The sequence below is a fragment of the Rhodococcus sp. Chr-9 genome (assembly GCF_000801125.1).
GTDB classification, from domain to species: Bacteria; Actinomycetota; Actinomycetes; order Mycobacteriales; family Mycobacteriaceae; genus Rhodococcus; species Rhodococcus pyridinivorans.
Map to the genome: position 1 here is coordinate 1 of NZ_JTIZ01000043.1, position 56,801 is coordinate 56,801.

Annotated in this window: 56 protein-coding genes and 4 pseudogenes (1 of these 60 running past the window's edge); 34 read left to right on the top strand and 26 right to left on the bottom strand. The window is 67.1% G+C overall.

The genetic code is table 11. The annotated features are described in order from the left end of the window. The 7 genes from QR64_RS04430 to QR64_RS04460 form a co-directional block, all read left to right on the top strand. A partial coding sequence (locus QR64_RS04430; RefSeq protein WP_161793615.1) for a cytochrome c biogenesis protein ResB occupies positions 1–783 on the top strand: 783 nt, incomplete at its 5' end. Between the two features lie 3 nt (positions 784–786). Next, positions 787–1,764 carry a c-type cytochrome biogenesis protein CcsB gene (gene ccsB, locus QR64_RS04435; RefSeq protein ID WP_039584325.1) on the top strand — a complete coding sequence of 326 codons (978 nt, stop codon included), beginning with the start codon at positions 787–789 and terminating at the stop codon, positions 1,762–1,764. Between the two features lie 67 nt (positions 1,765–1,831). After that, on the top strand, positions 1,832–3,403 hold the full coding sequence (gene lnt, locus QR64_RS04440; protein WP_152640916.1) for an apolipoprotein N-acyltransferase: 1,572 nt from the start codon (positions 1,832–1,834) through the stop codon (positions 3,401–3,403). 252 nt (positions 3,404–3,655) lie between these two features. Then, positions 3,656–4,327 carry a M23 family metallopeptidase gene (locus QR64_RS04445; RefSeq protein ID WP_197481952.1) on the top strand — a complete coding sequence of 224 codons (672 nt, stop codon included), beginning with the start codon at positions 3,656–3,658 and terminating at the stop codon, positions 4,325–4,327. A 201-nt stretch (positions 4,328–4,528) separates the two neighbouring features. Beyond that, the gene (locus QR64_RS04450; protein ID WP_039584328.1) at positions 4,529–5,236 is read left to right on the top strand and encodes a DUF3105 domain-containing protein; all 708 of its coding nucleotides are present in this window, start codon (positions 4,529–4,531) and stop codon (positions 5,234–5,236) included. Next, a complete protein-coding gene (locus QR64_RS04455) occupies positions 5,229–5,966 on the top strand; it encodes a DUF305 domain-containing protein (RefSeq protein ID WP_039584330.1) in 738 nt (245 codons plus the stop codon). The genes QR64_RS04450 and QR64_RS04455 overlap by 8 nt, the downstream gene beginning before the upstream one ends. Before the next feature lie 60 nt (positions 5,967–6,026). Then, on the top strand, positions 6,027–6,299 hold the full coding sequence (locus QR64_RS04460; RefSeq protein WP_039584332.1) for a DUF4229 domain-containing protein: 273 nt from the start codon (positions 6,027–6,029) through the stop codon (positions 6,297–6,299). Between the two features lie 34 nt (positions 6,300–6,333). Here QR64_RS04460 and QR64_RS04465 read toward each other — a convergent pair whose 3' ends face one another. After that, positions 6,334–7,569, bottom strand: coding sequence for an Nramp family divalent metal transporter (locus QR64_RS04465; RefSeq protein WP_197481953.1), 1,236 nt, complete (start codon positions 7,567–7,569; stop codon positions 6,334–6,336). A 122-nt stretch (positions 7,570–7,691) separates the two neighbouring features. Next, entirely contained in the window at positions 7,692–8,261 is a 570-nt protein-coding gene (locus QR64_RS04470) for a copper resistance protein CopC (RefSeq protein ID WP_006553275.1), read from the bottom strand. Between the two features lie 173 nt (positions 8,262–8,434). Between QR64_RS04470 and QR64_RS04475 the strand changes: the two genes are divergently transcribed. Together QR64_RS04475 and QR64_RS04480 are read left to right on the top strand one after the other, a co-directional pair. After that, on the top strand, positions 8,435–9,106 hold the full coding sequence (locus QR64_RS04475; RefSeq protein ID WP_039584334.1) for a DsbA family protein: 672 nt from the start codon (positions 8,435–8,437) through the stop codon (positions 9,104–9,106). Further along, entirely contained in the window at positions 9,103–9,732 is a 630-nt protein-coding gene (locus QR64_RS04480; RefSeq protein ID WP_039584336.1) for a vitamin K epoxide reductase family protein, read from the top strand. Before QR64_RS04475 ends, QR64_RS04480 begins: the two co-directional genes overlap by 4 nt. Positions 9,733–9,838: 106 nt before the next feature. On the opposite strand, the gene QR64_RS04485 is transcribed toward QR64_RS04480, so the two are convergent. From QR64_RS04485 to QR64_RS04520, 7 genes and pseudogenes are all read right to left on the bottom strand, one after another. Beyond that, entirely contained in the window at positions 9,839–10,474 is a 636-nt protein-coding gene (locus tag QR64_RS04485) for a hypothetical protein (RefSeq protein WP_039584337.1), read from the bottom strand. 148 nt (positions 10,475–10,622) lie between these two features. Continuing rightward, the gene (locus tag QR64_RS04490) at positions 10,623–11,153 is read right to left on the bottom strand and encodes a hypothetical protein (RefSeq protein ID WP_152640917.1); all 531 of its coding nucleotides are present in this window, start codon (positions 11,151–11,153) and stop codon (positions 10,623–10,625) included. 208 nt (positions 11,154–11,361) lie between these two features. Then, positions 11,362–12,921 (bottom strand): annotated as a pseudogene (ctaD, locus tag QR64_RS04495) (cytochrome c oxidase subunit I); the annotation flags it as partial. Between the two features lie 111 nt (positions 12,922–13,032). Then, the gene (locus QR64_RS04500; RefSeq protein WP_006553269.1) at positions 13,033–13,980 is read right to left on the bottom strand and encodes a M56 family metallopeptidase; all 948 of its coding nucleotides are present in this window, start codon (positions 13,978–13,980) and stop codon (positions 13,033–13,035) included. After that, on the bottom strand, positions 13,977–14,339 hold the full coding sequence (locus tag QR64_RS04505; RefSeq protein WP_033098755.1) for a BlaI/MecI/CopY family transcriptional regulator: 363 nt from the start codon (positions 14,337–14,339) through the stop codon (positions 13,977–13,979). The genes QR64_RS04500 and QR64_RS04505 overlap by 4 nt, the downstream gene beginning before the upstream one ends. 36 nt (positions 14,340–14,375) lie before the next feature. Continuing rightward, entirely contained in the window at positions 14,376–15,038 is a 663-nt protein-coding gene (locus tag QR64_RS04510) for a M23 family metallopeptidase (protein WP_006553267.1), read from the bottom strand. 370 nt (positions 15,039–15,408) lie between these two features. Beyond that, positions 15,409–17,418 (bottom strand): cytochrome c oxidase assembly protein, encoded by a 2,010-nt coding sequence (locus QR64_RS04520; RefSeq protein WP_039584340.1) that lies wholly within the window; start codon positions 17,416–17,418, stop codon positions 15,409–15,411. Between the two features lie 210 nt (positions 17,419–17,628). Here QR64_RS04520 and QR64_RS04525 point away from each other — a divergent pair, with 210 nt between their 5' ends. Next, a complete protein-coding gene (locus QR64_RS04525) occupies positions 17,629–18,552 on the top strand; it encodes a cation diffusion facilitator family transporter (RefSeq protein WP_039584342.1) in 924 nt (307 codons plus the stop codon). A gap of 6 nt (positions 18,553–18,558) precedes the next feature. Here the strand turns inward: QR64_RS04525 and QR64_RS27550 are convergent. After that, positions 18,559–18,873, bottom strand: a pseudogene (locus tag QR64_RS27550) (arsenic resistance protein); the annotation flags it as partial. A gap of 74 nt (positions 18,874–18,947) precedes the next feature. Between QR64_RS27550 and QR64_RS04530 the strand changes: the two are divergent. Further along, a complete protein-coding gene (locus QR64_RS04530; RefSeq protein ID WP_081263501.1) occupies positions 18,948–19,424 on the top strand; it encodes an HAD-IC family P-type ATPase in 477 nt (158 codons plus the stop codon). A 182-nt stretch (positions 19,425–19,606) separates the two neighbouring features. Beyond that, positions 19,607–19,807 carry a hypothetical protein gene (locus tag QR64_RS04535; RefSeq protein WP_006553262.1) on the top strand — a complete coding sequence of 67 codons (201 nt, stop codon included), beginning with the start codon at positions 19,607–19,609 and terminating at the stop codon, positions 19,805–19,807. 130 nt (positions 19,808–19,937) lie between these two features. On the opposite strand, the gene QR64_RS04540 is transcribed toward QR64_RS04535, so the two are convergent. Together QR64_RS04540 and QR64_RS04545 are read right to left on the bottom strand one after the other, a co-directional pair. Further along, a complete protein-coding gene (locus tag QR64_RS04540; protein WP_039584475.1) occupies positions 19,938–20,951 on the bottom strand; it encodes a hypothetical protein in 1,014 nt (337 codons plus the stop codon). Positions 20,952–20,956: 5 nt separating this feature from the next. Continuing rightward, positions 20,957–22,135, bottom strand: a complete 1,179-nt coding sequence (locus QR64_RS04545; protein WP_039584343.1) for a tyrosine-type recombinase/integrase — start codon at positions 22,133–22,135, stop codon at positions 20,957–20,959. A 692-nt stretch (positions 22,136–22,827) separates the two neighbouring features. Between QR64_RS04545 and QR64_RS04555 the strand changes: the two genes are divergently transcribed. Then, positions 22,828–23,619: a nucleotidyltransferase domain-containing protein gene (locus QR64_RS04555; protein ID WP_050993545.1), complete on the top strand. Its 792-nt coding sequence runs from the start codon at positions 22,828–22,830 to the stop codon at positions 23,617–23,619. A gap of 21 nt (positions 23,620–23,640) precedes the next feature. Here QR64_RS04555 and QR64_RS04560 read toward each other — a convergent pair whose 3' ends face one another. From QR64_RS04560 to QR64_RS27555, 3 genes are read right to left on the bottom strand one after another with little or no spacing between them, the layout of a single operon-like run. Continuing rightward, positions 23,641–23,898: an Atu4866 domain-containing protein gene (locus QR64_RS04560; RefSeq protein WP_200359006.1), complete on the bottom strand. Its 258-nt coding sequence runs from the start codon at positions 23,896–23,898 to the stop codon at positions 23,641–23,643. Between the two features lie 23 nt (positions 23,899–23,921). Then, positions 23,922–25,322, bottom strand: coding sequence for an amidohydrolase family protein (locus tag QR64_RS04565; RefSeq protein WP_039584346.1), 1,401 nt, complete (start codon positions 25,320–25,322; stop codon positions 23,922–23,924). 22 nt (positions 25,323–25,344) lie between these two features. Then, positions 25,345–25,707, bottom strand: coding sequence for an Atu4866 domain-containing protein (locus tag QR64_RS27555; protein WP_235367012.1), 363 nt, complete (start codon positions 25,705–25,707; stop codon positions 25,345–25,347). Positions 25,708–25,751: 44 nt separating this feature from the next. Here QR64_RS27555 and QR64_RS27560 point away from each other — a divergent pair, with 44 nt between their 5' ends. The 3 genes and pseudogenes from QR64_RS27560 to QR64_RS04580 all read left to right on the top strand — a co-directional run. Then, positions 25,752–25,928, top strand: coding sequence for a hypothetical protein (locus QR64_RS27560; RefSeq protein WP_235367013.1), 177 nt, complete (start codon positions 25,752–25,754; stop codon positions 25,926–25,928). Between the two features lie 126 nt (positions 25,929–26,054). Further along, positions 26,055–26,879 carry a helix-turn-helix transcriptional regulator gene (locus QR64_RS04575; RefSeq protein WP_039584347.1) on the top strand — a complete coding sequence of 275 codons (825 nt, stop codon included), beginning with the start codon at positions 26,055–26,057 and terminating at the stop codon, positions 26,877–26,879. Positions 26,880–26,959: 80 nt separating this feature from the next. Further along, positions 26,960–27,097 (top strand): annotated as a pseudogene (locus tag QR64_RS04580) (nitroreductase/quinone reductase family protein); the annotation flags it as partial. A gap of 155 nt (positions 27,098–27,252) precedes the next feature. Here the strand turns inward: QR64_RS04580 and QR64_RS04585 are convergent. The 3 genes from QR64_RS04585 to QR64_RS04595 form a co-directional block, all read right to left on the bottom strand. After that, positions 27,253–27,912, bottom strand: a complete 660-nt coding sequence (locus QR64_RS04585; RefSeq protein WP_006550708.1) for a hypothetical protein — start codon at positions 27,910–27,912, stop codon at positions 27,253–27,255. A gap of 121 nt (positions 27,913–28,033) precedes the next feature. Beyond that, the gene (locus tag QR64_RS04590) at positions 28,034–29,140 is read right to left on the bottom strand and encodes a DUF475 domain-containing protein (RefSeq protein ID WP_006550709.1); all 1,107 of its coding nucleotides are present in this window, start codon (positions 29,138–29,140) and stop codon (positions 28,034–28,036) included. A gap of 104 nt (positions 29,141–29,244) precedes the next feature. Then, complete coding sequence (locus QR64_RS04595) at positions 29,245–29,820, bottom strand: TerD family protein (protein ID WP_006550710.1); 576 nt, start codon at positions 29,818–29,820, stop codon at positions 29,245–29,247. 292 nt (positions 29,821–30,112) lie between these two features. Between QR64_RS04595 and QR64_RS04600 the strand changes: the two genes are divergently transcribed. The 7 genes from QR64_RS04600 to QR64_RS04630 all read left to right on the top strand — a co-directional run bounded on the left by QR64_RS04600 (position 30,113) and on the right by QR64_RS04630 (position 38,391). Continuing rightward, entirely contained in the window at positions 30,113–31,234 is a 1,122-nt protein-coding gene (locus tag QR64_RS04600; RefSeq protein ID WP_039584349.1) for a hypothetical protein, read from the top strand. 29 nt (positions 31,235–31,263) lie between these two features. Beyond that, positions 31,264–32,421 carry an HpcH/HpaI aldolase/citrate lyase family protein gene (locus QR64_RS04605; RefSeq protein ID WP_039584350.1) on the top strand — a complete coding sequence of 386 codons (1,158 nt, stop codon included), beginning with the start codon at positions 31,264–31,266 and terminating at the stop codon, positions 32,419–32,421. Then, entirely contained in the window at positions 32,418–33,713 is a 1,296-nt protein-coding gene (locus tag QR64_RS04610; protein ID WP_039584352.1) for a phosphoribosyltransferase family protein, read from the top strand. Before QR64_RS04605 ends, QR64_RS04610 begins: the two co-directional genes overlap by 4 nt. Further along, on the top strand, positions 33,710–34,816 hold the full coding sequence (locus tag QR64_RS04615; protein ID WP_006550714.1) for a cysteine protease StiP family protein: 1,107 nt from the start codon (positions 33,710–33,712) through the stop codon (positions 34,814–34,816). The genes QR64_RS04610 and QR64_RS04615 overlap by 4 nt, the downstream gene beginning before the upstream one ends. Positions 34,817–34,881: 65 nt before the next feature. Next, positions 34,882–35,658 carry a hypothetical protein gene (locus tag QR64_RS04620; protein ID WP_052227205.1) on the top strand — a complete coding sequence of 259 codons (777 nt, stop codon included), beginning with the start codon at positions 34,882–34,884 and terminating at the stop codon, positions 35,656–35,658. A gap of 42 nt (positions 35,659–35,700) precedes the next feature. Then, positions 35,701–36,900 (top strand): TerD family protein, encoded by a 1,200-nt coding sequence (locus QR64_RS04625; RefSeq protein WP_039584355.1) that lies wholly within the window; start codon positions 35,701–35,703, stop codon positions 36,898–36,900. A 3-nt stretch (positions 36,901–36,903) separates the two neighbouring features. Further along, a complete protein-coding gene (locus QR64_RS04630) occupies positions 36,904–38,391 on the top strand; it encodes a TerD family protein (RefSeq protein WP_039584357.1) in 1,488 nt (495 codons plus the stop codon). Positions 38,392–38,412: 21 nt separating this feature from the next. Here the strand turns inward: QR64_RS04630 and QR64_RS04635 are convergent, their stop codons facing one another. Next, positions 38,413–38,937, bottom strand: coding sequence for a pyridoxamine 5'-phosphate oxidase family protein (locus tag QR64_RS04635; RefSeq protein ID WP_039584358.1), 525 nt, complete (start codon positions 38,935–38,937; stop codon positions 38,413–38,415). Between the two features lie 160 nt (positions 38,938–39,097). Here QR64_RS04635 and QR64_RS04640 point away from each other — a divergent pair, with 160 nt between their 5' ends. From QR64_RS04640 to QR64_RS04680, 10 genes and pseudogenes are all read left to right on the top strand, one after another. After that, the gene (locus QR64_RS04640; RefSeq protein WP_235367019.1) at positions 39,098–40,294 is read left to right on the top strand and encodes a DUF418 domain-containing protein; all 1,197 of its coding nucleotides are present in this window, start codon (positions 39,098–39,100) and stop codon (positions 40,292–40,294) included. A gap of 63 nt (positions 40,295–40,357) precedes the next feature. Next, positions 40,358–40,681 carry a putative quinol monooxygenase gene (locus tag QR64_RS04645; RefSeq protein ID WP_039584361.1) on the top strand — a complete coding sequence of 108 codons (324 nt, stop codon included), beginning with the start codon at positions 40,358–40,360 and terminating at the stop codon, positions 40,679–40,681. 198 nt (positions 40,682–40,879) lie between these two features. Further along, positions 40,880–42,445 (top strand): long-chain-fatty-acid--CoA ligase, encoded by a 1,566-nt coding sequence (locus QR64_RS04650; RefSeq protein WP_006550721.1) that lies wholly within the window; start codon positions 40,880–40,882, stop codon positions 42,443–42,445. Beyond that, positions 42,442–43,506 (top strand): MBL fold metallo-hydrolase, encoded by a 1,065-nt coding sequence (locus QR64_RS04655; RefSeq protein ID WP_006550722.1) that lies wholly within the window; start codon positions 42,442–42,444, stop codon positions 43,504–43,506. The genes QR64_RS04650 and QR64_RS04655 overlap by 4 nt, the downstream gene beginning before the upstream one ends. A gap of 1 nt (position 43,507) precedes the next feature. Beyond that, complete coding sequence (locus tag QR64_RS04660; RefSeq protein WP_006550723.1) at positions 43,508–44,269, top strand: crotonase/enoyl-CoA hydratase family protein; 762 nt, start codon at positions 43,508–43,510, stop codon at positions 44,267–44,269. Between the two features lie 2 nt (positions 44,270–44,271). After that, positions 44,272–44,872 (top strand): enoyl-CoA hydratase/isomerase family protein (locus QR64_RS04665; protein ID WP_235367014.1); only part of this gene is annotated, 601 nt, incomplete at its 3' end. 1 nt (position 44,873) lies between these two features. Continuing rightward, positions 44,874–45,066 (top strand): annotated as a pseudogene (locus QR64_RS27565) (enoyl-CoA hydratase); the annotation flags it as partial. Between the two features lie 44 nt (positions 45,067–45,110). Beyond that, on the top strand, positions 45,111–45,980 hold the full coding sequence (locus tag QR64_RS04670; protein WP_006550724.1) for a LysR family transcriptional regulator: 870 nt from the start codon (positions 45,111–45,113) through the stop codon (positions 45,978–45,980). A gap of 4 nt (positions 45,981–45,984) precedes the next feature. After that, a complete protein-coding gene (locus QR64_RS04675) occupies positions 45,985–46,896 on the top strand; it encodes a LysR family transcriptional regulator (protein ID WP_019290612.1) in 912 nt (303 codons plus the stop codon). A 56-nt stretch (positions 46,897–46,952) separates the two neighbouring features. Further along, positions 46,953–48,053 (top strand): class I SAM-dependent methyltransferase, encoded by a 1,101-nt coding sequence (locus QR64_RS04680; RefSeq protein WP_084222284.1) that lies wholly within the window; start codon positions 46,953–46,955, stop codon positions 48,051–48,053. A gap of 77 nt (positions 48,054–48,130) precedes the next feature. On the opposite strand, the gene QR64_RS04685 is transcribed toward QR64_RS04680, so the two are convergent. From QR64_RS04685 to fabG, 3 genes are all read right to left on the bottom strand, one after another. Continuing rightward, complete coding sequence (locus tag QR64_RS04685) at positions 48,131–48,991, bottom strand: endonuclease domain-containing protein (protein WP_039584363.1); 861 nt, start codon at positions 48,989–48,991, stop codon at positions 48,131–48,133. Between the two features lie 173 nt (positions 48,992–49,164). Beyond that, on the bottom strand, positions 49,165–50,376 hold the full coding sequence (locus QR64_RS04690) for an acetyl-CoA C-acetyltransferase (RefSeq protein ID WP_039584365.1): 1,212 nt from the start codon (positions 50,374–50,376) through the stop codon (positions 49,165–49,167). Between the two features lie 40 nt (positions 50,377–50,416). After that, a complete protein-coding gene (gene fabG / locus QR64_RS04695) occupies positions 50,417–51,157 on the bottom strand; it encodes a 3-oxoacyl-ACP reductase FabG (protein ID WP_006550729.1) in 741 nt (246 codons plus the stop codon). A gap of 165 nt (positions 51,158–51,322) precedes the next feature. Here fabG and QR64_RS04700 point away from each other — a divergent pair, with 165 nt between their 5' ends. Further along, entirely contained in the window at positions 51,323–52,507 is a 1,185-nt protein-coding gene (locus tag QR64_RS04700; RefSeq protein WP_039584366.1) for an acyl-CoA dehydrogenase family protein, read from the top strand. 126 nt (positions 52,508–52,633) lie between these two features. Here QR64_RS04700 and QR64_RS04705 read toward each other — a convergent pair whose 3' ends face one another. The 4 genes from QR64_RS04705 to QR64_RS04720 all read right to left on the bottom strand — a co-directional run. Continuing rightward, positions 52,634–54,289, bottom strand: coding sequence for an AMP-binding protein (locus tag QR64_RS04705; RefSeq protein ID WP_039584480.1), 1,656 nt, complete (start codon positions 54,287–54,289; stop codon positions 52,634–52,636). 14 nt (positions 54,290–54,303) lie between these two features. After that, on the bottom strand, positions 54,304–55,068 hold the full coding sequence (locus QR64_RS04710) for an SDR family NAD(P)-dependent oxidoreductase (RefSeq protein ID WP_006550732.1): 765 nt from the start codon (positions 55,066–55,068) through the stop codon (positions 54,304–54,306). A 40-nt stretch (positions 55,069–55,108) separates the two neighbouring features. Beyond that, a complete protein-coding gene (locus QR64_RS04715; protein WP_039584367.1) occupies positions 55,109–56,239 on the bottom strand; it encodes a thiolase family protein in 1,131 nt (376 codons plus the stop codon). 166 nt (positions 56,240–56,405) lie between these two features. Continuing rightward, a protein-coding gene (locus tag QR64_RS04720; RefSeq protein ID WP_006550734.1) for an MFS transporter crosses the window boundary here: on the bottom strand, positions 56,406–56,801 show its end. The gene runs 951 nt beyond the window's last position; 396 of the gene's 1,347 nt are visible here — the last part of the coding sequence; the start codon falls outside the window, past its right edge; its stop codon occupies positions 56,406–56,408.

The following is a 56,801-nucleotide window of genomic DNA, read 5'->3' on the forward strand; positions in this document are numbered from 1 at the left end:
CACCTTCCCAGGAAAGAAGGTGTGCATGGAACCCGGGACGATTCACTGCGCCTGGGCAACGAACGGGTCTACCTCACCGGCCACGGCTACGCGCCCCGGTTCACCGTGACCTTCCCCGACGGACAATCGCGCACCGAAACATTGCAGTTCGCCCCCGAGGACGCCACCACGTTCCTCAGCAGCGGCGCCCTGCGTTTCGATCCGCCCGGCGGCACCTACCCGGATCCGGACGAGCGCCGCCGCAACCAGATCGCGCTCGAAGGGCTGTTCGCGCCCACCGCAGCGTTCGACGGCACCTTGCTGACCTCGGTGTTCCCCGACATGTTGGATCCGGCCGTGGCCATCGACATCTACAAGGGCGATACCGGCCTGGATACCGGCATTCCGCAGTCGATCTTCAAGCTGAACTCCGAAATGATCAATCAGGGCCGGTTGGTCAAACAGGACCGCGTCAACCTGAAGCCCGGCGAGTCCACGACCCTGGCCGACGGTACCGCGGTACGGTTCGACGGCGCCGAGGAATTCGCCTACCTGCAGGTCTCTCATGATCCCGCGCAGAACTGGGTGCTGGTCTTCGCAATCACCATGATGGGCGGACTTCTGGCCTCGCTGGTGATCAAGCGCCGCCGGATCTGGGTGCGGTTGCGCCCTGACGGCGCCGGCACCGCCCTCGAACTGGGGGGATTGGCCCGTACCGACCAGGCCGGGTGGGGTTCGGAGTTCACCGACATCTGTCAGCGCCTGCTACCCGATGTGCCCTCTGCTCCGAAGGAAGACCGATAGCGTATGCCGATTGACGACACCCTCGCCCGCTACTCCGACCTGAGCTTCGAAACAGCCTTCGCCATCTACTTACTGGCGCTGGTGCTGTTCATCGCCGAATTCGCGGCCGTGCGGGTGCGCCGTACCGCACCCATGCTCGCGGCCGCCACCACCTCTGCCACTTCTACCACCTCTGCGGTCCCCGCCGACAGGCCGGGCCGGGTCGCCGAGCCACCCCGGCGGGACCTTTCGGACCGGCTCGGCCGCATGGGCGTCAGCGTCCTCGTGATCGCCCTGATCTTGCACGTTGGTTCGATGGTGCTGCGCGGGCTGGCCACCGCGCGTTTCCCCTGGGGCAACATGTACGAGTTCGTCACCGTCACCTGCGCGGTGGGCGTACTTGCCGGGCTGATCGTGCTGCGCCGCCCGGCGCTGCGCGTGCTGTGGGCATTCGCGCTGATCCCGGTGCTGATCCTGCTGTTCGTCGCTGGCACCGTGCTCTACGCCGATGCCGCCCCGGTGGTGCCGGCGCTACAGTCTTTCTGGCTGCCGATCCACGTCTCGGTCGTGTCCGTCTCGAGCGGAGTTTTCCTCGTCTCCGGGGTGGCCAGCACGCTGTTTCTGCTGGCGTTGAACGCCGAAAAACGCCCGGATACCCGGCTGGCCCGACTCATGCAACGGCTCCCCGACGCCCGCGCCCTCGACCGTCTCGCCTACCGCACGACGATCTTCGCGTTCCCCTTGTTCGGTGCCGGGGTCGTCCTCGGCGCGATCTGGGCCGAAGCCGCTTGGGGCCGGTTCTGGGGCTGGGACCCGAAAGAAACCGTCTCGTTCATCGCATGGGTGATCTACGCCGCCTACCTGCACGCCCGGGCCACCGCCGGCTGGCGGGAAACCCGCGCGGCCTGGATCAACATTGCCGGGTTCGTATCTATGCTGTTCAACCTGTTCATCATCAACATGGTGGTCTCGGGGCTGCACTCCTATGCCGGACTGAACTGACACACCCTGGGCATGTGTACCTGTGTACAGGGGTCTGCGCGTCCGCCTCATAAGAGGGAACTCGTCGATGAGTGAGGGGGCCACCACCGTGGCGCTCCCTACCTCGGTGCGGCGCCGCGGACCGGAGTTGTCGGTGCCGGTGCGTAGTGCGGCATCGATTCTAGCCGGGCTGATGCTCTATGCCAGTTTCCCACCCCGCACGGGATGGTGGTTGGCCCCGCTCGCCATTGCCGTGCTCACCGCCGTACTGCACGGCCGACGCAGGCGCGCCGGCTTCGGCTACGGCTACCTGGCCGGGTTGGGGTTCTTTCTGCCCTTGCTGCCCTGGGTCGGTGTCTACGTCGGACCGGTGCCCTGGTTGGCGCTTGCAGCGATCGAGGCGCTCGCGGTCGGGATATTCGGCGCCCTGGCCGCGGCGCTCAGCCGCCGCCCGGCGGCCCCGGTATCGATTGCCGCCGCCTGGGTGGTCACCGAAGCAATACGCGCACGGATTCCGTTCGGAGGATTTCCGTGGGGACGGCTGGCCTTCGGGCAAGCCGAGGGGCCACTTCTGCAGCTGGCTTCCCTTGCTGGGCCTGCCGGTGTGGGCTTCGCCGTCGCGGTGATCGGCACCGCGGTGGTCACAACCGTGATCGCTGCGCGCGAGCGGCGGCCTGCGGTCGCGATGGGTTCGATGCTGCTGGCAGCGGTCGCATTTGCGGCGGCACCGCTCGTCGGGATGCGCGACTCCGCCCGCTTCCCGGCATCGACGGTCACGGTCGCGGCCGTGCAAGGCAACGTGCCGCGAATGGGGCTCGATTTCAACGCCCAGCGTCGGGCCGTGCTCGACAATCACGTCGCGGCGACCGAACGACTTGCCGTCGACGTGGCGTCGGGTCGCGCGCCCCGGCCGCAGCTGGTGGTGTGGCCGGAGAACTCCTCGGACATCGATCCGCTGCGTCAGGCCGATGCCCACGCCGAGCTCGATGAGGCCGCTGCCGCCATCGGCGTGCCCATCCTCGTCGGTGCCGTGCTCGACAACGGGGACGGCACCAGCGGTAACAGTGCGCTGGTGTGGGATCCGGTGACAGGTCCCGGGGCCCGGCACCTCAAGCGGCGCCTGGTGCCGTTCGGGGAATATCTGCCGCTGCGCCCGGTGATCGAGCGCCTGTGGCCGGCGGCCGCGCAGGCAGGCCGGTTCGTCCCCGGAGACGGTACCGGCCGGGTCGAGCTCAACGGCGTACCGGTGGGGGTGGCGACCTGTTACGAGGTTGCCTTCGACGATGCGGTTGCCGAGTCGGTGCGGGCAGGTGCCCAGTTGCTGGTGGTGCCCACCAACAACGCGACCTTCGGCCGCACCGAGATGACCTACCAGCAGCTGGCCATGTCTCGGCTACGGGCGGTAGAGCACGGGCGGTCCGTGGTGGTCGCGGCTACCAGCGGCGTCAGCGCTCTGATCACTCCCGACGGCGCGGTCACCGACCGCAGTGCGATGTTCACCGCCGATGTTCTCGTCGGTGAGCTGCCCCTGGGTACCCGACTGACCTGGGCGACCCGGCTCCGTTCGGGCCCTGAGGTGCTCGCCGCCGCGGCCGTGATGTGGATCCTGCTCATCGGTCGCCGGAAGGCCCACCCAATTACTAAGGCAGGTAGTTTTTAGCGCCTTCTTAGTATATCGTTTCGTTATCTTACCCGTCGCGGCAACGGCGGATCTACATCGAAAGAGCATGTCAGGAGCGTTATTGTGGGACGGCACCATGCATCAACCCGGAACCAAATCCGTTACCTTACCGATATAGAATCGGGTTCCGCGCCAGGATCCGAAGGACGCCGGGGGCGGCACCGGGCGCCGACGAACCGCGCCACGACCGGGGCATGTGCATCGTCGGTCGCGACCGGCGCACTGCTGATCGTGGGATCTCAGATTCTCGCTCCGGGCACCGCGGCTGCCCAGCCGACCTCGGGTGGTGTGCATGCCGCCGCGCCTGCACCGGTCCCGTTGCCGGCCGAACTCGCAGCACTGGCCGCTCTGCCGGAGGTCGAGGCGGCGCTCGACCAACTCGCCGCGGTTCCGGGTTTTCCCGCGGTAGTGTCCCCTGCCGCCACTGTTCCGGCCCTGCCGTCGAGCTCAGCGGTGCCGACAAACGCAGCCTCCTGGGCGACACCGACACCGCAGCCCCTCGCCGTCGCTCCGGTCTCGGGCACCTTGACCTCCGCGTTCGGACCGCGATGGGGTTCGTCCCACGCCGGTCTGGACATCGCCAACAGCATCGGCACCCCGGTCTATGCTGCCGCCTCGGGCACCGTGATCGACTCCGGCCCGGCCTCCGGGTTCGGTCTGTGGGTCCAGGTCCGGCACGATGACGGGTCCACCAGCACCTATGGCCACATCAACGAAACGCTGGTTGAGGTAGATCAGCGTGTGCAAGCCGGTGAGCAGATCGCCACCGTCGGCAATCGTGGTCAGTCCACCGGTCCGCACCTGCACTTCGAAACCACCGATCCGGCCGGTACGAAGGTAGATCCGACCCAGTGGCTGCAGCAACGGGGTGTACCCCCGACAGACCTGTCGCGGATGGCATAGCCGCCGCGTCGGCTCGGCGATGGCAGCCGCCGACGGCCCCACGCGGAAAACTATGATTTATAGTATTTACGGTAGGGCGACGGCCTATCGGTGCCGAGGAAGGCAAACGCGGTGAACAGCTCAGACAAACCGAAGTCGCAGACGCCCCGAAAGCGACCGGGACCGCTCATCCTAGCCGACTCGCACCGGGTGCCGTGGCCGATGATCGGCGCTGCCGTGGTGATCATCGCCCTGATCGGGGCCATCGCGTACAACCTCGTCCCGAAGATCTCCGAACGCACCGAGGCCCAGAAGTACGTGCCCAGTGCGGACAACCCCGATCCGTCCGCGGTGATCGACGGGGTGGAGAAGATCGACTACCCGGCCGGAACGCATGTGCAGGCACCGCAACGGGTGGCCTACGACCAGACTCCCCCGATGGGGGGCCCACACGATCAGTACTGGGCCACCTGTACCGGCACGGTCTATCCCGAACCGATCCGCAGCGAGAACGCGGTGCATTCGCTCGAACACGGCGCGGTGTGGATTACGTACGACCCGCAGAAGGTCACCGGGGACGAGGTGTCAACATTGGAGGCGAAGGTCGACGGCCAGCCCTACACCCTGATGTCGCCCTATCCGGGCTTGCCATCCCCGATCTCGGTGCAGTCCTGGGGCCACCGCCTCGCGCTCGATGACTCCGAAGACGATCGACTCGCCCAGTTCATCACTGCCTTGCGCCGAAACCCCAACACCCACCCCGAGGCAGGTGCCACCTGCTCCACCACTCCAGGCAGTTTCGATCCGAGCGCTCCGCCGCCGTTCGATGCGTCCGCGCCGGGGCCGGACGCCGTCCCCATGACCGTGGGCCAGCAGTCTGCCCCCGCCGCCCCGGCGACAGGCTCGAACCTCGGACCCGGCAATGGCTGAGTCCGACGACACTCCCGTCCTCACTGCCCCCGCCGCTCCCGCTGCCGGTGGATGGGCCAGGCTCGGCCGCACGCTCGCCGTGGGTGTGTTCGCGCTCGTCGTCGGTCTCTATCTGGGTATCGGTGCCTCGGGACTGAGAGGCGGTCATCCCGAGCCACCTGCACAGGACTCGGTCGAGGTTGGCTTCGCCCAGGACATGTCGGTGCACCACAGCCAGGCGGTAGAAATGTCGGCCATGGCGCTGACCAACGCGACCGACCCGGCGGTCCGCACCCTCGCCTACGACGTGCTCACCACCCAGCAGGGCCAATGGGGCACGATGCAGGGCTGGTTGGCCGTATGGGACCGACCGCTGCAGGCGGCCGGGGAACCGATGACCTGGATGCGCGCTACCGAGGACAGCGCCGGGACGGCGGCAGGTATGACCGAGCACGCGGCGATGCCGCCCGGATCGGCCATCCAAGGACCACGGATGCCCGGGATGGCCACCACCTCCGAACTCGACACGCTACGACGCACCACCGGCCCCGCATTCGACCCCCTGTACCTGCAACTGCTGCTTCGGCACCATCAAGGCGGCCTGCCGATGGCACGCTACGCCGCGGCCAACGCCACCGAACAAGTGGTCACGACGCTGGCCCGACAGATCGCCGACACCCAGCAAGCCGAATCGACGACGATGCAGCAACTGCTTACGGTCCACGGCGCCGCACCCTTACCGATGAACTGACCGGAGAAACTGCCAGGACCCGGACCGGCACCGTCCCGGGTCGGGCGCTCAGGAGCGATCATGAAACAGTCGTCGACCATGCGGGTGTCCCGCCTGGTGTTCCTCTACACCGCAGTCCGTCTGGCGGTGGTCGCCGGCTGCGCCGGCGCCGCGGTGGCCGGCGTCCACTTTCTCGGACTCGAGGTGTCGCTGACGTGGGCGCTCCTTGTCGGTGTACTCGCCGGGATAGCAGTGTCGCTGGTAGCCCTGCATCGGCTGCGCACCCGGATCAACGACGAGATCCGCATCATCGATAACCAGCGAAAATACCCACCGAAACGGCCCCGGCCCTGATCCTCATCAATCCGATGTTTCGGAACGGACGCGGTCAAGGCCGCGCCGTCAGATAGATCAACACCAAATTGAGCGCCGTGATCGTGGCAGCAATAACCCACGCCACCATGGTGGTGAGCCGATGGTTGACGTCGATGCCCATCAGCGCCCGATCGCTGGTCAGACGCACCAGAGGGATCAACGCAAAAGGAATACCGAACGACAGCACCACCTGCGAGAGCACCAGGGCCCGGGTCGGATCCGTCCCGAGCGCGACCACCACCAACGCCGGCACCAGGGTGATCAAGCGCCGCGCCAGCAGCGGTATCCGTCTGCGCAGCAGCCCGTCCATGATCAAGGACCCAGCGTAGGCACCCACCGAGGTCGACGCGAACCCGGAGGCCAACAGGCCCAGCGCGAACAGCAGCGCTACCGCCGAGCCGAGTTCTAGGCCCAGCGCCGTGTGCGCCCCCTCGATCGAATCGACCCCCTCCCGGCCCTGCAACGTTGTCGCGGCCGTGAGCAACATGGCCAGATTCACCGTGCCCGCCACCACCATGGCCAGTCCGACATCCCAGCGTGTGACCCGCAGCAGCACGGCCCGTCGCGGACCGGGCTCGGGATGACCGTGACGATCCCGGACCAGTCCCGAGTGCAGGTACACCGCATGCGGCATCACGGTCGCACCGAGCATGGCCGCCGCGAGCAGCACCGATTCGGCACCGTCGAAGCGCGGCACGAGTCCTGCGGCCACGGCGTGGGCGGGGGGCGGGGCAACGAAAAGGCTGGTGACGAACCCGATCGCGATGACCAGCAACAGACCGGTGATGACCCGTTCGAAACCGCGCTGACCACGCGTGTCCTGCACCAGCAGCAAGAGCAACGAGACCGCTCCGGTGATCAACGCTCCCGTCAATAGCGGGAGATCGAACAGTAGGTTCAGGGCGATGGCGCCGCCGATGACCTCGGCCAGGTCGGTAGCCATGGCGACCAGTTCCGCCTGTCCCCAGTACGCCAAGCGCGCCGGTAGGGACATGCGCTCGCGGAGCACCTCGGGCAACGACCTGCCGGTGACCAGACCGAGTTTGGCGGACAGGTACTGCACCAGCGCGGCCATGACATTGGCCACCACGATGACCCACACCAGCAGATAACCGAACTGGGCCCCGGCACTGATGTTGGAGGCCACGTTGCCCGGATCGACGTAGGCGATAGAGGCGACGAATGCCGGTCCGAGAAGAGTCCCACGGCGCCGCCGTTGCACTGGCCCGACATTGCGCGTCAGCGTCATCCGCCCTCCAAAAGGTTCCCTGAATTAAAAGTCAGGGGAACCGAAATTTCAAGAAGTCGCGGTGTGCACAGAGTCCCGGCGAGGAGATGACTGCGGGCAGCACCTCCTCGCCGAGTCCGGTGTCAGCTCTTCCGGAAGGCGCGCATTGCCGCCCAGGTGCCCCCGGCGATGACCAGCACCCCCAGTACTGCGAACCCCAGCAGCAACGGAATCGACGAGCCTGAGGACTGTGAGTCCTCAGGGGCAACCTGCGCTTCGGTGGTCTCGGGCTCGGCTGCGCCCGACGAGGGGGACGCCTCCTGAGCCTCGGAGGTCGGTGTCTGCCCGGCCGCCGCGGTGACGGTGAAGGCGTAGGAACCGGTGATGGGATGGCCGTCGGCGGAGACGACCCGGTAGCCGACGGTATACTCCCCTGCGGTCAAGGGCTCCGGGATGGCCAGCCGCACCCGTTCTGCGTCGACAATCGCCTCGGAGCTTCCCCGTTGAGTGCCCGAACTGTCGGTAAGTGTCACGGTGGCGAAAGCGGTGTTGATGGGTTGGTTGAACTCGAGTTCGATTCCGTCCGGGGAACTTGCCACCGTGGCGTCGGCGGCGGGAGTCGAACCGATCAACATGCTGTGAGCTTGCGCGGGCGCGACGCCGAGGAGCAGCACCGCGGCGGCCGCGGCGAAGATCGTGATGAGTCTGGTCATGGGAACATACTTTCTCGGCTCCCTACCCCGGCGCAGCGTCCGGCGCGGTGGCCTGTCGAGAGAACGCAAAGGGTGCTGATCGGGGTCTACCCTAGCCCATCTACTATGTACCGTAGTTTTACGGTTGGTCGGTGACGCTACCGGCTCGCTCAGACACCGAGACGGACGAGAATATGAAACTGACGACCAATGTGAAAGTGTCCGCGGCTCTGGTCGCCCTGTTCGTGGTGTTGTTGTCGGTGTTGCTCTACACCAATAGGGCCGGGACGAACGCCGGGACGACTGGCCAAGAGGCGCCCGGCGCTGCCACGGCACCGGTGTGGACCCCAGATATCCGTACCTTGTCCACGGCCCCCGACGACAAGGTCCAACTCGTCGAATTCCTTGATTTCGAATGCGAGTCCTGCCGGGCCTTGTACCCGGTGATGGAACAAATCCGCAACGAGTACGCCGGGCGGATCGACTTTGGGATCCGCTACTTCCCCATTCCCAGCCACACCAACAGCCATCTGGCCGCACGGGTCGTCGAAGCCGCGGCCCGGCAAGGGCGTCTCGAGCCGATGTATCAGCTCATGTACGACACCCAGGCACAGTGGGGCGAGTCGAGCCAGTCCCAGGAAAAAGTATTCTGGGGTTTTGCCGAACAACTGGGCCTGGATATGGCCGCATTCGAGCGGGACGTCAACGATCCCACCGTCAGCGCGCGCGTGGACCGGGACTTCGACGACGGTCTTACCCTCGGTGTACAAGGCACACCCACCCTGTTCCTCAACGGCGTCGAGCTGCCCCCCATGCCCACCTACGAACAGCTACGGGCCCGGATCGACGCGGCGCTGGCCGAGTGAGCGCCCCGACGCGTCCGGCGGCGCCTGCCACCGACGAGGCGTCGGGTCGGGCGCTCGGCAGCACGGGGGTGGGCTGGATCCTCGTTGTCTGCGGCGCAGCGGGGCTACTAGCCTCGCTGGTACTCACCGTCGAAAAGTTCGCCGTGCTGGCCGATCCGGCCTATCGGCCCTCGTGCAGCATCAACCCGGTCATCAGCTGCGGGTCGATCATGACCTCGTGGCAAGCGGAACTGTTCGGCTTTCCTAATCCGTTGCTGGGCGTCATCGGTTTCACGGTCGTACTGACCACCGCCGTAGCGGTCCTGGCCGGGGCCGGCGTGCCCCGCTGGTATTGGAACGGCCTGTTCGCCGGCCTGACCGCGGCGGTCGCCTTCGTGCACTGGCTGATTTTCCAGAGCCTCTACCGGATCGAAGCGCTGTGCCCGTACTGCATGGTGGTGTGGCTGGTCAGCGTGCTCGGCTGGTGGTATTGCCTGCTGCACCTCGAGGCGGTGCAAAAACATCGACCGTTGCGGTCATGGCAGCGGCTGCACCGGCTGCATGCAGTGGTCCCCACCGTCTGGACGCTGACTGTATCCGCCCTGGTAGCGCACGCCTTCTGGCCGTACTGGCAGACCCTGATCTGACAAAGTTTCCGGGTAGCGGCAGCCTCCGCTCGCTCACGGCGGTATCGAGCGATATTCTCCCCATCGCGAGGTACCTTTTGCGAGGCGCGCGGGAATGCTCGGACGACTACGTGCCGTCCTCGCGTGGTGGAGGAAGCCGGTGCAGGTACTGCTCGGGCAGCTCGGATTCGGCAGCCCGACGGGCAGCCTCGGCCTCGACCATCTGCGACGACCGCGCCCAAACCACCTTGATCCAGTGGTACGCCAGGACGGTCATCGCTCCCCACCCCAAAAACAAGCCGATGCCCGGGCCGGCCCCACCGGCGACGGGATCGAGGGTCTGCCGCGACCACACGGCAAGCACACCGAACACGATCGCCAGCGTGCACCCGGCGCTGGCAAACCAGGCCAGCACCCATCGTCGGGTCACCAGCGCCAGCATCGAGAGCACGATCCCGAACACCGCTGCCAGCACCAAAAAGATCCGCGAAGGAAGGGTGATGGTTTCGGCCTGTGCCACCGTAGAGCCGGCCAGCACCTGCCAGCCGTTGGCGCCACCGTTGTGCGGAAGTGAGAACGAGACCGCCGCCACCACCACCACTGCAGCGACCACCACCGCACGCATCCCGGGATCGATCTGTCCGGCGACCCTCTTTTCGGCGGCCGCCAGCTCCTGTCGACGGTGGACCGGATCGGGGTAGACAGTCGACTCGTCGCCGGGCTGTACCTCGTCCGGATCACTACGGTCACCCGACTCGCTCATAACTCGACCTCCGCCCTGGGAAAATGTTCCGGTGACCGCGACCGTCCAAAGCGGAGCAGACCGGCCGGCCCTCGGATGGATCCAGCCCGATCCGTCCGAGGACCGACCGGCGCAGGTACCCGCACCCCTCGGACCAGGCACCAGCCCTCTACCCGGGATCGACCAGCACCTGTGCCTGGGGCTCGTCCCGCCACAACTGCGCAATGATCGCGCAATACGACCCCGCGGTAGCGGACCAGGTCGCGGAGGCATCGACTACCCCCAGCCCCCGGCCGATAACTCCGGCCGCGAGCAGCACCGCCCGATTGGCCAGTGCCGCGGCCGGACTGCCACGCTCGACGACGGTGCCGGCCAGGTCCGCCGCCACGTCGAGCAGCTCTCCCGGCACGGCCGGCACCGATGCGGTGCCCAGACCGTGCTCGCGCAGGTGCGCACCGGCACGAAGATGCCGATCCACCTGCCCGAGAACATGTTCCAACGCACGCACATGTCGGCGCAACTTACCCGGCTTGCCGATGTGCGCGGCGGTGATCGGCGGCAGGCGACGCAGCCGCTGGGGATCCGGAAGCCCTGCATGCTCGAGCGTCACGGCGGTCAGGTCCCGGATGAGCCAGTCGGCCAGGGCCGCGGTGGCGCGGTCTGTGGCCGGCACGGTCACCACCGGCATGTTGGTCTTCAACGGTATTTTCCGATCTTTCGGGGGCCGAGACGGCGAACGATTTATTCCTTCGTATCGGTGCGTGCCGAGGCCTCGCCGGTGCTCCGCGGTTCGGCAAGCTCACGGTCGGCGATTTCGGTGCTCTTGGGCGCACCGCCGAATCCCACGTGCGCTTCGGCCCTCATGCGTTCGACCATGTGTGGGTAGTGCAGTTCGAAGGCGGGGCGTNAGTCGCCCATTCGAGGGAGTTGCCGTAGCCCCACGGGTCGTCGACAGTGACGATCTGCCCGTAGCGGTAGCTCTTGAAGATGTTCCACACGAATGGCAACACCGAGGCACCGAGGACAAAAGATCCGATCGTCGAAATCGTGTTCAGGGTGGTGAATCCGTCCGAGGGCAGGTAGTCGGCGTAGCGCCGGGGCATGCCTTCATTGCCCAGCCAGTGCTGCACCAGGAACGTGGCGTGGAAACCGAGGAAGGTCAACCAGAAATGCCACCTGCCTAGGCGCTCGTCGAGCATCCGCCCGGTCATCTTCGGAAACCAGAAATAGATACCCGCATAGGTCGCAAACACCACGGTGCCGAACACGACGTAGTGGAAGTGCGCCACCACGAAGTACGAATCGTGCAGCTGGAAGTCCATAGGAGGGGAGGCCAGGATGACGCCGGACAGGCCGCCGAAGAGGAAGGTGATCAAAAAACCCACGGAGAACAACATCGGTGATTCGAAAGTCAACTGCCCCTTCCACATGGTGCCGATCCAGTTGAAGAACTTCACACCGGTCGGGATGGCGATCAGGAAGGTCATGAACGAGAAGAACGGCAGCAGCACCGCGCCGGTGGCATACATGTGGTGCGCCCACACCGCGATCGACAGGGCCGCGATGCCGAGGGTGGCGTAGATCAGGCCGGTGTAACCGAAGATCGGCTTCCGGGAGAACACCGGGAAAATCTCGGAGACGATGCCGAAGAACGGCAGCGCGATGATGTAGACCTCGGGATGACCGAAGAACCAGAACATATGCTGCCAGAGCATCACTCCGCCGGTGGCGGGATCGAAGAGGTGACCGCCGAGTACCCGGTCGTATAGCAGCCCCATCAACGCTGCGGTCAGCAGCGGAAAGGCGATGAGGATCAGGATGGAGGTGACGAGAATGTTCCAAGTGAAGATCGACATCCGGAACATCGTCATGCCGGGGGCTCGCATACACACGATGGTGGTGATGAAGTTGACTGCGCCCAGGATGGTGCCCAGTCCTGAGATGGCCAGGCCCACGATCCATAGATTTGCGCCCATGCCGGGGGAGTGCACTTCCGTGCTTAAAGGCACATACGCGGTCCAGCCGAAGTCGGCGGCGCCGCCGGGGGTGATGAAGCCGCCGACTGCAACGAGGGATCCGAACAGATACAGCCAGTAGCTGAAGGCGTTCAGCCGGGGGAATGCGACATCGGGCGCGCCGATCTGCAGTGGAAGGATGTAGTTGGCAAAGCCGAACACCACAGGAGTGGCGTACATCAGCAGCATGATCGTGCCATGCATGGTGAACAGCTGATTGTACTGCTCATTCGAGAGGAACTGCAGACCCGGCGCGGCCAGTTCGCTGCGCATGATCAGGGCCATCAGGCCTCCGATCGCGAAGAACGCGAACGCGGTCACCAGGTACATCTGACCCAGTACTTTCGGGTCGGTCGTGGTGATCATTTTGTGGATGAACGCACCCTTGGGGCCGCGCCGCGCCGGCATGGGGCGGGTAGCGGCAGGCCAGGGTGGCGGGGCGAGAGCGGTCATGTGCTGTCCGATCCGAAGTTTCGCGCGAGCGCACGGTGATGAGACGCCCTCGAGCGTACCTAATTACTATGCTGCATAGTAATTAAGGTCGGTTCGGTCGCCCGTGCCGGATCATGCCTGAGCGAGGGTCAGGCACACGGCCGCGGAGGTCGCCGCCAGCCCGACCAGCGCGGTAGCGACAGGCATCGCCATCGACAACGCCGCAGCTGTGGCGTACGACACCTTCGGGCACCGCGTCCGCCAGCTCACGCGCAGCTTGAGCAGTCGCAGCGAGATCTCGTTGCTCAACCCCAAGGTCCCGGCCGGCTGCGGCAATGTCGAAGCGGAGACCACGGTCAGCGCCGAGCACACCGTCGCCGTGCTGGTGGCGCGGGCAGCGTGCTGATCAGCGGTCAGTTCGACCAGGGTTTTGACCGCGGCCGGGGCGGCGGCGAACAACGGCACCGCCGGAAGCACCGCGGCCAAGATGTCACATGTGGTGACGATCAGGTGGTGACTGCCTCGCAGGTGTGCCCGCTCGTGGGCCAGGACAGCATCGCGTTCGGAACCGCTCAGACACTGCGAGAGCCCGTCGGTAGCCACCACGAATCCGGGTCGGCCGGCCACGCTGTAGGCCATTGGCATCGGGTGCGCCAGCCACATCACACCGTCGTCGCGGGAGTGGGCGACGATGGAGACCACATCACGGTGGTAGTCGAGTAGACGGGTTTGTTCTCTGGTGTACCGCCGACCCAGGATCACGGCTCGCACGGTTATGGTGAGCAGGGCCAGGGCTCCGGTAGCGGCCAGGGTTTCGGTGATCCACGGCTGCATCGCGTGGGAAACCGCGGACAGACACCGCACCACGGCCTCGACCGCGGTCTCGGCAGGCGCATGGTCGGGCCAGGCCAAGGTGACCACCGCGGAGGCGCCGAAGAACAAGGCCCCGGCTATGCTGCCCAGCCACGCCGCCAGCAGGACTCCGGGAGGCACGGAGGTGGCGGCGAGCGGACCGAGCATTCGCGGGGCCGCCATCGAGATCAGGGCGGCGCCGAGCAACAGGACCAGGGCCAATGTCATTGGTCGGCGGCCCGGCCCGTCCAGCCCCGGCGCAGGGCATCGTATTCGCGGTCGCTGACCGTCTTGGCGAAATGCAGCAGCACCGCGCTGGGGTCGGTGCTGCTGTCGAGCAGGGCGCGCAGTGCCTCGGAGGTGGCTTCCTCCCGGCTGCGTGAGGGCGAATAGTAGTAGGCGCGACTGCGTTTTTCTCGCTGCACCCAGCCCTTCTCATACAGATGGGTGACCACGGTCAAAATGGTGGTGTAGGCGAATTCCTTGCGATCGCGAAGCCGTTCGACCAGGCCATGGACCGACTGTGGCTCGTCGGTCGACCACAGTTCGTTCATCACCTCGGCTTCGAGACCCCCCAACCTGTGTATGGCTTCCCTCGCAGACATTCGCCGATTATCCCTTATCTATGTGCGTGCATCTGACGCGATCTGAACCCCTCGTGCGTTCAACCATGCCATGGGATCGGCCTTCTGGCCGTCCGGTCCCCACACTTCATAGTGCAGATGTGGCCCGGTCGATTGTCCCCGATTGCCCACGGTGGCGATCTGTTCCCCGGCTCGCACGCGCTGACCTGCAGAAACCAAGGCCTGATCGATGTGCCCGAACACCCCGATCGTGCCGTCGTCCTGCAGGATTCGTACCCACAGTCCGAAGCCGGAGGCGGGACCGGCCTCGAGTACCGTGCCATCGGTCACCGAGACGATCGGGGTGCCGATCGAGTTGGCGATGTCGAGCCCGTAGTGGCTCGTGCCCCAGCGGGGTCCGAAGTTCGACGTGAGCGTGCCACTGACAGGCATCAGCGTTTTCGGGCGGCGCGCCTCGGCCTCTTGCATGAGTCGGCGCTCCTCCCTGATCCGTGCCCGGTCGAGTTGATCCGCGAAGTCTGCCAGCATCGGCACCTGCACGGCCTGCAACACCTGGGGGGCCTGGGGCAGCACATCCGTAGGGGCTGAGGGTTGCGACGCGGCCTCGATCTCGTCGCTGACCGTGGGAGGGACCGAGGCGGCATGGGCGCTCGAGGTCGTTGCTGCCAGCAGCGCGCCTGCCGCTACCGACACGGCCAGCACGCGTCCGCTCGTTCCTGGGCTCGTTCGGCGATGCGCGCCTTTGCTTCGGATCGGCCTCGGGGCGAGGGCGTCCGCATGCTCGGCAAGGGCATCCCGATGCTCGATATCGAGACGTTCTGCCGGGTCCAGGACAGCCACTGTCGTCGGGAAAGCAGCGTCATCGCGACCTGCGTCGATGGGATCGGTCGGCTCGGGAACAGGCCACGCTGCAGTACTACAGTCAGAGCGGTGGGGAACGGCGAGTTGGGGCTCTGGTTTACGGTGTCGGGCCAAGATCGCATCCTCAAGAAGGCACCCGCTCGCGTGATAACGAAACGGTGACGGACACCGACACGTTACTACTATTCTGCATAGTTTCAATACCGGATCGTTACCCGGTCTCCGATTCGCGCTTGGGGTCGTGGCCGGAGGCGCCGGCGTCGGCTGCTGCCGAGGTACGAGAGTGTGGGTGCAGTCCGTTCAGCATCGCGTTGTACGCGGCCAGTTCGCGATCTCCCTCGCGGTCGACCTGGTCGTTCCGCTTCCGGGCACGCTGGTTTTCGATCGAACTCCATCGCACGAGCGCGAGCACGGTGGCCAGTAGCAGCGGTAGCTCGCCGACGGCCCACGCCAGGTTTCCACCGAGTCGCTGATTGGCAGCCAAGTCGTCGAACCAACCCAGTTGCAGTGAGGTATAGAACTCGGCGGCGATCACAAAATCCGCCATGATCAGGGCGACCAGAAAGAACGCGTAGCCGGCCAGCGCGACCGCCACTGCTCCCACGCGCGTCAACGGTCCCTGCGGCACGGGGACAGGATCGATCCCGACGGTGACCCAGAAGAAGACCAACCCCACCGCCAGCAACCACATATCGAGCACCATGCGTCCCGGGTAGGAGCCGCCGTCGTACAGTCCTCCGAGATACAACAGGTAGAAGGTGCCCACGAGCACCACCGCGGCCATCAGGGGATGGGTCACCCATCGCAGTGCGGTGCTGGCGAAAATCGCCCGCATCCAGTCGCGGGCTCCTGGAACTGCATCGCTGGGGCCGGAGCGAACCGCGCGGGCCGCCAAGGTGAGCGGAGCGCCCAGAACCAAGCACATGGGCACCACGATCGCCAGCGCTGCGGATGCGGGCAGGTGCACGCTGAACGCCGCCGGGGCGTAGCGCCCGACCCCGGAGGATGTCACCAGAAGCAACACTAGACAGCCGAGAAGCCAGGACACGGTGCGCCGGACCGGCCACGGCTGCCTCACTGCACGTAGCCTCCGCACTCCCAGCAGGTAGAGCGCTGCCAGCACGACCGCTGCGGTTCCCAGTAACAGATCGAACCGCCACTCCGTCAGCAACCTGCCCAGCGTCGGGGCACCATCGAACCCGTACCCCAAGACTTCGTCGACCAGGCTAGGTTCGCGACGTTCGCCCAATGGCGGCGGAGTACGGCCCAACGCCACCCCGAGTCCAATCGTGGCCGTCAGGACCGCAGATTCGATTACCGCCAAGCGTATGAACGTCCCCCGATTCGACGCGTCGGCGGCCAGAGCCGTGATCGCCACCGTCCGTTGGCGCCAGCCCAGCCACCCCACTACACCGAGTGCGACGACCTTGGCCAGGACCACAAGTCCGTACGGGCCGGACAGAAACTCCCGAAGCGGAACCCGCACCAGAGCATTAATTATTCCCGACACAGCCATCACCACGAATGCCACCGTCGCCAGCGCGGAGAACCGGCGTGTGGCGACATCGAGATGTCCGCCACCACGCACGGCGTGCAACACCAACGCTGCCAATCCCCCGGCCCACAGTCCGGCCGCCACCAGATGAAGTATCAGGCTGTTGGTGGCCAGATCATGCGATCCGCCCCCGGCGGAATGTCCCGTTAACGCGCGTGGCATCAGGCTCCCTACCGCCAGGACCAGTAACAGCGGTGTCCACCGGTGCTGCAGAACGAGGCGGCATCCCAGCCCCACCGCGGCAGCCAGACACGCGGTCCACAGCCAGGCGGTGGATGCCTCGATTTGCCCCACCGACTGCACGAACGGAACCGGATCGGCGAACACGGTGCTCAGTGGTTGGCCGGAGGTGTCCGACAACGACAGAGGAATCAGCACCAGCGCCGATCCTGCCCATAGCGTTGCAGCCGCGCCCGCAGTCCGCACTGCGCGGTAACCGTCGACATCGAGCAGCCCGGAACGTTGTGGTGGTACCAGCACCGCCGCCACCAGCAACGACCCGATCATCACCACCGCCGCCACTTCCCCTATCGCGGTGGCGGCCGGGAGTCCGTATCTCGTGAGCACTCCTGGATCCGGCAGTCCGAGCAACCGCAGAACCTCACTGCTCGACACGGCCGCCAGGGCGGCCGCCACCAGGGCCGCGCCTGCCGTCCAAGAGACCATCACGCCGACTGCAGCTCTACTGGTACCTGCCACGGAAAACCTCACCTCGTCCGTTGTTCGCCCGTTCCCGCCGGCCGAACCTGCAGGCGCGCGCCTCGCCGCCGAAATACTATGAAGGATAGTTGATCGTGCCGATCCAATTTTCGCGACCGCTCTATATATTCATGCGCATATGACTATATGATGTCGGTGTCTTGAGGAAGGAAAACGATGAGCCACGGACACGGACACGGCCTCTCGCCCGCCCAAGCCACCAGCGCCTCCGGCCGACACGTCCGACGGTTGTGGATCGCCGTGGCCCTGGGCCTGGTGACCTTTGTGCTCCAGGTCGTCGTCGGACTCTCCACCTCGTCGCTGGCCCTGCTCTCCGACTCCGCGCACGTGTTCACCGACGTGTTCGGCGTGTTGATGGCCGTCACCGCTATCACCGTCGCCCAGCGTGCCCGCACCCGACCGGACCGGACCTTCGGCCTGTACCGCACCGAAGTGTTCGCCGCCCTGCTCAACGCACTCCTGCTGTTCGGCGTCGCCCTCTGGATTCTCTACGAAGCCCTCCAACGACTGTCCGCCCCACCCGAAGTCCCCGGCCTGCCCGTCACCATCGTTGCCGTGGTCGGCCTCACCATCAACGTCATTTCGTTTCTCCTGTTGCGCGCCGGCGCCAAGGAGAGCATCAACGTCCGCGGGGCCTACCTCGAAGTCCTGGCCGACATGCTCGGTTCGGTCGGCGTGCTTATCAGCGGTGTGGTGACCATCGTGTTCGGCTGGCGGTACGCCGACCCGCTCATCGGTGTCGCCATCGGACTCTTCGTCCTGCCCCGGGCCTACAATCTCGGCCGACACGCGATCGGCATACTGCTCCAACAAGCCCCGAAGAGTATCGACATCACCGAGGTCAACGCCGCCCTTAATGCCCTTCCTGGAGTCCATGAATCCCACGACCTGCACGTCTGGACTCTTACCTCGGGCATGGAAGTGGCCTCTGCACATCTGGTCACCGAATCCGACGCGGACTCCACAGCCGTGCTCACAGCGGCACAAACCTTGTTGGCGGAACGCTTCGGCCTCGAACACGCCACCCTGCAGGTCGAACCCCACGACGGCGAGGGACGCTGTCGCGAACTCTCGTGGTGACCTCCACAGACCCACCAGGAGTCCCTGGGACGAACACGGCGCACGCTGCAGCTCCTTCGATCCTACGGTCACTGTCGCCGAGGCTGCGATGGCCAGTTCGAAGTTGTTGCCCGCGGCGGTGAACGCCAGGGTGGTGGTGCGCTCGTAGCCCAGACCGATCGCGGCGCCGAACAGGAACCCGCCGCCCCACATGAGGACAAAATAGGTGAGCAGAGGCAGAGCGATGCGCACGACGTCCCATGGCTGCGACGTGATCTGTTCGCCCTGGAGCGCGAATAGGAGCACGATCGTGAACAGCAACCCGTACAGCGTCCACGGCCCAGCCGGTCGACAGAGGCAGCACTCGCCAGTTCGACACGCTCTTCGGCAGCTAGACCTATTCCGAGGTCGCCGATCTGATCGCTGAGCCACTGCGCCTGCAGGCCGGGCTGCTGCCCGACGGCAAGGTCGCCGCCGTACGCGCGCTGCAGGCCGACGGAGCGAAAGTGGTCGTCGTCGGAGACGGCATCAACGACGCTCCCGCGCTGGCCGCTGCGCATGTCGGTATCGCCATGGGTGGCGCGGGATCGGATCTGACCTTGCAGACCGCCGACGCGGTCGTCGTCCGTGACGACCTCACCGCCATCCCTGCGGTGATCCACCTGGCCCGGAGGGCTCGACGCCTGGTCATCGCCAACCTCGTCATCGCCGCCTCGGTCATCGTGGTCCTGGTGACCTGGGACCTTGTCGGCACGCTGCCGCTGCCGCTGGGAGTGGCGGGTCATGAAGGCTCCACCATCCTCGTCGGTCTCAACGGACTGCGATTGCTGCGAGAGACCGAATGGCGCCGTGCTGTCCGCACAGACCGACACAGTTCCGCTGCGCACGTGTGACCTCGCCACCGTTAGTCATCTGGCCGAATCCACCTTCGACGCTCACCTGTCTCATCTGCTTCAGGTGGTCACCGATTTCGAAGAGCATGGCATCGGTTTTCCCTCGGTGACCGCATCGATACTGTGGTAACGAAGTGCTCCATCTCCGATGTCACAGAATGTACGTCTATGGAAGGCACCTGATGCTGCGCAAGTTCGTCGTCGTGACCGCTGTGACCGCCGCGCTCGGAGCGGGTTCGATGGGTACCGCTGCTGCGGACACCGCCCCACCCGTGCCTGCCCTCAACTTGTGCAAGTGGGAGCGCTTTACGCCGGAGTGCATTGCACTGTGGTTGGCGGGCGTGGCGACCGGCTCGGCGGGATCCGGTTCTGCCTTGTCCTGATCGACGGCGCTCGTTAACTGTGGCTCTGGCGCACTCCTGTGGAATGCGTCGGAGAGAATCAAGACCGACGACAACTGCACGAATGCACGGCATGCGTGCACGTCCAGCGGGCGACTCCATCAGACTCCCTTCACAGTCCCTCAAGCACCCCCATCAGGTCCTCGAGGAGCGCATCGGTGCGGGCTTCGATCTCGTCGAAGACGTCGGTGAGGTCTTCGAGGGTCTGGTGATCGCGGCGGCGGGCGGTGGTACCGCGGTCGTAGTAGCCGGCGTCGAGGTCGATCTCAGGCTCGACCCAAGCGTCGACATCGTCTTGCGGGGGAACGGGCAACACCTTCCGTACCGGAACACGTCCGGACAGGTGCGCCCGCACCAGCGCCGATACCGATTGCGGGGTCATCGTCTGCGCGTGCGGGAGGTGTCCCCAGCGGTCGATCGGACACAGCAACGGTTGCCGGGCCTGTTCCGCATCGAGCGGATCGGAGATGATCGCGGTCGGGTCGGTGAGGTGATGGCGCAATAGATGCGTGCCCGGGTACAGGTCGAGAAACGCCTGGATCTCCGCCCACCGCCGATACATCGCGGCAGCTGGGTTGTCTCCGGTCTCGGGATCCGGTCCGAGTCGGAACCTTTCGCCGGACTGGGTCGTGACCACCAGGGTGTTGCCGTCGAGGCGGAGGTCGCGGCGGCGCAATCGGGTGATGTCGACAAAGGTCATGCCGGTGGCGGCGAGGACCAGCAGCAGGGCGTCGCGGCGGCCGAACAGTCCGCTCGGCCAGCCGGTGATGGGCAACTCGGCCGCTCTCTGCACCAGCAGGCGTCCGAGCCGGTCGAGGCGCGAAGCACGGGTGGTGTCGAGGTGCCGGCGCACGGTCTCGGTGCGTCCCGGGGCGGGGTAGCCGTGCCCGGTGTGCACGGCGTTGATCGCCGATAAGCGGCGCCGCTGGGTCGCGACCGCGGCCGGGTGCTCGTGCAGGAACATGGCCAGGGTCGCGGGGCTAGCCGGAATCGGCGACCGGTCGGCGGCGGCGCACCAGTCGGCGAACAGCGCCCAGTCGTGCCGGTAGCGACTCGGGATGCGTAGGCCCAGCTCGGCATCATGAACATCGTTGCGGCGGATGTCTTCTCGTGCGGTGCTGGTCATCGCGGTCACAATCCGAGGTTGGTGACGGCGTTGCCGATGAGTGGGGCGTGTTCGCGGGCGTAGGTTTCGAGCATGGCCGGGGTGCTGTGCCCGGTCTGGCGCATGATCGCGTGCGCGCTCGCGCCGTTGCGGAAGGCCTGGGTGACGAACCCGGCCCGCAACGAATGCCCGCCCAACTGCGCGACGGTGTCGGGGTCGTAGCCGGCCTGCGCGGCGCGGCGCCGGATCACCTGGTGCACCGCCGCTCCCGACAGGGCGGTGTCGGAGAGGTTGCCGTTCTTCCGGATCGCCCGCAACCACGGCGAGGACGGCACCATCCGGGGCCGGGGTCCGCGGCACACATGCCCGTCGAACGGTTCGGCGGTGCGCAGCAGCCGGATGACAGCAGGACGGCCGCCGGTGTCGAAGGCGGCGACGACCTGCGCCCACCGCAGCCACGCACACGGCGGACAACTCGCATGACTGTGGGTGAACGGCAGGGCCCGGACACTCCCCCGCCCCTCCTGATCGGTCTTGGACTTGCGCAGGCGGATGTGCAGGCCGTCGAGCCGGTGCAGTGAGACGTCGCTGCAGGCCAAGGCGACGAGTTCGCTGCGGCGAAACGCCCCCGCGAACCCCAGCAAGAAGATGGCGGAGTCGCGGCGTTCGAGCACCTCCGCGGCCCAGCTGCCACTGTCGGCGCGCATCGTCTCGACGATGGTGACGATGTCGGCGGTGAGCAGCGGCGCCCGCGGCGTGCGGGGCCGCTCCCCCGCGGCCGCGTAATCGCGGCGGATCCCGGACAAGGTCGCGGTGACCAACTCGTCCGCCCCGGGAGCGGGGTGGCCGGCGCGGCGGTGGTGGTAGCCGATCCCGGCCACCCACCGGGCCAGCGTCGAGGGTGAGTAGGCTCGCTCCCCCGCCTCCGTCACGGTGGCGGCGGCCTCGTGGAGATAGGCGGCGACCGTCAAGGGATGCGCCGGCAACGCCGCATGCCCTTCCCGGGCGCACCAGGCGGTGAACCGGGCCCAGTCGGCGGCGTAGTTACGACGGGTCGATTCCGAGCGCGACCGCGCCGCCGCCCCGGCCACCTGCGTGAGGGTCTCGACCGACAGAGCCGGCACGGACGGCGCGGCCGGGTCCGACGAGGTCGGGACAGGCACGGAAACGTCGTCCGGGCGGCGGCTGATCAGGTCATCGGGCACGGAACGAGAGCCTACCGCCCTATCCAGACAGGTTCACAGAGGAAAACGCGCTCAGCTGGGGTTTTGAGGCAGATGGTGCGCTAATGGCAATTAGCGCACCACCACACGTGTTTGACATAAGCAGCCAAACTCCAGCGCTCATCCCCGACCCAGTCCTTCCCTCCGGAAGTAGAGCGTCTCAACTCTTCAGCCCCATCCGAACCGATCGGGCCACATCAGATACACCAAGTCATAGCCTTATGATTAAACCGATTTTCCCACAATAGTTTTCGGCACACGTGCCCTGTCATTCCTTACCAAAACGTGCGACCGAGATCAGACTGTCGATGTACTGTGCCAGATACCAAGAACTTGTTGTGTCAACCAGTAATTTGGTCGCCTCCCGGTTGCGGATCGAGGCGCTTCGGTGGCATGCTCGCGCGGCCTGTCGACACGAACCACGGTTACCGGGGTAATCCACGATCCATGGCGGTAATGAGCCGATGGAGTCTGCATACCGGTGGTGAGGTCGAGCACGGGCCGTGGATCGATCACATCGCTTCCGACCTGGCCTGCACAGGTCTGCGGACGTGGGCCATCACGGAGGAGACCGGAAAGCTCAGTGACCATACTTGGGTGGCCTGCATCGTGCGCCTCACTACGTAGAGGCATGCATCGTGTGCACGGCACGGTGTGCCGCGCATGATGGGGTGGTGCCGAATATCGATGTAGAGCCATACCTCGAAGCCGTCGTGGACACTGCCCGGGAGGTGCTCGGTGCGGAGTTCGTCGGGGCGTACGCGGCCGGGTCGCTCGCCCTGAACGCCTTCCATCCCGGCCGCAGCGACATCGACATCGCCCTGCTCTGCCGCGACCCCCTGAGCGAAACGATGAAGCGGGAGTTGATCGCTCGGCTGCGGCACAGCGCCCTGCCATGTCCGGCCCGAGGCCTGGAACTGGTGGTCTACACCATGGCTACGGCGCAGTCGGGCACCGGAGAACCGGGCTTCGAGCTCGAGTTGAACGACGGGCCGGACATGGCCTTCCGGCAGACACTTCAGCCCACAGACCGCCCGGCAGCCGACGGGACGTTCTGGTACGGACTGGACCGCAGCATCCTGCACCAGAGCGGCCGGGTGTTGGCGGGACCGCCGGCCCCGGAGACATTCGCCGAGCTGGCACCGGAGGAACTACAGAGCCTATTGGTCGACTCGCTGCGCTGGTGGATGGCGCTGCCCGGCCCAGCCGATGACCGGCCCGCACCCGGAGCCGACGACGCGGTCCTCGGAGCCTGTCGCGCGCTGGTTCGACATCGCTACGGGAAGTGGCTGTCCAAAATCGATGCCGGCCGACGGTTACTCGGGACCGGCTACCAGCCGGTCGAGGCGATCGAACAGTCCATCGCAGCACGCTCCGGTGAGCTTCCGCCTTCAGGTCGGCAAGCACGGACTTTTCAGGAAGGCGTGCTGCACGAGCTCCTGACTGCGACCGAACGGCCCGCATGACCATCGTCCGGATCGGCGCTCCTATTGCCGCGCTCTCAGGTGCCGATACATGACCATTCCCGCGTGGTACAGCACGTCGTCGCGGAACTCACCGTCGGCGGAAAAGCCGGCGTCGTCACGGTAGTAGATCATTGTTCCTTCGATCCGGTAGTCACCGGTGTAGGCAGCTTCCCGGCTGCCGCGGGCCTCGACGTATCGCCCCTCCGGCAGGAGACGCTGGCGGATGTTACCGTCGGCGGTCGCCCACAGTCCGACGAACGGGTGCTCGGCTTGTTTCATGTCCTTCACTTCCCTGGAGGTCGTCACAGTGTCGCCGCCACCCGCCCGATGATGGCGTTGCGGGAACGGATCACGGCCTCGCGTAGGGCGTCGATGTCCTCGTCGACCAGCGAACCCGCCCACTTGCGCGGGTTGCCGGCGACGAGGACGGTGTCGATGTTGCGTGCGTCGGAGCCGAGCACGAGGGTGCCGACGGCGTCGTTGAGCGGCATGTTGTTGATGTCGTCGGCGCGGACGATGAGCAGGTCGGCCTCCTTGCCCGGTGTCAGCGAACCGGTGACGTGCCCGAGCGCGTTGGCATGCGCGCCTTGCAGGGTGGCGAAGTCGAGGACGTCGCGGGTGGTGATCCGGTTGCGGGTCTCCTCCGTTCCGTATGCAGCATTGGTGGCGCGCATGCGTTGGATGGCATGCAGGGTCCGCATCTGGGTGAACATGTCGCTCGCGAGCGCGACCTCCACGTCGATGCTCAGACCCGGCCGGATCCCGACGGCGAGAGCCTCGTCCACAGCGGGCACCGCCGATTCGAGGCCGATCTGGGCGTCGGAGGTCGGGGCGAGGGAAACCGTGACACCGGCATCCCCCATCGCCGTCCACGCCTCGGGGGTCAGGCCGGTCGCATGGATCAAGGTGAGGGTCGGATCGAGGATCCCCATCCGTGCCCAGCGCAGGATCGCCTCCGACGACGGTATCCCGAAAACCGCGTCGATGCTCGTCCACACACCGAGATCACGTGCGAAAGCAGCGAGTTCGGGCCCGTAGGCGATCGCAGGTCCGGCGATCTCGTCGGTCGCCAGGGCGGCCAGCCGCACCGTGACGAGACCGTCTGCGGCGCCGTGGAAGTCGCTCACCAACCGGTTCATATCCTTGGGCCATTGACGATCCCACTCACCGAAGTGAGGACCCATCGAGGCATGCACGCCCCGAATTCCGGTGTCGATGAGCGCATTCAGTGCAGCATCGGAGTGCGCGGAAGTGCGGGAGTTGTGCGAGAAGTCGAGCATGGTGGTGATGCCCGAGTCGAGCGCGGTCAGCGCGGCGAGACGGGTACCGATGTACATGTCCTCCGGTGCGTAGTTCGGGGCGACGCCGGCCAGGGTCGACATGACATATTCGCCGAGGTCGGAAACGTCGGGAATGCTCCGGCGCAGTTGCGCTTCCCAGGCGTGACGGTGGGTGTCGACGAAACCGGGGCCGACGATCGCGCCGCGGGTGTCGACCACGAGTGCCGAGGCTGCGGCGGCACCGTGCCCGGGATCGGAGCGTAGGTCGGCGCCGATCGCGATGATCTGCGGGCCGACGAGCAGGACGTCGCCGGCATCGAGGTCCGGGATCGAGGGGTCCATGGTGACGACGGCGCCACCGGTCAGCAGGATCGGACGGTCGCTGTCGTGGGCCGCGGTGAAATCGGCGAGAGTTGTCTTCATTGTGGTGGCTTTCCGATGAGTGTCAGGCGCGGTGGAAGGTGTAACCGGCGTGCTGCAGGGTGCCGTCGACGAATTCGCCGAAGGCCCAGAATCCGAGGTCGTCGCGGTAGTCGATGCGGTCGCCGGTGATCCGATAGGAGCCCTGATATGCATGCGGGCGTCCACCGCGGGTCTCGTCGTAGCGACCGTCCGCGGTCAGGTGCTGGTGCACGAAATCCGTTTCGTCGATCCAAGTTCCGAGATGACGGTCCGATGCCACGTCCGTGGCGGTCGGAGTCTCCGTCGGGTCGTCGGCGTGGACCGATCGACCGCCCCAGAGGGCGATCTCACCGTCGACGACGACCGTGTGCGCGGCGTCGGCATCATCGATGAATCGTTGCAGCACATCTGTTTCCGAGTCGTCGCGAGACACGGACAGGATTGCGAAGGTTGCCGGACACGAGCGCCACCGAGCAGGACGTCGCCGCGGTCGAAATCGCCGATCAGGGCGTCGCCGGTGATGATCCGGGCATTGCCGAACAGGAGCGGACGATGCCCGCCGGCGTTCTCGCGGATGAGTTCGAACAATTCGGGAGTGAAGGGGATGGTCATGTGTACTCCAGATGAGGATCGGGGTGCCGGGAGATCCGGCGAGTTCCACTGTCGGGGCGGATGGGCGGCCGGAACAGGCCGGTGTGTGCCTGGGTGCACCAGGGCCTGTCTGTACCGCATCCGGGGAGCTAGCGTCGTCTCATGGTCTCCACCGAACTCGGAACCTTCCTCAAGGCGCGACGCGGGCACGTGCAGCCGTCGGATGTCGGCATCACGGCGCAGTCGGGGCGGCGGGTCTCCGGTCTGCGTCGCGAGGAAGTTGCCATGCTCGCCGGTGTCAGCGTCGACTACTACACGCGACTCGAACAGGGTCGCGAACGGAACCCGTCTCCGGCGGTTCTCAACGCCCTCGCCGGCGCACTGGCTCTCGACACCGACCTGCGCGAGCACCTGTTCCGTCTCGCCGGACTGGCTCCGACACCGCCCACTGCGGTGCGGAAGACCGTGGACGATTCACTGCGGGAGCTTCTCTCATCCTGGTCGCACACACCCGCGCTCATCATCGACCGCCGGTTGGATGTTCTCGCGTACAACGAGCTCGCCGGTGCGCTCTACAGCGGCTTCGAGCGCATCGACAATCTCGTGCGCATGACCTTCCTCGATCCCTTCGGGCGCCGCTTCTTCACCGATTGGGAGCGCGCCACGACGTCGTGCGTCGCGAATCTCCGGCTCGCTCTGGGCCACACCGGCTCGGTCGACGACGTTCGTGCCCTCGTTCTCGAGGTGCACGATGCGAGCGCGGAGTTCCGCGAACTGTGGAATCGGCACGATGTGCGGGGCAAAACACACGAGGCCAAGGAGTTCCGGCATCCTGCCGTCGGCGATCTCGTCCTCGAATACAACGCATTCGACGTTCGCAGCGCACCTGGACATCAGTTGATCGTGTACCTGGCCTCTGCCGGCTCGCCCAGTGACGACAAACTTCGGCTATTGGGATCCTTGGCGGCGACCACCGACCGCTCGTGATTCCTCGTTCCGGACCCCGTGGTCCTCTACATGATTACGGTGGTTCGTAGCCGACTGCAGTAGCCAGGAGGATTTCTCCCATGAGTTCGTCCGACAACTGGAATGCGCAGGTGATCGCCGAGTTCCGGGCCAACGGAGGCCGGGTCGGCGGCAACTTCGAGGGTGCGCCCATGGCGCTCGTGCATCATCGTGGCCGCAAGACCGGTCGAGCAGAGGTCGAGGAGAAGACGCGCGGGAAACGCACCATTCCGGTCCTCGCTCTCCGACGACGCTGACCTGCTTGCACCCCTGGAACCACCGAGATCCCGCCGACATGCGCCGGCGGGATCTCCCGTGACCGGCCACCAGGCCGGAAAGAAATTCGCACTAGGGGCTACTTACGCCCCGCCTGCCACTGCATGCCCCACCCGAACGCGCGGTCGAGGTCGGACTGGCTGCCGTCGATGTACTGCACGAGACGCTCGACGGTGATGCCCTGCCCGGTGTTCTGCAGCATCGCGATCGCGCAGATGCGCGCGCCGTTGTTCGGCGAGTCCAGGCGCACCTCGATCTGCGGACCCGACGGCGGGGTCAGCGTCACGACGCCGTCCACGGCAGCCCAGTTCGGCGCTCCTTCGTAGATCATCGCGAAGATCAGCACACGCTTGAACAGTTCGGGGCGCTCGAGGTTGACGTGCATGTTCTCGCCACCGGTGTTCGAGCCGGTGCGGTCGTCGCCGTCGAGGTGGATGTACGGCGGGGTGTTCAGCGCGCCGAAGCTGTTCCCGAGCGCCTGAATGACTCCCTTGGAACCATCGGCGAGTTCGAACAGGCAGCCGAGGTCGAGGTCCACGCCGCCGCTCGCGCCCGTGAGCTTCGCGAGGAAGCCCTTCTTCTGCTCACCGCGCGACCAGTTGAGGTTCACCCGCGTGACGCCCTGCCCGGACCCGGCCTTCGACAGGCTCACGGTCGGGGATTCCTTGGTGAGGTTGATCTTGCTCAGGTTGACGCCGCCTGCGTTCTGTTCGGGCTTCTTGTTGTAGTCGATGGCCATGTCGAGCCTTTCGTCGGATTGCTGCGCGGATGCGCACGGGGTACGGAAAAGCGATGGGAGCCCCCGATCCGAGATGTCGGATCGAGGGCTCCCATCGGCATGTGGTTCGAATTGTCGAGGATCAGGGGATGCTGGTCTTCACAGCATCTTCGCCTTCTCTCGCCGCGATCTTGCGGTTGCGGTAGATGCTCGAGGCGAATGCCGCACCGATCAGGGCGACACCGACGAGGCCGGTGACGACCTCCGGCACGTGGGTGCCGATCGAGTACAGCAGGATCAGTGCCAGCGCACCGATGGCCCAGTGAGCACCGTGCTCGAGGTACACGTAGTCGGACAGCGTGCCCTTGCGCACCAGGAAGATGGTGATCGAGCGGACGAACATCGCGCCGATGAAGCCGAGGCCCAGGGCGATGATGATCGGGTCGGACGTGATGGCGAAGGCTCCGATGACACCGTCGAACGAGAACGACGCGTCGAGCACCTCGAGGTAGAGGAACAGGAAGAAGCCGGCCTTACCGGTGGCCTTCGCGAGGCCGCTCGGTCCGCCGCTGGGCTCTTCGCCTTCCTCGGGGATGTGGAACATCTCGCCGAGTCCGTTGACCGCGATGTAGGTGATCATGCCGAGCGCGCCGGCGATCATGACGGTCGAGACCTTGTCCTCGGGTGCGATCACGGTGGCCGTGATGAGCAGCAGCGCGGTGGCGACGACGACCTCGAGCTGCTCGAGCTTGCCGGCCTTCGCGAGGGGACGCTCGAGCCATTCGAGCCACTTGATCTCGCGATCTTCGAGGATGAAGTGCAGGAAGAGCATCAGCAGGAACATGCCGCCGAACGCCGCGATCTGCGGATGCGCATCGGTGATCAGGGTCTCGTAGCTGGGGCTGCCGTCCGGGAAGTAGGCGGCTCCGTCCGGCGGCGGATTCAACGCGAGGTCGAGGGCCGCGATGGGGCCGAGTCCGGACGCCACCCACACGATCGCGAGGGGGAACACCAGACGCATACCGAAGACGGCGATGAGGATGCCGACGGTGAGGAAGATCTTCTGCCAGAACTCGCTCATCCGCCGCAGCACGGTCGCGTTGATGACCGCGTTGTCGAACGACAGCGAGACCTCGAGGATGCCGAGGATCACGCAGAGGAACAGAGCCTGCGGGCCGCCGTAGAGGAAGGCGACCACGAGGGAGACGACGGTGACCGCGAAGGATGCACCGAATATTCGCAGAACCACGAAGCGTGGCCTTTCTAATCGGAATCAGGGCGTTGCAGGGTGGTTACTGCACGTCGGCTCCGGCTTCGGTACTGCGACCGAAGCCGGAACCCGGAAGAAACGAACTAGACGTTGACGCCGTAGTCGCGGGCGATACCCGCGAGACCGGACGCGTAGCCCTGGCCGATGGCGCGGAACTTCCACTCCGCACCGTTGCGGTACAGCTCGCCGAAGACCATGGCGGTCTCGGTCGAGGCGTCCTCGGACAGGTCGTAACGAGCGAGTTCGTTGCCGTTCGCGCGGTCGACGACGCGGATGTAAGCGTTGCGGACCTGGCCGAACGACTGGCTGCGGGAATCGGCATCGTAGATCGAGACCGGGAAGAAGATGCTCTCGATGTTCGCCGGGGTGGCGGCGAGGTCGACGTTGATGACCTCGTCGTCGCCTTCGCCCTCACCCGTGCGGTTGTCACCGGCGTGCTCGATGGCACCGTCGGGCGACTTGAGGTTGTTGAAGAAGACGAAGTGCTGGTCGGAGACGACCTTCTTGTCGGCCCCGGTAGCGATGGCACTGGCATCGAGGTCGAAGTCGGTGCCGGTGGTGGTGCGAACGTCCCAGCCCAGGCCGACGGCCACTGCCGTCAGGTTCGGAGCTTCCTTGGTGAGGGAGACGTTTCCGCCCTTGGTCAAGCTGACGCCCATGCGGGGTCCTTTCGATCGTTCCAACGGTCGACGTACCGGTATAGGGCACGCCCGGTGTGCGTTTCTCCCCACACTAGTTGTTGCCGTGGGGTACGCCCATATCCACTATGCCCGGTCCCGCGCCTCACTTCGTGACCCGCACGAACCACAGTTCCGACCGGCGGAAAGGTGACGGATCGGCCCGGTGGACGTGCGCCCAGTACCATTCGGTTCTGTGGCGAGCCGATGGACGCGCCGCCTGTTCGGCGGGGGAAACACGGAAGATCCCGCGGCTCGTCGTGCACACGATGCGATGGTCGCGGCGTTCCTCGACATGGACAAGCGCCAGTCCGTCATCGAGGCCGGTGTGGCCGCGTCCTACGAGCTCGAACCCGAACGGCACCTGCTCCGTCAGTGGGATCCCATCCGTCAGGCGTGTTATCGCGCCGGTGAGACGTATCTTCAACTGGCAGTGACGGATCCGGAACAGCCGCTCGCACCTGCTCCGGCCTACGAGCAGGCACTGCGGCAGATAACCGAAGCAACACGAACACTTGATGAATTCTTCGGAAACAACCGGGGACACCTCGAGCACATGACGACCGTGGCGAACACGGTGCCCGAGCTGGCACACCGGATGCGTACCGAAGCGCGCAACACCCTCGCCGCGACGCAGACCCCGGATTTTGTTTCCTTTGCGAACTATCCGTCGGTCCGATCTGCCACCGAAGCGCTCGAGAAGGCCCTGAACAGCCTCGATGCAGCGCACAGCGTGGGCGCGACCCGCACAGCGGCCCTCCGAGTCGAAGAGGCGACCACTGCTCTGCTCGACGCCCTCGCCGCAGCACCGGGGCGCCGCGACGAGGCCGTTCGCACCCTCGCCTCGGTCACCACCAGGATCGGAGCGGTCCGGACCCGTGCGGAAGGTCTCGCCCCGGCCTCCTCCGCGCTGTTGCGCGAGTTCAATGCGGCCAGCTCCGCCGACCTGTCCGGGAACGAGAAACAGGCCGCCGAACTGCTCGCTCGCGCCGAGGACCAGCTCGGACGCGCACGGGCGGCGGCGAAGGACGGCCGCCCCGAGGAAGCGCTCGAGCTGGTCGCGGCGATCCGCGCCGAGCTGTCACGCGCCGAGGAACTCGTCGACGCCGTGACCGCACGACTCGCCACGCTGCGTTCCGTCCGGCAGAATCCGGGGGCCAAGGTCGACGAGGTACGGTTCCGCCTCCGTGACGCACAACACCTGGCCGTGCAACGCGGTCTCACCGCAGAATGGGGTTCCGTTCTCGACTCGCAGTTGAGCCGGATCGACAGGGCCGTCGACGCACTCACCGGTGTGCACCCCGACTACTGGGCCTACGTCAGAGATTTGGATGCGGTGTCTACCTTCATCGCAGGAGTGGTCGATCGGATGAGAGGACGGACCGAGAACGCATGAGGGGGGCCACGCTTACCGAAGTGCGCGCCATGCAGCACTTTCGGCATCTCGACGGCGCGACGATGGAGGAGTTGTTCCTGCACCGTCCCGAGCCGTTCGGGCACAGCGACGATCGCGACCGCCTGGCGACCGCTCTCGGCGCCACGCTCTACGTACCCGCGACGCGCGGAGATCTCGTCACGACCATCTCGAAACGTGCGGCCGAGGGTGTGACGTCGATGGTGCTCGACCTCGAGGATGCCGTCGCCGACGACGAGGTCGAGCAGGGCCTGCAGAACGCCGTCGCGACACTCGATGCGCTCGCCGAACGCGGACCGACGCCGATGATGTTGTTCGTCCGTGTCCGCACCGCCGACGGTGTCGGGCGGATCGCGTCTATGCTCGGCGCCGGCAAGGCCGTGCTGACCGGATTCGTGGTGCCCAAGTTCACCGCACACACCGGCCCCGCCTTCCTCGAGGCGGTGGCCGCGGCGTCGGACCTCCTCGGCCGTCACCTCTACGCGATGCCCGTCATCGAGTCGGCCGAGGTCGTCCACCGCGAGACCCGCGACGGCGAATTACGTGCGATCTCGAGCATCCTCGCCGAACATCGCCACCGCATCCTCGCCGTCCGGATCGGCGCGACCGACATGTGCGCGACCTTCGGTATCCGGCGCGACCGCGACCTGACGATCTACGACGTCCGGGTCGTCGTCGACGTGATCGCCGACATCGTCAACCACCTCGGGCGAACCGACGGAACGGGTTTCGTCATCACCGGGCCCGTCTGGGAGTACTTTGCCGACCACGAACGCATGTTCCGACCGATGCTGCGCTCGACACCCTTCGAGGAACAGGATGCCGTGCTGTTCCGTCAGCAGCTCGTCAGCCGCGACCTCGACGGTCTGCTGCGCGAGATCGCCCTCGACCGCGCCAACGGCATCCAGGGCAAGACCGTCATCCATCCGTCGCATGTCGCTGCGGTGCATGCCCTGTCGGCCGTGACCCACGAGGAGTTCCACGATGCGACCGACATCCTCGATCGCGACACCGGTGGTGTGCAGGCCTCGGGATACGGGAACAAGATGAACGAACGACGACCCCACCGTACATGGGCCGAGCAGACCCTGTTGCGCGCGTCGGTGTTCGGTGTCACCCGCAAGGGGATCACCTTCGTCGACCTGCTGACGGCGTTGGTGGACCGATGACCGATATTCTCGACATCCCCTGGGCCACCGCAGAGCTCGGTTTCGCTCTCGAACATGCGGAGTCGTCATGTGGCTTCACGGTTCCCGAGCTCGTCAGGCCCGGGCTGCGACGCAATCCACGGCGTGCGCACCTGCTCGTCTCCACGGTTCTCGGCAAGCACATCCCCACCGAACCGGCCGCGGTGCGCGGCGCCGGTCACCGGCTCGGCCGGCTCGTCACCGACCTCCTCGGCGATGCGGCATCCGACGCCGTCGTCATGGGATTCGCCGAGACCGCAACGGGTCTCGGTCACTGCGTGGCCGACGCCCTCGACGCCGCATGCTGTCTGCATTCGACGCGACGCCAGGTTCCCGGAGCGGAGGTGCTCACCGGATTCGAGGAGGGGCACTCGCACGCGACCTTCCACCTGCTGCAGCCGACCTCCGGCGCACTGTTCGCCAACGCCGCGCCGCTCGTGCTCGTCGACGACGAGATCTCCACGGGAGCAACGGCCCTCGACGCCATCCGCGCGCTGCACCGCGATCATCCGCGTAATCGTTACGTCCTCGCCTCCCTCGTCGACATGCGGTCGGAACAGGATCGCCGCCGGACGGCAGAGGTCGCCGCGGAACTCGGCACGAGCATCGAGCACGTGAGCCTGGCCGCCGGACGATCCGTCGTCCCCGACGATCTCGTCGCGCGGGTCGCGGCGTTACCCGACCCTCTCCTCAATCCGGTGGGGGAGCAACGCGGCGACGTCCGGTTCCTCCACGCGGCGTGGCCGTCCCATGTGCCCGACGGCGGGCGGCACGGGATGTTGCGCACCGACGCGGCGGCCTTCGACGCGGCTCTGTCGACGCTCGCCGACACGATCGCGGACGTACGCGACGCCCGGCGACCCGCCGTCGTCGTCGGACACGAGGAATTGATGTATCTGCCGCTGCGACTCGCCGAGGCACTCGTCGACCGCGGCACTCCCGCCCTGTTCCAGACCACGACCCGCTCCCCCGTCCACGTGATGGACGTCGACGGATATCCGCTGCGCCGCGGATTCCGTTTCACCGCACCCGAACACATCGACAGCGAGTTCGAGAACGAGGTGCCGCGTTTCCTCTACAACGCGCAGTGGCCTACGTCCACCGAGGTCCGCGCCGAGCTGATCCTCGTCATCGATTCGCCCGCCGACACCGACCGCCTGCGCGCACCGGGAGGTGTTCTCGACGTGCTCACTGCTGCCGGTGAGGACGTCCTCGTCGTGATCGTGCCCGCCACCGATCCGACGGTGCTGCGCACCCACAGGGAGACCGTATGACCGTGCCACTGACCGGACCCGAGTTCGGCTCCTACGCGCCCGACGAGGTGACGTGGCTGCTCAAGGATCTCTCCCACGCCGACCTCGAGGGCGACATCGCCGAACGGGAGGCGCGGATCCAGGCGGGTCTCGCGCACTACGCGGAGTCCCTGCCGATCGAGTACCAACCCGACGCCGCCTACCGCGAACTGTTCGACAAGGCACTGGCCGGCACTGCGGGCCGGTTGGCGCACGCGGTGGGCACGGTCACCGAACTGCTTCTCTCCGAACGCGGAACCGACCTGACCCTCGTGTCGCTCGCGCGGGCGGGCACCCCGATCGGCATCCTGATCCGTCGATGGGCGCTGCACCACCACGGTCTGACGCTGCCGCACTACGCCGTGTCGATCGTCCGGGGTCGCGGCATCGACTCCGCCGCTCTCGACCACATCACCGCGCGGCACGCTCCCGCGTCGGTCGTCTTCGTCGACGGCTGGACGGGCAAAGGCGCGATCGCGCGTGAACTGTCCGCTGCGCTCGCCGAATACACCGCGCGAGGCGGTCCCGTCCTGTCCGACGATCTCGCGGTACTCGCCGACCCCGGCCACTGCGTCCGCACCTACGGCACGCGCGACGACTTTCTCATCGCCTCCGCCTGCCTGAACTCCACCGTCTCCGGACTGGTCTCACGAACGGTCCTCAACGACAGCCTGATCGGCCCCGGGGAGTTCCACGGCGCCAAGTTCTACGCCGAGTTGGCCGCGGACGACGTGTCGAATCATCTGCTGGACGCCGTCGCCGCGGAGTTCGACACGTGCGGCGACGTCGCATCGGCCGCGCAGGCAGTGCTCGAATCCGACCGCACCCCCACCTGGGCCGGCTGGGAGTCCGTCGAGCGGGTGCGGGCGCAGTACGGCATCTCGAGCGTCAACTTCGTCAAACCCGGTGTCGGAGAGACCACCCGCGTGCTGTTGCGCCGCGTTCCCTGGAAGGTTCTGGTGCGCGACATCACCGCCGACGAGCACGCCCATATCCGGATGCTCGCGGCCGCTCGCGACGTTCCCGTCGAGGAGGTTCCCGACCTGGCCTACTCCTGCATGGGACTGATCAAGGACCTGCCGTGACCAGCACTGCAACCGCACTGGTCGCCACCGATCTCGACCGCACCCTCATCTATTCGCGCGCCGCGATGACCGGCGACCAGTTCGACACGCAGGATCTACTCTGTGTCGAGTACTACGAGAGCGCACCGCTGTCGTACGTCACCGACATTGCTGCGCAACAGCTTCGGACGCTCGCCGGCGAGGTCGCGATGGTGCCGACGACCACGCGCACACCAGAACAGTTCCGCCGCATCGACCTCCCCGGCGGTCCGTGGCGTTATGCAATCGCGAGCAACGGTGGGTCGATCCTCGAGGACGGGCATCTCGACCCGCACTGGCGCAGGACCGTGGAAGCAGCGGTACGTGCGGGGGGTGCGAGCCTCGACGAGATGACGACCGAACTGCGCCGCCGAATCTCCGAGGACTGGGTGTCGAAGTTCCGCATCGCCGACGAGTTGTTCTGCTACCTCGTCGTCGACGTCGCAGCGCAACCGGCGGGATTTCTCGACGACTGGCACGAGTGGTGTTCGACGCGCGGCTGGAACGCGTCGCAGCAGGGCCGGAAGATCTACACGATGCCGAACAGCGTGTGCAAGAGCCGCGCGGTGGCCGAGGTGCACCGCCGGCTCCGAGACCGCGGGGTGCTTACCGACGACGCCCCGGTCTTCGCCGCGGGTGACGGTGCGCTCGATGCGGAGATGCTGAAGGCCGCCGACGCCGCGATCCGGCCTCGCCACGGCGAACTCGAACTGATGGACTGGCGCCACCCGACCGTCTCGGTGACCGACGCCGCGGGCGTCACCGCCGGGGAGGAGATCCTCGCCTGGTTCGCCCGATCCGCTCGTCTTCCGGTCGCTTCGTAGAGTAGAAGGTGCCCGGTCACCGACACAGTGAGGACACATCTCTTGCCGACTCCGCTCTCCAAGGGTCAGAACGGACCGCTCACCGCATCCGACGTCGTCGTCTCGCTCGAGCTGACCACGCCCGCCGATCTGTCCGCACTGCTCGTCAAGGCCGACGGCAAGGTGCGCTCCGACGCCGACTTCGTGTTCTTCAACCAGCCCACCGGGCCGGGTGTGCGTCTCGTATCCGGCGCGCCCGGGCAGGCGGCCTCGCTCGCCGTGTCGCTCGCGCAGGTTCCCGCCGACATCGATCAGGTGCGCGCCGTGATCACCCTCGACGACGCGTCGAGTAGCTTCGGCCGGTTCGCACCGCCCACCGCGCGCGTGTCCGACAGTGCGGGAACGGTGTTGTACGAGTACCGGATCGACGGACTGAGCACCGAGTCCATCGTGATCGCGCTGGAGTTGTACCGGCGCCAGGGCGCGTGGAAGGTCCGCGCCGTGGGCCAGGGATACGCGGGCGGTTTCGCGGCGTTGGTGACCGATCACGGGGTCAGCGTCGACGACGCACCCGCCCAGCCTGCTGCCGCACCTCAGCCCGTCGCTCCCACGCCGGCTCCGGCCCCGCCCGTGCAGCAGACACCGCCTCCGGCACAGCCTGCGGAGGTCAGCCTCACGAAGAACCGCCCGGTAAGCCTGGTGAAGGGCCAGAAGGTCACCCTCCGCAAGGACGGCGGCGTCGCGCTGACCTTCCTGCGCATGGGGCTCGGCTGGGATCCAGTGGAGAAGCGTGGCCTGTTCGGCAACCGTTCCGCCGACATCGACCTCGACGCCTCGGCCGTGATGTTCGCCGACAACCAGATCGCCGACGTCGTGTACTACGGCCAGCTGCAGTCGAAGGACGGCTCGGTCCAGCACCAGGGCGACAACCTCACCGGTGCCGGTGAGGGCGACGACGAGGTGATGCTCGTCGACCTCACGCGGGTCCCCGCCCATGTCACGACGGTGATGTTCATCGTGACCTCCTACAAGGGCCACACCTTCGAGCAGGTGCAGAACGCGTTCTGCCGTCTCGTCGACGGCACGATCGACACCGAGCTGGCCCGCTACACGCTGCAGGGCGGCATGCCGTTCACGGGCATGGTCATGGCGAAGGTCTACCGCCAGGGCAGCGAATGGAAGCTGCAGGCCATCGGCGAGGGCATGCAGGCGAAGCATCCCGGTGAGGCCGCGCCGCAACTGGGCCGGTTCCTGGCCGTCTGACCGGTGGGCGAACTCTTCACAGCGGGGCGCAACGCCCCGCTGCCGACCCGCACGGCCCGTTTCACGGCGACCGCATCCGTCCCTCTGGACGTGTGCGCGTTCGTCGTGGACGACGGCCTGCAGGTGGCGTCCTCCGACGACGTCGTGTTCTACAACCAACCGACGACGGCGGGCGTTCGGCTCGAGGGCAAGGTGATCGTCGTCGACGTCGACGCGGTCCGTCCCGGCGCACGCGTGCTGTGTGCGGTCGGCTGCGAGCGACCCGCAGCGGTGTCGACCTCGCTGTGCGACGCGGCGGGCACCGTCCTCGCGTCGTTTCACGTGGAACCGGCGGTCGGTACCGAGACGGCGCTGCTGTGCTGGGAGATCTACCGTCGTCACGACGAATGGAAGATCCGCGCCCTCGGCCAGGGATACGCCGGTGGACTCGCCGAGATGTTCACCGCGCACGGGGTGGAGGTCGAGTCACCCTCCGACGCGGAGAAGGTGGCCGCTCCCGGGCCCGGCCCGGTCATCGGCCTCTCACCTCTCGAGGTGCTGTGGCAGATCTTCGAGGACGCCGCCCGATCGGCCGCCGCGTACACGTCGAGTGCGGAGTTCGCCCAGCACCGTTTCGACGACGAACTCTCGACGGCGGTGGCCGATCCCGCCCGGCGCATGGAGCCCGAGGCCGACCGTGCCCGGGCGCGTGCGCAGCAGCGCTACGACGAGCTCGTCGGTGTCGCCGAGGCCCGCTACCGCGACGACAGCGCGGTGCTCGCCGCCGAACTGCTCACCGTCGACGCGACGTTGCCGCCCGCACTCGCATCCTGGATCTCCCCGGCCTGGATGCACCTGCACCTGCCGAGCGACGGCGTGCGGGTGGGTGAGGTGACGGCGCCCGATCTGGGTCCGCTGCGCATCCCCCTGTGCCTGCCGGCACCGCTCACGCGACCGTTGTGGATCGACGGCGACCCCGCCGACCTCGGTCCCGTCGTGTCGTCCGTGGTCGTGCGACTGCTCACGGCCCGGCCCGACACCCTGCTGCACCTCGTCGATCCCGGGCGGACGCTGCCCGCACTCGAACCCCTCACCGCAGCCCGACTTGCCGGACCGCCCGTCCACGACCGGTCGCGGGTCCCCGCCAGACTCCGGGGGCTGGCCGACGCGGCGGACCTCGACACGCTCGCCCGGCAGGTCGACGCGGAGACCGCCTCACCCGTGTTGCTGGTCCTCGCCGGGTTCCCCTACGGCTACGACCACGACGACCTGCTCGAGATCGTCCGGATCGCGCGTACCGGCAGTGCCGGCCGGGTCTCGGTCGTCCTCGCGGGTGATCCCCCGGACGATCGGGTCGCGGAGATCCTGTGGGACGAGGCGCAGAAGCTTCCAGTCGACGGGGAGCTGGCCGATCCGTGGACGGGAGGCCGATGGACGTTCGTTCCCGACAGCCTGCCCACCGAGACCGAGCATCTGCGCGGCGCGCTGGGTGGTAGTTCGCTTCCGGACTGATCGTCCCCTCGCACAGAGGGATCAGCGCCGATCGACGAGTGTCGTGACATCGGGCGCGTACACGGTCATCCAGTGCGGGTTCAGGCGGTAGTAGACCACCGCCTCGCTCCAATCGAACGCGTCCCCGCCGTAGAACGACTGAAGGTAGGCGAGCAGTTCGGGCCAGTCGTCGGCCGGCTCACCGCCGCGCGGGTTGAGAATCTCTACGTGGCCGTGTGTGAACACGCCGAGGTCCTCCCCGCGCATGTGCGCCGCGCTGGCCGCGGGACGCGCGGCGAGATGCCGGGCCTTGGCGGCGTTGCGGGCCGTGCCGAAGTACCACTTGCCGTGCAGGAAATGTCCGTCCACAGCACTGATGCGCGGTTCCCCGCCGGCGGTGACCGTCGCCAGCGAGAGGACGCACATGCCCGTGAGCACCTCGACGAGCTGCTCGGCCGTGAGGGTCCGCGACTCGTCGACGATCGACCTCAGGTGGGATGTGGACCGGGACAGCGACGTGTCGAGGAGCACCTGGAGGTCGGCGAGCTCGGTGGGGGTTTCGTGCATGGCTCCATGTTCACATCACCGAGGCTCACGGGACCCGACAGTTCCTGCTCTGTTCTCCTCGCCGATGTCTGCTCTCGGGGAGATCACCGAACGCGGGTCACCCGCATGGAGGACCCGTCATCCCCCGGTCGGCCGACGCGCGCCGACCCCGCCGCATCGCATGGTGAGGATCATGACGGTCACCGGTTCGACGACGCGACAGCAACGTATCCTCGCCCTCGACGTGGCCCGGGGGATCGCCATCCTCGGCACCTTCGCCGCCAATGTCTGGATCTTCACCGACCCCGCCGGGATCGTCGGATATCTCGCCTCGATCGGCACCGATCCGTGGCCGCAACGCATCCTCATGCAACTCGCGCAGGGAAAGTTCCTCGGGTTGCTCACACTGATGTTCGGGATCGGCCTGGCCGTGCAGGCGGCGTCCGCTCAGCGAGCGGGGCGGCCGTGGCCCGGCGGTTACCGGGTACGCGCCGCCCTGCTCTTCGTCGACGGGGTGGTGCACTACCTGCTCGTCGCCGAGTTCGACATCCTCATGGGGTATGCGCTGACGTCCATGCTCGTGTGCGGGCTCGTGATCTCCTCCCGTCGTGTGCGGCTGTGGGTCGCGGGTACGGCCGTCGCTGTTCACGCGCTGGCCGTGACCGCGCTCGTCGTGGCGCTCGCCAGTTCACCGCCGAATGCGGAGACCCCCGAGCTGACCACCGCCACCTGGTGGGACATGATCGTCTTCCGCGTGGACAACGCCGCTGCGTTCCGCGCCGAGGTGATCTTCGTGATCCCGATGACGGTCGCGCTGTTCCTGACCGGCGCCGCACTGTATTCCTCCGGGCTGTTCGACAGCAGAGGTGCGGTGCTGCGCCGGCGGCTGATGGTGGTCGGGGCGATCGCAGCACCGCTCGACCTCGCCGTGGGTCTGTTCGGCGGTGCCGCAGGTGTATTCGCAGCGCGCTACGGCATCGCCCCGTTCGTCGCGCTCGGCCTGCTGGCGTGGATCGCCCACTTCTACATCGGCAGGTCCACCACCGGCACGGTCGGCACCGCCTGTGAACGCATCGGGCGGACCGCGCTGAGTTGCTACATCCTGCAGAACATCGTCGCGTCGGTGCTCTGTTACGACTGGGGATTCGGTCTGGCGAAGACCGTAGACCCCGCCATGCGGGTCCCGTTCACGATCGCGGTGTACATCGCGGTGGGAGCGGTGATGGTCGTCGGATCCCGTTGGTGGCTCGGCCGATTCCGCCAGGGACCGGTCGAATGGGTGTGGCGGGGGTCCTACGAGCGGCTGACGGAACGTCCGTGTCGGGCTGCCTCGTGGGGGTCTGCCGCTCGGTCACGGATTCGACGCCCTCACCGGTGAGTACGGCGATATGTTCGACGAAGGGACGATCCGTCCCTCCAACATCTACCGACCGGAGGCAAGATGATCTTCATCGTGGTCCGTTTCAAGGTGAAGCCCGAGTACCAGGACAGTTGGCTCGAGACCACCGCGGAGTTCACCGAGGCGACTCGCAGCGAACCCGGGAACCTGTGGTTCGACTGGTCCCGCAACGTGGACGATCCGTCCGAGTTCGTTCTCGTCGAGGCGTTCCGCGACGGGGACGCCGGATCCGAGCACGTGAAGTCCGATCACTTCCGCAGGGGGCTCGACGCAATGCGGCCGGCGCTGGTCGAGACCCCGCGCATCCTCAACACGGAGATTCCGGGCACCGAGTGGGGCCGGATGGGTGAACTGCAGATCGACTGATCGATCGCCTCGAGACCGACGTCGTGTGCGAGACCCGTCGGGGATTTCGCACACGACGTCGGTCTCGATACGCGCCCATAGGTTTGCCCTAACGTTGCGTACGGCTGCAGGTCTTTGTGGCAGCAGTCACGATCGTGATCGACTGGAACGGCGTGGACGGCATGTCCGCGCGTCGGCCGTGTCGATCAGGAGCGTGATGTGAGCGAGTTGCACCTTCCCAACCGAATCCGGCAGCTGGCAGTCGAACATCCGGATCGTGCGGCGGTCAGCTCCGGCGGAACCACACTCACCTACTCCGAGTTCGACGCGCTCACCAACCGGGTCGCCTCGGCGCTCGCGACCGTTCCGGCGACGTCCGAGCGCATCGGCGCACTGCTGCGCATGGGCCTACCCGGCGCGTCCTCGTTCGTCGGCTGCGCCAAGGCCGGACTGGTCTTCACCCCGCTCAACTGGCGCCTGAACCCGGGCGAGATCGCCGACATCGCCGACGACGCGCAGCTCGACGTCCTGATCGTCGAGGACGAGTTCGCCGCATCGGCCCGCGCTGCCGCCACAGTCCTGCCCGCCGTACAGATCGTCGTGGTCGGCGACGCCTCCACCGTTCCCGGTGCACGGTCGTGGGACGACTTCGTCGCCTCCGGTGACGACATCGACCCCGGCTTCGGCGACGACCCGCGGACCGAGGTGCTGCAGCTCTACACCTCGGGCACCACGGGTCGACCCAAAGGTGTTGTGGCGACGCATCACAACCTGTTCAACGAACCGCAGAACTTCGCGCTGTACGAGTTCACCGAGGACTCGGTGTCCCTCGACGCGCTGCCCCTGTTCCACATCGCCGGCGCCGGCTGGATGAGCACGACCCTGTCGGCGGGATTGCACCTGGTGTTGCTCGGTGAGATGCGCCCGAACCTGGTGGCGGCCGCCATCTCCGAGCACGGCATCACCCACGCATTCCTCGTGCCGTCGGTGATCAACATGCTCGTGGAGATGCCCGACCTGTCGGACTACGACCTGTCGGCGCTGCGTCTGGTCGCCTACGGCGCCTCTCCCATCACGCCCACGCAACTCGCCCGCGCCATGGACACCCTCGGCTGCCGCTTCGTGCAGCGTTACGGGATGACCGAGACGATGGGCGCCCTCACAGCGCTACGTGCCGAGGACCACGACCCGCACGGTCCGCGCTCCTACCTCCTACGTTCGGCCGGCACCGGGCTGCCGGGAATCGAGGTCCAGATCCGTGACCTCGCCACCGGCGAACCGCTCCCCCGCGGCGAAACCGGTGAGATCGTGAGCCGGTCGCGCAACAACACACAGGGTTACTGGCGACGCGAGGCCGAGAACGCCGCCCTGTTCACCGAGGACGGTTTTCTGCGCACCGGCGATGCCGGGCACATCGACGAGGACGGCTACCTGTTCGTCACCGACCGCGTGAAGGACATGATCATCTCCGGGGGTGAGAACGTCTACCCGATCGAGGTCGAATCGGTCATCTCCGAACATCCTTCCGTCGCCGAGGTCGCAGTGGTGGGAGTTCCGGACGACCGGTGGGGCGAGGCCGTGACCGCCGTCGTGCGGGTCGCGCCCGGAGCCGAGACACCGACCGAGGCCGAACTCCTCGAGTTCACCGTCGAACGTCTTGCTTCCTACAAGAAGCCCCGGCACATCCACTTCGTCGACGAGTTGCCTCGCAACGCCAGCGGCAAGATCCTGAAGCGCACACTGCGCGACGAGTTCGCTCCTGCACGGGAAGGAACGACGTCATGATCGTCACCGAGGATCTCGGTACCGTCCAGCGTGAAGCGTGGGCGGCCGGCGTACTGCCACCGGTCGAAGAGGTGCGGCCAGGACTGTGGTCGATTCCGGTTCCGATGCCGAAGAACCCGCTGCGGTACGTGCTGTCCTATGCGCTCGCCTTCGACGACGGCCTCGCCCTGATCGACCTCGGTATGGACACCGAGGAGTCGTGGGACACCCTCGTGGCCGGTGTCGCCGCGACCGGCCATCACATCACCGAGGTGCGCTACGCGGCGATCACTCACCTGCATCCCGACCATTTCGGTCTGGCACCCCGGTTGAAGGAAACGACCGGCGCTGTGATCGCGATGCACGCCGCCGACGCCGCCGCCCTCGGGCACTTCACCCCGGAGGACGCCGCCGCCGACAAGGAAGCATGGCGCGTAGACCTCACCGGACTCGGCGCACCGCCCGAGGTCGTCGAGGCCGCCCGCTTCGAACTCGTCCGCTTCCCCCGAGGCGAGAGCGCGGATGTCGTTCTCGCTCATGGTGATCGACTCGATCTGCCCGGGTGGAACATCGAAGCGGTGTGGACGCCCGGCCACACGCCCGGTCACCTCGCCTTCGTCGACCGCGACCGCGACTTGCTGTTCAGCGGCGACCACATGCTCCCGCGCATCAGCCCCAACATCTCCTCCGGCCCCGGCGAACTGGGCGACCCGTTGCACCGCTACCTGCTGTCGCTGCATGCGACGACGGCTCTGCCGGACTGCGAGGTGCTGCCCGCCCACGAGTACCGGTTCCGCGGAGTCACCGAACGCGCACGCCAACTCATGGACCACCACGAGGTCCGTCTCGACGAGATCCGCGATGCCGTCGCGTCCAGGCCCGAGTCGACGGCGTGGGAGATCACGACCCGCGTCACGTGGTCGCGTCCTATCGATGTGATGGATCCCCGGCTGCAGCGACTCGCCGTCCGCGAAACCCAGGCCCATCTGCTCGTTCTCGCCGATAGAGGCGACATCCGTTCCGACGGTGGAACTCCCGCCCACTGGACTCTCTCCACTCCGACCCATACGAAGGAAAACTGACATGAGCGTTGTCCTCACCGAATTCGCCGACGGCGTCGCGGTGTTCACCCTCAACCGCCCCGAGGCCAAGAACGCCGTGAACCTGGAGGTCTCGGAGGCGTTGGCCGCGGCCATCGACGAGTTCGAGGCACGCCCCGACCTGACCATCGGCATCCTCACCGGTGCCGGCGGAACGTTCTGCGCCGGAATGGATCTGAAGGCGTTCGCACGCGGGGAGCGCCCGTCGATCCCCGGCCGCGGTTTCGGTGGCCTCACCGAGGCACCGCCGAGCAAGCCGCTCATCGCCGCAGTCGAGGGCTGGGCCCTGGCCGGTGGATGCGAGCTCGCCCTGTCCGCCGACCTGATCGTCGCGTCGCGCGAAGCGAAGTTCGGTATCCCCGAGGTCAAGCGCGGACTCGCGGCGGCGGCCGGCGGCCTGCTGCGCCTGCCGAAGATCCTCCCCTACCCGCTCGCGATGGAACTGGCCATCACCGGTGACCCACTCACCGCCGAGGTCGCCCACCAGCACGGCCTGGTCAACCGCGTCACCGAGCCCGGTGAAGCACTCACCGTGGCAAAGGAACTCGCCGCCCGCGTCGCGGCGAACGGCCCCCTCGCCGTCAAGGCCACCAAGCAGGTCGTCGCGATGGCCGCCAACTACACCGACCCCGACGCCTTCGTCGCGCAGCGCAAGTTCATCGACCCGGTCTTCGCGTCGGCCGACGCCAAGGAAGGCGCCCGGGCGTTCGCCGAGAAGCGCGCACCGGTCTGGAAGGGTGAGTAGGAATGTCGGATGTTCTGGTCGCGCAGGACGGCTCGGTCGCCACGATCACACTGAGTCGACCGGAGCGCAAGAACGCGATGACGGTCGAGGCGTGGCGGTCGTTGCGTGAGACGTTCGGTGCGCTCCAGCACGACGATTCCGTCCGCGCCGTGATCCTCACCGGCGCCGGTGGTGACTTCTGCACCGGTGCCGACATGGAGCGGCGCGACTTCACCCATCCCCTCGACCGTATGCGGGAGATCAACGAGACGGCGCTCGCCGTCGCGGAGTTCTCGAAGCCGTTGATCGCGCAGGTCGAGGGGTATGCGGTGGGCGCGGGATGGAACATGGCGTTGCTGTGCGACGTGGTCGTCGCCTCCCGCACCGCGAAGTTCGGTCAGATCTTCGCGCGGCGCGGACTGTCGATCGACTTCGGCGGGTCGTGGATCCTGCCGCGCCTCGTGGGACTGCACCAGGCGAAGCGTCTGGTCATGCTCGCCGACATCGTGTGCGCCGAGGAAGCATACGACCTGGGCCTGGTGACCGAGCTCGTCGAGCCCGACGCCCTCGCCGGTCGCGCCGCCGAACTGGCCGCGCGGCTGGCCGCCGCCCCGCCGGTCGCGGNGAGCATGTCGGCGCGGATGCTCGAGCAGGGTTCGTCGCTCACGCTCCGCGAAGCACTCGAGAACGAGGCCCGCTCGCAGGCGATCAACCACGCCACCGACGCCCCCGATGCGATGCGTGCATTCGTCGACAAACGCGAGCCGTCGTTCACCGGCGGATGGCGGGTACCGCGCCCGGTAGACACCCCTTCCTGACGGTTGCGTCCGGGACGGTTCTGAGCGTCACCTACGATAATCGGGTGGACTTGCACCTCGTGACCTATTTCGTGGCGGTCGTCGACCACGGCGGGATCACGAAAGCTGCTCAGGCACTTTACATTTCGCAGCCGTCGTTGTCGCAGGCCATCCGCACCCTCGAACGCCGCCTCGACACGACCCTGTTCGACCGCACCGGCCGACGGCTCACCCTCACCGAGGACGGTCGTGTCCTCGAGGGCGCCGCACGCCGCATCCTGGCCGACGTCGAGCGGGCGAAACAGAAGGTCGCGGCGGTGCGCGATCTCCAGGCCGGTCGTGTCGAGATCGTCACCTTCGCGACGTTCTCGATCCACCCCGTCATCGAGTTCGTCCAGCGCTTCCGTCGGCGCTACCCCAACCTGACCGTGCGGGTGAACGACGCCGAAGGCCCTCCCGGAGTCCACGCGGCGCTGCGCCGCGGCGAGGCGGAGATCGGCATCACCGACCTGTCCGTCGATCACGCCGGCATGATCACCGTTCCGGTCCTCGAGCAGGAGATGGTGCTCGCCGTGCACCCCGACCTCGCCGCCGACGTGCCCGACCCCGTCACCCGGGCCCAGGTCCGCGACTTCCCGCTGGTCCTCGACCTCGGCTCCCGCGCGAGCGCCGCACGCACCGGTGAACTGCTCGGCGATCAGAACGTCGTCGTCGACTGCGCCAACCAGGCAGCCCTGTGGCAGTTCGTCGAGCGTGGCACCGCCGGGACGATCGTGCCGCGTCGCGTCGCCGAGAAGCAGATCCCCGGTGCGGTCGTCCGGCCCCTGGACCCACCGTTCCGGCGTCCCGTCGGATTGGTGATGCGACCCGGCGATCTGTCCCCCGCTGCCGCCGCATTCGTGGCGACCACCACCGGCACCCCCTGGGAAGCGTGACGACATGGAGTTCCGTCAGGTCGAATACTTCCTCGCCGTCGTGGAGAACGACGGCATCAACGGCGCGGCCGCCGAGCTCGGCGTCGCCCAGCCCACCGTCTCCCAGGCACTGCGCAGCCTCGAGCGCGAGCTGGGGGTGCAGTTGTTCCACCGCATCGGGCGCGGCATGGTGCTCACCGCGGCGGGCAAGGCACTGATCGGCCCGAGCCGGCAGATCCTCCGCGATGTGAACGCGGTCGAAGAGCTGCTCACCGTGTCGACGACCGAGGTGACGGGCCGACTGGATCTGATGGTCTTCCCCGCTCTCGCAACCGGCCCGATCGTCGACCTGGTCTCCGAGTTCCGCCGTCTCCATCCCAAAGTCACCGCGCGCCTCGGTGATCTGCGTGCGGAGGAGTTCACCGCGTCGGTCATCCACGACGGCTACTGCGAGTTCGTCGTCACCCATCTGCCCGTCGAGGACGAGGTGGGTCTCGAGATCATCGAGCTCGGACAGACCGAGTACTGGCTCGCCTATCCCCCCGGCACCGACCTGCCACCCGGGCCGCTGTCCTTGGCCGAGCTCCCCGACATCCCGATGGTGTTCGTGCCGCGCGGCGGTGGCTCCGTGAGCGACGCGATCGACTACGCAATGCGGCAGGCCGAGGTGCGCCGTCCCATCTCCGTGCTCACCGATCATCGCGAGGCCCGCCTGCCGATGGTGCTCGCCGGTCTGGGTGGGTCGTTCGTCGAACGGACGCTCGCCGAGTCGGCGCAGGACGTCGCGGTGGTCCGTCCGTGCGAGCCGACCTTCGCGCAGTCGTACGGACTGGTGTTCGACCCGGCCTCGCTGTCGAAGGCCGGTCGCGCCTTCGTCGACTTCGTGCGGTCGTCCGAGGAGTCCGGCGCGGAGGAGCAACTCCCGACGGAACGGTGACATCCGGGGATCCGGGGGCGACGATGGTGGGGACGACATCCACTTCTCCTCGGGAGATGATCCGTATGTCCACCTCGACGACTTCCTCCGTCCACCTCGATTCCGTCGACGCGTACGCGCAGCGCGTCCTCGATTCCGTCCTCGGCACCATGGACACCCTCACGATCCTGATCGGCGACCGTCTCGGCTGGTACCGAAGCCTCGCCGACGACGGACCTGCGACGGCCGGCGAACTGGCCGAACGCACCGGAACCCACCCGCGGTACACCCGCGAGTGGCTCGAGCAGCAGGCTCTGACCGGTCTGCTCGACGTCGACGACGGCGATCCCCCACGCTTCACGCTGTCTGCGGTCGGTCGCGAGGTACTCACCGATCCGCACAGCCTGGCGTACATGGCGCCGCTCGCCCGGATGATCGTCGGCGCGACGATGCAGCTTCCCGGTCTGCTCGAGGCGTACCGCAACGGTGGCGGCGTGAGTTGGAGCCAGTTCGGCCGCGACGTGTGCGAGTCGCAGGCCGACGCGAACAGGCCGCTGTTCGAGAAGGCGCTGCCCGATGCTCTGCGGTCGGTACCGGAGGTCGACCGGGTGCTCGGTCAGCCGGGCGCGCAGATCGCCGACATCGGCTGCGGCGGGGGATGGTCGACGATCACGATCGCGCGCACCTATCCGGATGCGAAGGTTCACGGCTTCGACATCGACGCCCCGTCGGTGGAGATGGCCCGGTCGAACCTCGCGGAGAATGCCGATGTGACGCAACGCGTCACGTTCACGCAGTGCGACGCGTCCGAACTGCCCGATGGAAACTTCCAGGCGGCCTTCGCATTCGAGTGCGTCCACGACATGCCCCGACCGGTCGAAGTGTTGGCTGCCGTACGGCGGTCGCTCGCACCCGGCGGGTTCATGATCGTCATGGACGAAGCGGTCGCCGACACCTTCACCGCGCCCGGCGACGACGTCGAACGGCTCATGTACGGCTACAGCCTCACCATCTGCCTCCCTGACGGTATGAGCCACACCCCGAGCGCCGCGACGGGCACCGTCATGCGTCCCGCGACCCTGCGCCGCTATGCCCTCGATGCCGGTTTCACCGAGGTCGACGTGCTCCCCATCGAGGACTTCGGCTTCTTCCGCTTCTACCTCCTCCGCACCGAATAGCGTTGCCCGTCGAAAGTTCGGGGAGGTTGTGTTCGCGTTTCTCGAAAAACACGCACACAACCTCCCCGAAGTTCTGCTCAGACGGGCGCACCGGCCGCTCCCAGAGCACGCCGCACCCGTTCGACGAAGACTTCGGGCCGCCGGTAGAGGAGGTCGGCGCCGACCCGGATGACCGTCCACCCCAGTTCGGGCAGCACCGCGTACCGATCGATGTCGCGGGTGCGCTGAGTGGGGTCGGTCCAGTGCTGCACGCCGTCGTACTCCACGAGCACCCGCCACTGCTTCCATCCCATGTCGGCTCGCGCCACGAACACGTCGCCGTCGAAGATCTCGATCTGGGTCTCCGGCGGTGGGAGACCGGCACGGACGAGGAGCAGACGCGTGTGGGTCTCGGGCGGTGACGCAGCCCCACCGTCGACGAGGGCGAGCACCCGCGGCACGGCACCGATACCGTGTGCGCCTTTGCTCCTCGTCGCGAGTTCCTCGATCTCAGGCACCTTCAGGCCGGTCGCGTTGCAGAGCGCGTCGATCGTTTCGACGGCCCGATCGAACGGCATTCGTCGGGCGAGATCGAAGGCCGTCTGCGCCGGTGTGGTCGCGAACATCCCGTCGACCACGCAGGTGTCGAGCTTCGGGGCGCGTCGGACCGAGATGCCCGGCGCCGACCGGACGTGATCGGAGCGGACGAGTTCGGCCGCCGCATCCGGGTCGAGCCATCGAGTGCCGTGCACGGCAGCGGCGGACACTCCCGCGAGGACGCCGCGGCCCTGCGACCACAACCATGCCGCCTTCGCACGCAGCAGCGGGGTGGCCGGGATCTCTCGTCGGATGTAGACGTCGCGGTGGAGGTGGACGAAGTCGCGTGCGAGCCGATGCCGCGTGACGACGCCGGCAGCGAGTGCCGCGCGTCCCGAGAACGGTTCGTCGAAGTCGATCACGCGCCGAGCATGCCGGGCGCGACGCGCCTCCTGACGCCGCGTCGAGGCCCGGTTGTGGACAACCCGGCGTCATCCCCAGCCCGGTCACCTGCCACGAAAGAAGTTCGGGGAGGTTGTGTCCGGGCTTTTCGAGAAAAACCGAACACAACCTCCCCGAACCGGGAGCTGTCTGCTTACGCGACGCGCTCGAAGATCGCTGCCAAGCCCTGGCCGCCGCCGATGCACATGGTCTCGAGGCCGTAGCGGGCCTCGCGACGGTACAGCTCGCGGGCGAGGGTGGCGAGCATGCGTCCGCCGGTCGCGCCGACCGGGTGGCCGAGCGAGATGCCGGAGCCGTGGACGTTGGTGCGCTCGAAGTCGGCCTTGCCGAACTTCCACTCGCGGGTCACGGCAAGGGCCTGCGCGGCGAACGCCTCGTTGAGCTCGATGATGTCGACGTCGGCGAGGGTGATGCCCGCCTTGGCGAGGGCGACCTCGGTGGCCGGCACGGGGCCGATGCCCATGACCTTGGGCTGGACACCGGCGACGCCCCACGAGACGAACCGCACCAGCGGGGTCAGGCCCAGCTCGGCGGCCTTCTCCGGGGTGGTGACGATGGCCATGGACGCGGCGTCGTTCTGGCCGCTGGCGTTGCCGGCGGTGACGGTGGCCTCGGGGTCCTGCTTGCCCATGATCGGCTTCAGCTTGGCGAGGGTCTCCAGGCTGATGTCGGGACGCGGGTGCTCGTCGGTGTCGATGACCTCGTCGCCCTTACGGCTGCTCACCGTGACTGGGATGATCTCCTCGGCGAGGATCCCGTTCTTCTGGGCGTGGACTGCACGCAGGTGCGAGTTCAGGGCCAGCTCGTCCTGCTCGTCGCGGGAGATCGAGTACTCCCGACGCAGGTTCTCCGCGGTCTCGATCATGCCGCCGGGCACCGGGTAGAAACGGCCACCGGCGGTCGAGCGGGCTCGGACCAGCCCGTCGTGCATCTGCACACCGGTGCGGGCGCCGCCCCAGCGGATATCGGTGGAGTAGAACGCCGCGTTGCTCATCGACTCGGTGCCACCGGCGACGACGAGATCGTGGTCGCCGTTACCGACCTGGAAGGCGGCCTGGATGACGGCCTGCAGGCCCGAACCGCAGCGACGGTCGATGTGCATGCCGGGCACCGTGATCGGCAGACCGGCGTCGAGAGCGACGACGCGGCCGATGGCCGGGGCCTCACTGTTGCCGTTGCAGTGGCCGAGGATGACGTCCTGAACCTGTTCGGGCGCAACACCGGTGCGCTCGAGCAGACCCTTCAGGGCTGCGACACCGAGATCGACTGCGGTGAGGGACTTGAACATTCCGCCGTAGCGGCCGATCGGGGTACGGACCGGCTCGCAGATGACAACTTCACGCATGATGACCTTTCGGGAAGAGAGGGAGGTGACGGATGGACCGTCACATGAAGCGGCCGCCGGTGACCTCGAGGACGGTGCCGGTCATGTAGGAGGACATGTCGGACGCGAGGAACAGTGCGACGGAGGCGATCTCGTCGACCTCGCCGGGGCGGCCCATGGGGATCTCGGCCATCTTCCGGTCCCATGCCTTCTGCGGCATGGCCTCGGTCATCGCCGAACGGATCAGGCCGGGCTGGATCGCGTTGACGCGGACGCCGTGGTGCGCCATCTCCTTGGCGGCGGCCTTGGTGAGGCCGACGATGCCCGCCTTGGCGGCGGAGTAGTTGGTCTGGCCGACCATGCCGACCTTGCCGGACAGCGAGGAGATGTTGACGATCGCGCCGCGCTTGGCCTCACGCATGATCGCGGCGGCCTTGCGGGTGCCGTGCCAGGTGCCCTTGAGGTGCACCGAGATGACGAGGTCGAAGTCCTCTTCGGTCATCGTGCGCATCGTCGCGTCGCGGGTGATACCGGCGTTGTTGACCACCACGTCGAGCGAACCGAAACCGTCGACGGCCTCGGCGAGGAGGGTGTCCCAGTCGGCGGACTCGACGACGTTGGCGCGCACGGCCCGGGCCACGTCGCGCCCTCCGAGCTTCTCGGCGGCGGCGGTGGCGGCATCGAGATCGAGGTCGCCGATCACGACGCGGGCGCCGGCGTCGACGAACTCCTGCGCGATGGCGAAGCCGATTCCCTGAGCGCCACCGGTGATCACGGCAGTGCGGTTCTCCAACAGAGACATCTATGATTCCTTTCGGCGGGACTCGGACGGCCCCCAGACAAGTCGATGCTCCGAATATAACGGCGAACCGGCCGGTAGAACGGCTCTCATCCATCGACAATGCCTATACGGGAATGGCGCCATTCGTATTGGACACCTCCCCGCGGCCGCACGAAGGTTGTAGACATGACACTCTCCATCCCGGCCCCCGAGGTCGACGAGGACGACTTCCGCGAGATCCTCGCGCAGACCCGCGCGTTCGTGCGCAACGTGGTCGTGCCGCGCGAACAGGAAATCGCCGAGACCAATGCGATTCCCGAGGACATCCGCCAGGCCGCGAAGGACATGGGCCTGTTCGGATACGCCATCCCGCAGGAGTGGGGCGGCCTCGGCCTGAATCTGCAGCAGGACACGGAACTCGCGATGGAGCTGGGTTACACGACCCTGTCGCTGCGCTCGATGTTCGGCACCAACAACGGCATCGCCGGCCAGGTGCTCGTCAACTTCGGCACCGACGAGCAGAAGCAGCAGTGGCTCGAGGGCATCGCCTCCGGCGAGGTCGTCGCATCCTTCGCCCTCACCGAGCCGGGCGCCGGCTCGAACCCGTCGGGTCTGCGCACCAAGGCCGTGCGCGCCGGTGACGACTGGGTGATCACCGGCGAGAAGCGCTTCATCACCAACGCGCCGCTGGCGAACCTGTTCGTCGTGTTCGCCCGCACCCGTCCGGCAGACGGGAACGGCACCGGAATCGCGGTCTTCCTCGTCCCCGCCGACACCCCCGGACTGACGGTGGGCAACAAGGACGCCAAGATGGGCCAGGAGGGCGCCTGGACCGCCGACGTGCACTTCGACGACGTGCGTGTGCCGAACTCCGCGCTCGTCGGCGGCAGCGAGGACGTCGGCTACAAGGCCGCCATGGTCTCGCTCGCCCGCGGTCGCGTGCACATCGCCGCACTGTCGGTCGGCCAGGCCCAGCGCGCACTCGACGAGTCTGTCGCCTACGCCGCGACCGCCACGCAGGGCGGCAACCCCATCGGAAACTTCCAGCTCGTGCAGGCGATGATCGCCGACCAGCAGACCGGTGTGATGGCCGGCCGCGCCCTCGTCCGCGACGCCGCGAAGGCGTGGGTCGAGGAGACCGACCGCCGCATCGCACCGTCGGTCGCGAAGCTGTTCTGCACCGAGATGGTCGGCAAGGTCGCCGATCTCGCCGTCCAGATCCACGGTGGCACCGGCTACATGCGCGAGGTGCCGGTCGAGCGGATCTACCGCGACGTGCGTCTGCTGCGCCTGTACGAGGGCACCAGCGAGATCCAGCGTCTGATCATCGGCGGCGGACTCGTCAAGCAGGAGCAACAGAAGAACTCCTGACCTTCGGGGCGCGGTTCCGGAACAGGTACGTCCGGAACCGCCCCCGAACCGATTCTTGCGAATCACCTTCCACCGCATACGAAGAAAACCCCGGCATCGGATGCCGGGGGTTTCTCGTGTGCGGGGTCAGGAGACCGTCAGTCGCGATCGCAGATCGGTCTTGAGGATCTTGCCCGCGGCGGAGGTCGGCAATGCGTCGACCACCACCACTTCACGGATCTTCTTGTACGGCAGGACCTGTTCGGCGACGTACGCCTTCAGCTCCTCCGCGGCGGGTTCCTCGCCGTCGACGGGGACGACGAAGGCTACCGGCTCCTGACCGATCGCGCCTGCCTCCCGCCCGACGACCGCCGCAGTGGACACCTTCGGGTGGGTCACCAGGATCTCTTCGAGCTCACGCGGATACACGTTGTAGCCCTTGTAGATCAACATGTCCTTCGCCCGGTCGGCGATGTACACGAATCCGTCGGCATCGCGGTAGGCGATGTCGCCGGTGGCGAGCCAGCCGTCGACGTACTGTTCCGCGGTGATCTCGGGGTGTCCGAGATATCCGTCGGTGACCTGCGGTCCGCGGATCCACAGTTCGCCGAGCTCTCCGTCGGGGAGGACGACGGTCGGATCGATCTGCGAGCGGATCTCGAGTTCGGTGTCGAAGACCGGGAGGCCGACGCTTCCGAGGCGGTACTCCGAGTCGACGACGAGCGGCATCGCCGTGACGACGCAGGTGCCCTCGGTGAGCCCGTAACCCTCCGCGATACGTGCGTTGGGGAACGCACGCTCGAGGTTCCCGAGGGTCACGTGGTCGATCGGAGCGGCACCGGACGACACGACCCGCACGGTGGACAGGTCGCGGCTCTCGACGTCGGGATGCGTAGCGAGGGCGTGCCACATCGCCGGGCTGCCGGTGATGTAGCCGGCCTCGTACCGTTCGATCAGCTCGAGCATCCGGGCCGGATCGAAGCGACCCGCGAGGACCTGGGTCAGGCCGCACGCGAGAAGGAACGACGTGTTGATCAGCGCGTGCGCGTGGAACAGCGGCGACACCACGATCGTCGAACCCTGACCCGGGACCGCACCGGCGATTTTCAGGTCGCCGATCGGTTCGAGCGAGATGCGCCCGTCGACATCGGCGACCAGCTGGTGCCCGGCGCGCCACGCACACATCTGCGTGACGTTGCCGACGACGTTGCGGTGCAGGACGCGCACGCCCTTCGAAATGCCGGTCGTGCCACCGGTGTACGCGATGTGCGCGATATCGTCCGGACTGGTGACGACCGGTTCGAAGGTCTGCGGACGTCCTTCGAGCGCATCGCCGAAGCGCACGGCACCCGGCGCGGTGACCGCTTCGTCGGAGACGACCGCGATCAACCGGATACTCGTTCCGGACGCAGCCCGGAACAGGGTGTCGGCCTGTGCGGAACCGGTGACCGCCGCGGCTGCGGAAGTCTCCTCGATCTGCCGGCGCAGACCCGGTTCGGGCTGCAGCGGATTCACGAGCGTGACCGCCGCTCCGACGCGGAGCGCACCGTAGTAGGCGATGTGGAACTCGACGCAGTTACCGAGGTGCAGGAGCACCACGTCGCGGGCCCGCACCCCGGCCTCGTGCAGCACGCCGGCGAACTGCGCCGAGCGTGCGTCGAGGTCGTTGTAGGTGAGCACCCGGTCGCCGTCGATCACCGCGGGACGGTCGCCGTAGACGGCGGCGAGGCTCGGTGCCCACACCGCCATCGTCGTCGCCGGGTACGACAGCCTGCGCTGTGCGAGGTCGGAAGCCGAGGTCATGGTCGACGCCCGGTTCACCGCGGTGCCATACGGATGGCGCCGTCGAGGCGAATGGTCTCGCCGTTGATGTAGCCGTTCTCGAGGATGTTCGTGGCCAGCTGCCCGAACTCGTCGGGCCGGCCCAGACGCGACGGGTTGGGCACGGTCGCTTCGAGCGACGTGCGGACGTCCTCGCGCAGGCGGGCGAGCAGCGGGGTGTCCATGATGCCGGGGGCGATGGTGTTGACGCGGATGCCCTTGCTGGCGAGGTCGCGTGCGGCGACGATCGTCATGCCGACGATGCCGGCCTTGGACGCCGAGTAGTTGATCTGGCCGATCTGGCCCTCGAAGGCCGCGACGGAGGCCGTCATGACGACGGCGCCACGCTCGTCCTCGATGAGGTCGAGTTCGGCCATGCGCTCGGCGCCGAGGCGCAGCGCGTTGAACGAGCCGATGAGGTTGAGGCGGATCACGAACTCGAAGTCCTCGAGCGAACCGGCCTTGCCCTCCTTGTCGAGGATGCGCATCTTGCGTCCGGCGCCGGCGCAGTGCACGACACCGCGCAGGCCGCCGCGCTCGTGCGCGACGTCGAGAGCCGCAGCGAACTGCTCCGAATCGGTCACGTCGCCGGGGGCGAAGACAGCGCCGTCGCCGAGCTCCTTGGCGATCTCCTCACCGTTCGAGCCGGGGAGGTCGATGAGGGTGACGTTGCCGCCGGCGGCCAGGACGCGACGTGCCGTGGCGAGACCGAGACCGGACGCTCCGCCGGTGACGGCAACGGACAGACCCTTGAGTTCCATAGTGTTTCCTTCGGATTCGTAGCAGCTGGGTGACGTGAGATCAGAGCAGTTCGAGGATGGTGGCGTTGGCCATGCCGCCGGCCTCGCACATCGACTGCAGACCGTAGCGGATGCCGTTGTCGTGCATGTGGTGCACGAGGCGGGTCATGAGAATCGCGCCGGAGCCGCCGAGGGGGTGGCCGACACCGATCGCGCCGCCGAGCGGGTTGAGGCGGTCGGGCTTCGCACCGGTCTCGACCTGCCATGCCAGCGGCACCGGTGCGAAGGCCTCGTTGATCTCGAAGGCGCCGATGTCGTCGATGGACAGACCGGAACGCTCGATGGCCTTCTCGGTGGCGGGGATGGGGCCGGTGAGCATGACGACCGGGTCGTCGGCGGCGACGACGGCGGTGTGGATGCGTGCGAGCGGGGTCCAGCCCTGCGCCGCGGCGTATTCGCTGGTGGTGATGAGCAGGGCGCCGGCACCGTCGGAGATCTGCGAGGAGTTGCCGGCGTGGATCACGCCGTCCTCCTTGAAGACGGTCTCGAGCTTGGCAAGCGACTCGACGGTGCCGCCGCGGCGGATGCCCTCGTCGGTGGCGAACTCGCCGACCACGGCGATCTGGCCGGTGAAGGCGCCCGCGTCGGTGGCGGCTGCGGACAGTTCGTGCGAGCGCAGCGAGAATTCGTCGAGCTGCGTGCGGGAGAAACCCCACTTCTCGGCGATCATCTCGGCGCCGATGCCCTGGCTGAAGCCGCCGACCTCGAAGCGGTCGAGCACGTTCTGCGGGAAGTGCTGACCGTCCTTGCCGGCGCTGCCCATCGGCACACGGCTCATGGACTCGACACCACCGGCGATCACGACGTCGTTCTGGCCGGAGATGACGGTCGCGGCGGCGAAGGACACGGCCTGCTGGCTCGATCCGCACGCCCGGTTGATGGTGGTCGCGGGTACGGTGACCGGCCATCCGGCCGCGAACACGGCGCTGCGCGAGACGATTCCGGCCTGGTCGCCGACCTGGCTCACACAACCCCACTGGACGTCGTCGATCGTGGCGGGATCGAGGCCGGTCCGCTCCGCCAGTGCGGTCAGCACGTGGGCGGACAGGTTGACGGGGTGGATCTCGGACAGTGCACCACCTCGACGTCCGATGGGGGAACGGACGGCGTCGACGATCACGGCATCGCGCATGCGAATCGGTCCTTTGCTGTTGCGGGACACGGTTGCCGGGCAACCGTGGTGGGAAAAGACGACCGGCCGGGTGGTGGTCCTCACATTCGAGGAGACCATGCACCCGGCCGGTAGGGGTAAGTCTTTCGGCGGAAGCTTCCGTTAGGCGGAAGCTATGCCGAACAGGTCAGGCGGCTGCCCGGATGATCTTGCGGTCGCGCTCCGGGTCGGCCAGGAAGAGCACCAGGATCGCGGCGAGCGCACCGAGTGCACCGATGACCTGGAAGGCCGTTGCATAGCCCTCCGCCGCGGTGGCGGCGTTGTCGACGAGGACACCCGTGCCGTAGGGGGCAACGAGACCGCCGACCGCCATCAGCGCGAGGAAGACACCCATCGTGCCGGCGGTCTGCTGCGGCGGGCACAACTCGGAGATCGCGGCGTTGATCAGCGGGAACGCGATGGCGCCGAAGCCGTAGCCGATGGAGACGACCGCGACGGCCAGAGCCGGCGTACCGATGGACGGGAGGAAGACCAGGATGGCACCGCAGATGAGCACACCGACGGCGGGCACGATGATGCGGAC

What these genes read in the sequence shown, in the direction of transcription:
- QR64_RS04680 (WP_084222284.1), top strand. Translation starts at nt 46,953, where the DNA reads ATGATCCGTATGTCCACCTCGACGACTTCCTCCGTCCACCTCGATTCC.
- QR64_RS04700 (WP_039584366.1), top strand. Translation starts at nt 51,323, where the DNA reads ATGACACTCTCCATCCCGGCCCCCGAGGTCGACGAGGACGACTTCCGC.
- QR64_RS04575 (WP_039584347.1), top strand. Translation starts at nt 26,055, where the DNA reads ATGGTCTCCACCGAACTCGGAACCTTCCTCAAGGCGCGACGCGGGCAC.
- QR64_RS04675 (WP_019290612.1), top strand. Translation starts at nt 45,985, where the DNA reads ATGGAGTTCCGTCAGGTCGAATACTTCCTCGCCGTCGTGGAGAACGAC.
- QR64_RS04710 (WP_006550732.1), bottom strand. Translation starts at nt 55,068, where the DNA reads ATGGAACTCAAGGGTCTGTCCGTTGCCGTCACCGGCGGAGCGTCCGGT.
- QR64_RS04635 (WP_039584358.1), bottom strand. Translation starts at nt 38,937, where the DNA reads ATGCACGAAACCCCCACCGAGCTCGCCGACCTCCAGGTGCTCCTCGAC.
- QR64_RS04500 (WP_006553269.1), bottom strand. Translation starts at nt 13,980, where the DNA reads ATGACATTGGCCCTGGTCCTGTTGCTCGGCGCCGCCCTGATCTCGATG.
- QR64_RS04465 (WP_197481953.1), bottom strand. Translation starts at nt 7,569, where the DNA reads ATGACGCTGACGCGCAATGTCGGGCCAGTGCAACGGCGGCGCCGTGGG.
- QR64_RS04610 (WP_039584352.1), top strand. Translation starts at nt 32,418, where the DNA reads ATGACCGATATTCTCGACATCCCCTGGGCCACCGCAGAGCTCGGTTTC.
- lnt (WP_152640916.1), top strand. Translation starts at nt 1,832, where the DNA reads ATGAGTGAGGGGGCCACCACCGTGGCGCTCCCTACCTCGGTGCGGCGC.
- QR64_RS04475 (WP_039584334.1), top strand. Translation starts at nt 8,435, where the DNA reads ATGAAACTGACGACCAATGTGAAAGTGTCCGCGGCTCTGGTCGCCCTG.
- QR64_RS04470 (WP_006553275.1), bottom strand. Translation starts at nt 8,261, where the DNA reads ATGACCAGACTCATCACGATCTTCGCCGCGGCCGCCGCGGTGCTGCTC.
- fabG (WP_006550729.1), bottom strand. Translation starts at nt 51,157, where the DNA reads ATGTCTCTGTTGGAGAACCGCACTGCCGTGATCACCGGTGGCGCTCAG.
- QR64_RS04615 (WP_006550714.1), top strand. Translation starts at nt 33,710, where the DNA reads ATGACCGTGCCACTGACCGGACCCGAGTTCGGCTCCTACGCGCCCGAC.
- QR64_RS04605 (WP_039584350.1), top strand. Translation starts at nt 31,264, where the DNA reads ATGCAGCACTTTCGGCATCTCGACGGCGCGACGATGGAGGAGTTGTTC.
- QR64_RS04455 (WP_039584330.1), top strand. Translation starts at nt 5,229, where the DNA reads ATGGCTGAGTCCGACGACACTCCCGTCCTCACTGCCCCCGCCGCTCCC.
- QR64_RS04645 (WP_039584361.1), top strand. Translation starts at nt 40,358, where the DNA reads ATGATCTTCATCGTGGTCCGTTTCAAGGTGAAGCCCGAGTACCAGGAC.
- QR64_RS04640 (WP_235367019.1), top strand. Translation starts at nt 39,098, where the DNA reads ATGGTGAGGATCATGACGGTCACCGGTTCGACGACGCGACAGCAACGT.
- QR64_RS04450 (WP_039584328.1), top strand. Translation starts at nt 4,529, where the DNA reads ATGATCGGCGCTGCCGTGGTGATCATCGCCCTGATCGGGGCCATCGCG.
- QR64_RS04535 (WP_006553262.1), top strand. Translation starts at nt 19,607, where the DNA reads ATGCTGCGCAAGTTCGTCGTCGTGACCGCTGTGACCGCCGCGCTCGGA.
- QR64_RS04585 (WP_006550708.1), bottom strand. Translation starts at nt 27,912, where the DNA reads ATGGCCATCGACTACAACAAGAAGCCCGAACAGAACGCAGGCGGCGTC.
- ccsB (WP_039584325.1), top strand. Translation starts at nt 787, where the DNA reads ATGCCGATTGACGACACCCTCGCCCGCTACTCCGACCTGAGCTTCGAA.
- QR64_RS04660 (WP_006550723.1), top strand. Translation starts at nt 43,508, where the DNA reads ATGAGCGTTGTCCTCACCGAATTCGCCGACGGCGTCGCGGTGTTCACC.
- QR64_RS04655 (WP_006550722.1), top strand. Translation starts at nt 42,442, where the DNA reads ATGATCGTCACCGAGGATCTCGGTACCGTCCAGCGTGAAGCGTGGGCG.
- QR64_RS04715 (WP_039584367.1), bottom strand. Translation starts at nt 56,239, where the DNA reads ATGCGCGATGCCGTGATCGTCGACGCCGTCCGTTCCCCCATCGGACGT.
- QR64_RS04600 (WP_039584349.1), top strand. Translation starts at nt 30,113, where the DNA reads ATGGTCGCGGCGTTCCTCGACATGGACAAGCGCCAGTCCGTCATCGAG.
- QR64_RS04620 (WP_052227205.1), top strand. Translation starts at nt 34,882, where the DNA reads ATGACCGGCGACCAGTTCGACACGCAGGATCTACTCTGTGTCGAGTAC.
- QR64_RS04705 (WP_039584480.1), bottom strand. Translation starts at nt 54,289, where the DNA reads ATGACCTCGGCTTCCGACCTCGCACAGCGCAGGCTGTCGTACCCGGCG.
- QR64_RS04525 (WP_039584342.1), top strand. Translation starts at nt 17,629, where the DNA reads ATGAGCCACGGACACGGACACGGCCTCTCGCCCGCCCAAGCCACCAGC.
- QR64_RS04485 (WP_039584337.1), bottom strand. Translation starts at nt 10,474, where the DNA reads ATGAGCGAGTCGGGTGACCGTAGTGATCCGGACGAGGTACAGCCCGGC.
- QR64_RS04565 (WP_039584346.1), bottom strand. Translation starts at nt 25,322, where the DNA reads ATGAAGACAACTCTCGCCGATTTCACCGCGGCCCACGACAGCGACCGT.
- QR64_RS04690 (WP_039584365.1), bottom strand. Translation starts at nt 50,376, where the DNA reads ATGCGTGAAGTTGTCATCTGCGAGCCGGTCCGTACCCCGATCGGCCGC.
- QR64_RS04540 (WP_039584475.1), bottom strand. Translation starts at nt 20,951, where the DNA reads ATGACCAGCACCGCACGAGAAGACATCCGCCGCAACGATGTTCATGAT.
- QR64_RS04520 (WP_039584340.1), bottom strand. Translation starts at nt 17,418, where the DNA reads ATGGTCTCTTGGACGGCAGGCGCGGCCCTGGTGGCGGCCGCCCTGGCG.
- QR64_RS04460 (WP_039584332.1), top strand. Translation starts at nt 6,027, where the DNA reads ATGAAACAGTCGTCGACCATGCGGGTGTCCCGCCTGGTGTTCCTCTAC.
- QR64_RS04560 (WP_200359006.1), bottom strand. Translation starts at nt 23,898, where the DNA reads ATGAAACAAGCCGAGCACCCGTTCGTCGGACTGTGGGCGACCGCCGAC.
- QR64_RS04595 (WP_006550710.1), bottom strand. Translation starts at nt 29,820, where the DNA reads ATGGGCGTCAGCTTGACCAAGGGCGGAAACGTCTCCCTCACCAAGGAA.